We start from the raw sequence: 57,671 nt of genomic DNA on the forward strand, positions 1-57,671 counted from the left end.
TACTTGACAGGGATAAGACCAAATTAAGGGCTCTTAAAATTAAAGTTCATTATGTATGTGATTCTTTATTAATTCAACAACATCTAAAAGATAATTACTTTCGTGGGATACAAACTGATTTTTATCTACTGATTTTTGAATTGGAATTTTTTCATCTGTTTCAGTAATTTGAAAACCATCAACTTCTACTGTATCTCTTAATCCATATGCGAATTGATAAAATTGATTAAAATCAGCTTTCACTATTCCTGAAACTTCTTCTTTTTGTAAGTTGAAATCAGTAAAAGGTTTATTGCTTTTAAGTAGAAAAACATGACTCAATTCATGATCATTAATCGTTTCTAAAATAATCGAATTTTTAATGATGCCTAGAGGGATGACATCTTTCATTTTTACTTCTATTCCAAGTTCTTCTTTTACTTCTCTTAATCCATCTTGAACTGTTTCAGTAGATAGTAAATGACCAGCAGCAGTAATATCAAATAAATTCGGATAATCTTTTTTTAGATGACTACGGATTTGAAAATAGATTGAAGCTTTTTCTTCTTCTATACTGAGTAACCAGCAATGAAATGTTTCGTGCCATAATCCCTTATTATGTACTTCACTTCGGGAGGCTTCTCCTATATGATTACCAGATTCATCAAAAATTTTAAGTAATTCTTCTTTCATTTAACTAACCACCTTGTTTTTGAGCTATGAACCATGTACTTCATTATAAAATAAATTTTGTCGGATTGAAGTATATTTTTGATTGGTCAAGATATTTTTACAATTCCACATCATTAGAAATAGTAAAAAGGCGGTACCCCTAAGACCGCCGTATTCTAAAAAGTACACTCTTTATCTATTTATAAGTCTACCCTTATTCAATACTGTTGCTGCTACTGATATAAGGATTATACCCATAAAAGCGGGTGTGGCATGACCAAGTGATACATAGATTTGACCTCCTATAATCGGCCCAATTATTCTTGCTAAAGCCTGAATAGATTGGCTACCTCCTTGAATTCTGCCTTGTTCACTAGGGTCAACAGTCTTGGAAACCATTCCATTAAATGAAGGCCCGAAGATTGAATCGCCAAATCCAAATATAAACATGCCAATAATAAGTAGAGGATAATATGAGAACAAAGCCGATAAAGCAATAAGACTGTAGCCTATAATTTCTGAAACCATACCAAGAGTTGCTATTTGTGAATCACTAAATTTACTTAACAGCTTTGGCATGATGAAACCTTGTGAAATGATGTCCTGGACGCCCATAATTGAGAACATTAGCCCAATAAGTGCAGGCTCCCATTTGAACGTATCGATTGTAAATTGTGAAAAAACTGCCTGTAATGATCCATTTGGTATCCAAAGTAGGAACGCTGAGATGAGTAGCCATTTTAAGTTTTTTATGGAAAGTATGTTTACTAGCTGGGTGAATGGATTCAGTCTTACAAAGGTAATCTTTTTCAGTCTGGTATTCATATCAAGGCTCTCTGGCATATATAAGATTCCAAATACAAAATTTAGTAAAGTTATGATTGCTCCAAAATACATGGGTACTGAATATCCAAACTTGGCAAGTAAACCACCTAGAGTAGGTCCAATGGCGGCGCCTACACCTGCAGCGGCACTTACCCATCCGAAGTATTTGGTTCGTTGGTCAATAGGAGTGATGTCTGCAAAATATGCGAAGATTGTGCTTATGCTCCCACCAGTTATCCCTTCTATTATACGTCCAGCAAAAAGGAACCATAGAGCTCCTCCTATGCCAAAAACTAAGTAGCCGATAGCCGAACCTAAAAGGGATACTAAAAGTATTGGACGGCGGCCATATCTGTCGCTTAATGCTCCAAGTCCGGGAGCTGCAATAAACACGCATATTGCATAAACAGAAGTCAACAACGTAACAACTATGGCTTGATCTTTGGGATTGCTTATATAAGGCTGTACTAAGTATGGTACGACCGGTGTGATGATACTAAAGCCTATTCCGCAAAGAAAGACAGCCATAAGACCGAAGAGTAATGCCTTTTTATCTATGGTTTGTTCCAGTTTCTGTTCTTTTTGTGCTCTAAATTTGAACAATAAAATTCTCCTCTCTAAAACGATGATTTTGTTTCCTTGGAAACATATTTATCGTACGAGGGTTTTGTTTCCTTGTCAACAATAATATCGAAATAAAAAAGCAGCCGCTCCTTTAATAGAGTTGGGCTGCAAGTGAATCTTACTATTCAAATTTATTCAGGTTTACTATCTATATCGACACCTTGTTTCTTTATTTCTGCATCTAAATGATTACAATAATTGTTCACGAAGTTAAGCATATTGTCGAATTGTTCTTCGGTTATTTGATCAAATACTGCTTGATCTCGTTCTCGGAACTTTTTATGTAGTTCTTCATGGATATTATCTACTACTTTTCCTTGCTCAGTAAGCCTAAAATAAACTTCTTTCTTATTATCTGGTTTCTGATAGCTTTCAATTAGTCCTTTATTTATAAGCTTCTTCGTTATTTTAGTAATGGCACCTCTTGTCATATATAAAGAATCAGCGAGTTTGGTCACGTTGGAATCTGCATTTTTTCCAATGTACTCGATACAATGTACTTCAGAAGATTGATATCCTTTAAGAGCCTTTTCCATCTTAAACTTATTAAGCCAAACCAATTTGTTAAATACGTCCCTGAAGCCCATTATAAGCTGTTCTTCTTTGTTCATGGTCAATCCTCCCACCCGTTGGTTCATTAACAATATTATATAAAATATTGTTTCTAATTCAACAATATTAAAATCATTTTTTAGGAATAGGTGAGGACTACAGGCCACAAAGTGAATTAAATTGTTCTATAAGTAGGAATTATGAAATGAGAAGCTTTTCATTATTATAAATAATCGACCGCAGAGTTAACTATTTTCTGAAAAGTTTACATTCATCCATAATTAGGTTAATTTAGTATTATATATTTGTAAAAGTTTGTCTCTGTTGAGTAATGTTATAATTTGTAGACACTTTCACAAATGACTTCATTAAATTAAAATTATTAGGTGAATTGAAATGAGAATAGCTTTTTTTGACTCAGGAATTGGTGGGTTAACTGTCTTAAATGAGGCACTGAAAAAATTACCAAATGAAGATTTTTTATATTTTGCTGATACTCTTCACGTTCCTTATGGTACAAAGTCGAAGGAAGAAGTAAGTGCATTTGTAAAAAAGTCTGTTGAAATGATTATTAAAGAAGATGTAAAAGCACTTGTAATTGCATGTAATACGGCGACTAGTATTGCAGTAAATGAATTGAGAGAAATGTATGATTTTCCGATTATCGGTATGGAACCGGCTGTAAAACCAGCTGTTGAAATGAACAGAACAACTGGTAAGAGAGTATTAGTTTTTGCGACTCCACTTACGTTAAAGCAAACAAAGTATAATGAGCTTATTTCTAGAGTGGACGATCTAAGTATTGTCGATTCATTGCCTTTACCAGAGCTTGTACATTATTGTGAGGAATTAAATTTTGATGAAAATTTTATGATTGATTATTTTAAAAGTAAACTTTCATTATTTAATATTGAACAATATGGAACAATTGTTTTAGGTTGTACTCATTATCCATTTTATAAAAACATCTTACAAAAGATTTTACCTGAAGATGTTCAAATTGTTGATGGAAGTAATGGTACTGTAAAAAGATTAATCCAGCTTCTTGGAGAAAATGGCCAATTAAATGAAACTGGTCAAACAAATGTCAAATTTATGTGTTCGAATAATGACATAGAATATATTGAAAAGACAAAGCAGGCATTAAACTACTTACAAAATAAAAGATAAGAGATAAGCTAGATTTAAGCTTATCTTTTTTATTATGTTTAATATAGGACTAATATTGTTTATTCTCGAATAGTTGTTAAAGGCAATCTTTTTGAAAACTTTTTCAATTAATAGGGGAGGTTGTGTTTAATTGGTAAAAATAAGAGATGTACTAAAGTATTTCGGCGTCATAACGATGCTATTTTTTGCAGCTTATTTAATCATTAAATATATAAGAGAAGATGAGATTTTCACGAATTTAATTTTTGGTTTTTGCATAGGACTTGTATTATTTTTAGGATCATTACTAAGTAGTAAAAATGAAAAAGTAAAATAGTTTATCTCATTAGGTTGAGAAAAAAAGTAGAGTAAAAGAACTATATTAAAAGCTTAATAGAACACAAACGTGACGAGGAGGCTAAAGAATCTCGNNTCCTGTAGTGGAAATCAACGTCACTCTACTCCTCTTACGAAAATTTGGTAATTTAATTGACAAGGTAGTTTTTCAACAACGTGAAAAAATGGTGCCCTTTATAGGCACCATTTTTTTATTTCTTCAATTTTAAAACAAGTTCTTCATCAGGCGTTACATAAACTGTATTGTTTTGTTCGTATATAACAAAACCTGGTTTGGAACCATTTGGTTTTTTAACATGGCGAATTTCCGTGTAATCAACAGGGACCGAGCTTGATTGACGTGCTTTACTAAAATATGCAGCGATAATAGCTGCTTCTTTTATTGCTGTTTCACTAGGGTCCTTAGCACGAATGACAACATGGGAGCCAGGGATATCTTTTGTATGAAACCAAAGCTCGTCTCTACTCGCAAGTTTATTTGTTAAATAATCATTTTGTTTATTATTTTTACCGACTAATAATAGTTCACCAGTAGTAGAGATATATTCATCTAATGTAACTTTTTGTTTGTTAGACTTTTGAGCTTTTTTCGATTTTTTCTTTCTTATATAACCCGTCTCCACAAGCTCTTCTCTAATTTCTTCTAAATCACGTGGTGAAGCAGACTCGATTTGTTGAATGACTGTCTCTAAATAATCATTTTCTTCTTTCGTTAATTTAATTTGTTCTTCAATATGTGCGACTGAATTTTTAAGCTTAGTATATTTGGTGAAATAAGCTTGTGCATTTTCAGAAGGTGTTTTTAATGGCGATAAAGGAATGACCACTGTGGCACCATTTTCGTCATAGTAATTAATTACTTCAATTTCTTTCATACCTTTTTGTAGTGCAAACATATTTGCTGTAAGCAATTCGCCTTGTAACTGAATTTTATCTGCTTTATCAGTATCTTCAAGACTTTTGTGTAACTTTTTAATTTTTTTCTTATTTTTTGTCAGTTCATTTTGTAACAGTTTTTCTAAATCTCCGCTTTGTTGTTTTACACGGTCACGTTCAGCTTTACCAAAGTAAAAAACATCTAACAGCTCACTTAAGCTGTCGAAAACAGTTTGTTGGGCTTGTAAGTGAGATAAATTTATGAAATAAAACATTTCTCTCGATTCTAAGCGAAAAAGTGAAGGAGTATACTTTTTTAATTGTATTTCGTTCATGATTGTTTTAAATGAACTATACACATCTTCTTTTCCATTAAAGACAATTTCATTTGCGAGTAATGGAGAGATTCCGGAGAAATGTTGAACAATTGCTTCGGATGGTGATTGATCACTTTGAGTAATAAATTGATTAAACTCCTCTTCGGAAATGACTTGAAATGGATCAAGTTTTTCTTGATTAGGAGGAGAAATGTAAGTAGCACCGGGTTGTACTATTCGATGACGATTAACAGCCATCGGTACATGCTTTATACTATCTATTATTACTTGTCTTTCTTCATCAATTAAAAGGATATTACTATGTCTACCCATTAGTTCAATAATCAATGTTCGGTATTGTTCATCACCAATTTCATTTCTACTACGAACTTTAATGTTAACGATTCGCTCGTGTTCTAATTGTGTAATGCTTTCAATGAACCCACCATTTAAATGTTTTCTTAAAAGCATTGTAAACATTGATGGTTCTGATGGGGTATCGTAGTTTTGATTTGTAAAATGGAATCTTGCGTAACTAGGGTGAGCACTTAATAATAGTTTGTAATTGGCACCATTTGCTCTCACTGTAAGTAGTACTTCGTAGTTACTTGGTTGTACAATTTTTGATATTCTTCCAGTTGTTAGTTTAGAAGCTACTTCGTTTGTCATTGCTCCTGTAAAAAGTCCGTCAAAAGACATATGTATCACGTCCTACTCTTTAAAACACTATTTTATTTTTAAAATTTATATTAAATTATGACTTAATATCTATTAAAGAAGAACGTTGATTTCCACTACAGGTGCTCGCTTTCCATGGGGTGGAAGTCTTAAGCCTTCTCGTCGCGTACGCTCATGTGGGGTCTTAGCTTTCCCGCATTTCCTATAGGAGTCGAGCACCTTTCGTTCCAATCAACTTCTCTAATTACTATTTAAAATTGTAAATTAGTTTATGTATGTTTTCCCTCTAATTTCTATTCTAAAGTTCCAATTAACTTCTAATAACATTCAATATATTTCTCAAATCAACATAATTCTAAAACTGGCTCATATCCATTAAATAAACAATCAAGAAATTTCTCATGGAATTCAATCATACAATATCTTGATTGGTCTTGTCACAGTTCTAGTTAGTAAAAGCTAGATTTATTTTCATCATTATATCATTTATTTGGACGAGTCTGAATATGCTTTTATGAGAGGTAAGGGGGACAACTTACCTAATGTTTAATTAGGGGTGAACGCGGGTATGAATTTTTATCGGATGAGAGCGGAAGAAGTCGTGCAAGTAACGAATACAAATGTTTCCTCCGGTTTAACTGATGAGGAGGTAAAGCAAAGGCGAGCAACTTTTGGGGCAAATGAATTAAAGGAATCAGAGAAAACTTCCAAACTCGTTTTATTTTTAAATCAGTTTAATGATTTTATGGTATTTGTTCTATTAGGCGCAACGATTATATCAATCTTTTTAAAGGAAGTAGTAGATGCAGTTGCGATTATGGCAATTGTATTAATTAACGGGATTTTAGGATATTTTCAAGAAGCTAAGGCAGAGAAATCATTAGAAGCTTTGAAAGAATTGGCTGCTCCACAAGTAAATGTTTTGCGTGATGGGCAGTTTGTTAAGCTCCCTTCAAGAGATTTAGTTGTTGGGGATATTATTAAGTTTTCAAGTGGCGATCGGATTGGTGCTGATATTCGCATAATCGAAGCATCAAGTTTATACATAGAAGAATCAGCGCTAACAGGTGAATCTCTTCCAGTTCAAAAAAGATTTGAATCAATTCAGGCCGATGATATTGGTATTGGTGATCAAGATAATATGGGCTTTATGGGAACACTCGTTACGCGTGGAAATGGTAAAGGTGTTGTTGTTTCCACAGGAATGAAAACAGCAATGGGGCAAATTGCGAATTTACTTCAAAATACAGAAACCATTGTTACACCTTTACAAAGACGATTAGAACAATTAGGTAAAATATTAATAGTTCTCGCATTATTTTTAACAGCTTTAGTTGTATTTATCGGTGTTTATCAAGGAAATGAATTATATCATATGTTTTTAGCGGGTGTGTCACTTGCAGTTGCTGCGATTCCTGAAGGCTTGCCAGCAATTGTAACGGTTGCTTTATCACTTGGTGTACAACGTATGATTAAAAAGAAAGCAATCGTTCGAAAGCTCCAAGCGGTTGAAACATTAGGTTGTGCTTCAGTCATTTGTTCAGATAAAACTGGGACTATGACAGAAAATAAAATGACTGTTACAAATATCTGGTCGGGCGGGTCTAGTTTTGAAGTATCTGGAAATGGATATGCAGTCGATGGAGAATTTACGAATAAAGAGAGAACGATTAATCCAACATTAAATAAACAATTATTTCAAACGCTTGTATTCGGATCTATATGTAGTGATGCACAATTAATTCAAAAGAAAAAAGAAATCGTACTAGATGGTGACCCTACTGAAGGTGCGATTGTTGTTGCAGGTTATAAAGCTGGGATCAACCGAGAATACGTAAATTCGAATTTTACTAGAATTCATGAGCTTCCTTTTGATAGTACACGGAAAATGATGTCGGTTGTAGTAAAAAATCGTTCAGGTGAACAATTTGTGATTACAAAGGGTGCACCAGACGTATTACTTTCAAAATGTAATTCAATTTTATGGCATGAAAGAGAAGAACAATTAAACACGTTTAGACAAAATGCAGTAGAAAGTACAATCGAAACTTATGCAAATAATGCACTTCGTACAATTGCGATTGCTTTTAAACCATTAAATCCAAATTCTTTCTTAGATGAAAGGGATCTCGAAAGCAATTTAACTTTTATTGGTTTACAAGGGATGATTGACCCACCAAGAGCAGAAGTTGCACAAGCTGTTCAAGAATGTAAAGAAGCTGGTATTAGGACGATTATGATTACTGGGGATCATAAGTTAACTGCTTCTAGTATTGCTAGAAAACTAGGAATCTTAAGAGATAACGGTAGAGTAGTAGAAGGAAAAGAATTAGATGCACTTTCTGTAGAGCAGATTCAGGAATTTGTTGAAGATGCTGCTGTATTTGCCCGAGTTTCACCTGAACATAAATTAAAAATTGTTAAAGCACTTCAAGCGAATGGACATATTGTAGCAATGACTGGTGATGGCGTAAATGATGCACCAGCAATTAAAGCATCGGATATTGGAATTTCAATGGGGATTACGGGTACAGATGTAGCAAAGGAAGCTTCATCATTAGTTTTACTGGATGATAATTTTGCTACGATCAAATCAGCAATTAAAGAAGGACGCAATATTTATAGTAATATTCGTAAATTTATCCGTTATTTATTAGCTTCAAATGTAGGTGAAATTTTAGTTATGTTGTTTGCGATGTTATTAGCTCTACCTTTACCACTTGTTCCAGTACAAATTCTATGGGTAAATCTAGTGACTGATGGCTTACCTGCAATGGCATTAGGTGTTGATTCAGCTGAAGATGATGTAATGAAAAGAAGTCCTCGTTCATTATCAGAAGGGATTTTTGCAAGAGGTTTAGGATGGAAAATTATTTCAAGAGGATTTTTAATTGGATTTGTCACACTATTAGCATTCATTATTTCCTATAATCAACATCCGAATCAACTTGAATACGCACAAACGGTAGCATTCTCCACATTAGTTTTAGCTCAATTAATTCATGTATTTGATTGTAGAAGTGAACGATCCATTTTCCATCGAAATGTATTTGGAAATTTATATTTAATTGGTGCTGTTATCGTTTCAATGTTATTAATGCTAGTTGTTATTTACTACCCACCATTACAACCTATTTTCAAAACGATTCCGATCGTACCTAGAGATTGGTTCTTAATTGGAGGTCTTTCATCAATTCCAACATTTATGCTTGCAGGAGCATTATTTACAAAGAAAAAATAATTTGCGAACAAAATGGATAACGAATTTAAAATATGTTATAATTCCTTAAGGTAGTAGAGGTATGCTCTATTACCTTTTCTCTTTTACATATTGAATGAAATTTGGGAAATAAATTAGAGAGAAAATTAGTGTATTGGAAGTGGAACAATGGTCGTAAGTATGACAGGGTATGGTAAAGCCATTTTGTCAAATGAACAGTACAAAATACATATTGAAATGAAAGCAGTGAATCATCGATACTTAGAGACAATCGTTCGAATGCCGAGGCAATTATTAGCATATGAAGATGCAATTAAGAAAATTGTAGCTGAGTATACTAGTCGAGGTCGAGTTGAGGTTTTTGTTACAATTGAGGGCTTATTACAACGTACATTACAAATAGATGAAGGCTTAATTCAACAATATAAAAAAGCGATTGAAAATCTATCAGGTGAAGAGCAAAATAAATCTTCTTATAATCCAATCGATTTATTAAAGCTACCTGAAGTTACTACAGTAAGTGAAGTAGAACAAATCAATGATAATTTTGATGAATTATTATTAACGACTACTGAAAATGCATGTCAGCAATTTTTTGATGTTAAGTGCAAAGAAGGTGGACAACTTAAAAAAGATTTAATAGAAAGATTAACAGCAATTGAAGAATGTAAAAAACAGATTACAGAGCATTCTCCTCTTGTTTTGAAATCATATCGTGAAAAGCTTCAATCTAAATTAGCTGAAGTTGAATTAACAGCGGTTGATGAGCAAAGATTATTAACAGAAATTATGCTCTTTGCAGATCGATGTGACATATCTGAAGAATTAGTTCGACTAACTAGTCATTTAGAATTGTTTAATGAAACTTTACAAATAAAGGAATCAATTGGGCGAAAACTAGATTTCATCGTACAAGAAATGAATCGAGAAGTGAATACGATTGGTTCTAAAGCAAACTCATTAGATATTTCTAAACAAGTTGTTGAAATTAAAAATAATCTTGAAAAAATTAGAGAGCAAGTTCAAAATATTGAATAATGTAAAAGATTTGTTTATAGTTGCAAAGGTCCGGTAACAATGTGAAGTAGAAGACTAATTAATTTTTTATTAATTGACTCTGACGCACAAGAAGTAACAATAGATTGACCTTTAATAAATTAAACTGTCTAGAATTAGAAGGGTAGGGTCATAAATGAGGCATGAAAGAGGCTTATTAATCGTACTTTCTGGTCCATCAGGAGTAGGTAAGGGTACGGTGCGTAAAGCTATTTTTGATAATAAGGATTTAGATCTGCAATATAGTATTTCGATGACGACAAGAAATCCTCGTGAAGGTGAAGTGCATGGAGTAGATTATTTCTTTACATCAAAAGAAGATTTCAAACAGAAAATAAATGAAGATAAGTTTCTTGAGTGGGCAGAGTTTGTAGGTAATTACTATGGAACGCCAATTGATTATGTTGAAAAAACATTAAGCGAAGGAAAAGACATTTTCCTAGAAATTGAAGTTCAAGGTGCCTTACAAGTAAAAAAAGCTTTTCCTGAAGGAATTTTTATTTTCTTAGCCCCTCCAAGTATGAGAGAATTACAAAATAGAATCGTAACAAGAGGTACAGAAACTGAAGATGTGATTATGAATCGTATGAATGCAGCAAAAGAAGAGATTGAAATGATGGATGCATACGATTATGTCGTTGAAAATGATCAAGTTGAATTAGCTTGTGACCGTATTAAAGCAATTATTTTAAGTGAACATTTAAAACGTGAACGAGTTGCAAATTATTATAAAAGAATGATGGAGGCCGAATAAACTATGTTATATCCTTCGATTGACCGTTTATTAACAAAATTAGATTCAAAATATACGCTAGTAACAGTTGCTTCAAAGCGTGCTCGCGAAATGCAAGTAAGTAAAGATACTCGTGTTGAAAAACCAGTGTCTGATAAATTTGTCGGAAAAGCATTAGAAGAAATTAATGCTGGCTTATTATCTTATAGAAAACTTGAAGAAGTTAAAGAAGATTAATATTTAACTGTGTGATGAGGCTGTCCCAAAACATTTGCTAATTATCCATATGACTAAAAAGGACAACGTGGTGTTTAACACCTCTCCTAAAAGTTTCGTGGGGATTAGAAATGGGGGCAGTCTTATTTTTGTGATAAAATGGCAGCTAGAAGTTTAATCGACGAAAAGCGCTGATTTTAGAAAAAAAGGATAAGTGCAACTAGGCTTCTGACATAGACGATTTGGCTCATTGGCGAGTTTTCTTGAGAAAAGCCTATAACATTTATTTCTAACATATTTGTGGTATCTTAGACATAGAACATCCAAAAGACCTATTTTTTGACATATTACATAGAAAGAATAAAATTTGAAAGGGTGAAGGTGAGTGGAACAAAAAAAGATTCTCCTATGTGTTACAGGTGGAATTGCAGTCTACAAAGCAGCAGCACTTACAAGTAAACTAGTACAAGCAGGATATGACGTTAAAGTAATGATGAGCCTTTCCGCAACTAAATTTGTGACACCTTTAACGTTTCAAGCTTTATCAAGAAATGATGTTTATATAGATACTTTTGATGAAAAAGATAGTTCAAAAATTGCACATATCGATTTAGGTGATTGGCCTGATTTAATCATTGTTGCTCCAGCAACTGCTAATACAATTGGAAAATTAGCAAATGGTCTTGGAGATGAAATGATTCAGGCAACATTACTGGCTGCAACAAAACCAGTTTGGATCGCACCAGCTATGAATGTTAATATGTATAACCATCCAATTGTTCAAAAGAATATGAACATATTGAAAGAGATTGGTCACCGATTTATTGAGCCAAATGAAGGATATTTAGCATGTGGCTATGTTGGAAAAGGTAGATTAGCAGAGCCGGAAGAAATCGTTCAATTCGTGAATGAACATTTCCAAAAAGAAGTTGGTTTATTAAAAGGTAAAAAAATTATTATTTCTGCTGGCCCAACAGTTGAAAAAATTGATCCGGTTCGCTTTGTTTCAAATCATTCAACGGGCAAGATGGGTTATAGTATCGCAGAAGTTGCAGTTTCTTTAGGAGCAGAAGTAATTCTCGTTTCTGGACCAACTAATTTAACTCCACCTGAAGGGTGTAAATTTATCCAAACCGAGTCTGCTGAGGAAATGTTTGAAGCGATTTGGTCTTATTATAATGAAGCGGATGTTGTAATAAAAACAGCAGCTGTTGCTGATTACACACCTTCAATTATTTATGATCAAAAAGTGAAAAAAGCTGATGGTGATCTTTCAATTGCATTTAAACGTACGAAAGATATTCTACTAACATTAGGTCAACATAAAACACATCAAATTTTAGTAGGGTTTGCTGCAGAAACTGATCAAGTAGATGAGTATGCAAAAAGTAAACTTTTAAAGAAAAATGCGGATATGATTGTTGCTAATGATGTAACAAAAGCAGGGGCTGGTTTTGGATCTGATACGAATATTGTAACCATTTTTAAGCGTAATGGTGAAGTTAAGCCACTTCCTAAAATGAGTAAAAAAGAAGTAGCAGAAGAAATACTACTTGAAGTTCATCACTTATTAAATGAGGTAGAAAGATGACATACGCATCAGTTTTAGTTGATGTATCAGTCAGACAAACAGACCGTCCTTTTGATTATAAAGTACCAACTAGATGGCAGGATGCAATACAACCTGGAATGCGAGTAATTGTTCCATTTGGGCCAAGGAAAGTTCAAGGATTCGTATTGTCTATAAAAGAAACAACTAATTTAGAGAAGGTTAAAGAAATTGAAGAAGTTCTTGATGTCATGCCAGTGTTAACAGAAGAACTTCTTCTTTTAGGTTCATATCTATCTCAAAAAACACTTTGTTTTTTCATTTCTGCATATCAAGCAATGCTTCCGACTGCTATTAAAGCTGTATATAAAAAACATGTTCAAGTAACATCTGAAGAAGCTTTAGAACAATTAGTTCCTGAATTAGCAAATCTATTTTCGATCGTAAAAAGAAGAGAATGGACTGAAATAGAAAGTCTAGTTAGTAAGATTTCATTAGTTCAACGAGCAATTAAAGAAGGATTGCTTGAAATTGAATATGAAGTGAAAAATAAAGCAAATAAAAAAACAGAACGTGTAGTTTCTCTATTAAAGGTTTTAGACGAAGAATTACCGATCATCAAATCTCCACAACAAAAAGACATTATTGAATACTTACGTATGAATGGTAAAACAAGTGTGAAGGAGTTAAAAGAATGTCTTGGAATCACTGATTCACCTATAAAGACATTGGAGAAAAACGAGGTAATTTCAATTAATACAGTTGAAGTTTATCGTGATCCTTATGAAGGTAAGGAAATTGAACGTTCCAAGCCTTTACCATTAATAGAAGAACAACAGATTGCATTTGAGCAAATCGTTTCTTCATTTCATGAAAGAAAGAATAAGATCCATCTTTTGCATGGAGTAACAGGTAGTGGAAAGACAGAAGTTTATTTGCAAACCATTCAAGAGGTTCTGTCTGTTGGGAAAGAAGCAATCGTATTAGTACCAGAAATTTCACTTACCCCACAGATAGTAGGTCGTTTTAAAAGTAGATTTGGAAATGATGTTGCAGTTCTACATAGCGGTCTATCTATTGGTGAGAAATATGATGAATGGAGAAAGATTCAGAGAAAAGAAGTTAAGGTAGTAGTGGGTGCCCGCTCAGCAATATTTGCACCATTTGAAAATATTGGCATGATCATCATTGATGAAGAACATGAGACTACTTATAAACAAGATGAACATCCAAGATATCATGCAAGAGATATTGCAATTTGGAGAGGAGAATATCATCATTGTCCGATCGTTTTAGGAAGTGCGACTCCTACTTTAGAATCATTTGCTAGAGCTGGTAAAGGTGTTTATGAACTAAATACAATGTCTAAAAGGGTTAATCAAGGCCCATTACCTGAAGTGGAAATAGTCGATATGAGAGAGCAGTTAAGAATCGGAAATCGTACGATGTTTTCTACAGCTTTACATGAAAAAATATTGGATCGATTAGAGAAGAAGGAACAAATCATCTTATTTTTAAACCGTCGAGGCTATTCTTCTTTTGTAATGTGTAGGGATTGTGGTTACACAATTCAGTGCCCCCATTGCGAGGTTTCCTTAACTTATCATAAACATAACCATCATCTAAAATGTCATTATTGCGGATATGAAACCTATATGCCAAAACAATGCCCTTCTTGCCAAAGTGAACATATTCGATTTTTTGGAACTGGGACGCAAAAGGTAGAGGAAGCTATTACAAAAACGTACCCAGAAGCACGAGTTATTAGAATGGATAATGATACGACTAGTCGTAAAGGTGCCCACGAAAAAATGCTTAAGCAATTTGGTAACGGTGAGGCTGATATATTACTAGGTACACAGATGATTGCAAAAGGACTTGATTTTCCAAATGTTACATTGGTTGGTGTTTTAGCAGCAGATAGTTCACTTCATTTACCTGATTTCAGAGCAAGTGAGCGAACATTTAGCTTATTGACACAAGTAAGTGGAAGAGCTGGGCGTCATGAAAAACCAGGTGAAGTAGTTATACAAACATATTCACCAGAGCATTATAGTATTGAATTAGCTAAATCACAGGACTATGTTGCGTTTTATGAAGAAGAAATGAAAATAAGACGTTCATTTCGATACCCACCTTTTTATTATTTAGTTTTAATTTCAATAGCACATAATGATTTGATAAAAACAGTAAAAGTAAGTGAACAAATTGCAGGCTATTTAAGAGAATACTTATCAGAAGGATCAATTGTACTCGGACCAGTGGCATCACCAATCGCAAAAATAAAAGACCATTTTCGTTATCAATGTGTGATAAAATACAAATCTGAACCTGCACTCTATGACGTACTAAACCGAATCCAACAATACTACCAAGACGAAACGGACAAAGGCAAACTACAATTAACAATCGACTTTCAACCTACTATGTTTATGTAACGAAAAGTGGAGGCGACTGGTCAGCCCCGACACCTCGAGGGGCTAGGAGCCGGAACTAGACAATTCGAAAAGCGGAAGGCGTTTGCTCAGCCCCGACACCTCGAGGGGCTAGGAGCCGGCCCCCGACAAACATAAGAAGAAGGTCGTTTTTAGAAATTAAATTTAACGTACAATCAAGATAGGAGTTGTGAAATTGGCTTTATTAAAAATAGTAGAATATCCAAATGAAGTACTTGAAACACCTTGTGAAAAAGTGACGACATTTGATAAAAATTTAGTAAAACTTTTAAATAATATGTATGAGACAATGCTGGCAGCAGATGGTGTTGGTTTAGCAGCTCCACAAGTTGGAATTCTGCAACAAGTAGCTGTTGTTGATGTTGAAGATGAGAATGGAAGAATTGATTTAATTAATCCAATCGTAATGGAAACAAAAGGCGAACAAACTGATGTTGAAGGTTGTTTAAGTTTCCCTAACCTATATGGTGATGTAACAAGACCTAGCTATGCAAAAATCAAAGCACAAAATAAACGTGGAAAATACTTTATTATAGAAGCTCGTGGATTTTTAGCTCGTGCACTTTTACATGAAATTGATCATTTAAATGGAGTTTTATTCACTTCTAAAGTCTCGAAATACTATGAAGAAAGTGAATTAGAAGGGTAGGCAAAAAAATGACAAAGATTGTTTTTATGGGGACGCCAGATTTTTCTGTTCCTGTTTTAAGAAGATTAATCGATGAAGGATATGATGTAGTAGGTGTAGTAACTCAGCCAGATCGCCCTGTTGGTCGAAAAAGAGTGCTAACTCCACCTCCAGTAAAAGTAGAAGCTTTAAAACATAATATCCCAGTTTTACAACCTGAAAAAATTAGACTTCCAGAAGAAACAGAAAAAGTATTGGCATTGAAGCCAGATTTAATCGTAACTGCAGCTTTTGGACAAATTCTTCCTACAGATATTCTTGAAGCTCCTAAATTTGGTTGTATAAATGTACATGCTTCATTGTTACCAGAATTACGAGGTGGGGCTCCAATTCACTATTCGATCATTCAAGGCAAGAGTGAAACTGGTGTAACAATTATGTATATGGTTGAAAAGTTAGATGCAGGTGATATGTTAGCCAAAGTCGTTGTTCCGATTGAAGAAAAAGATCACGTTGGAACGCTTCACGATAAACTAAGTATTGCTGGTGCGAATTTACTTTCAGAAACAATTCCACCATTATTAAAAGGTGAAATTACTGCTGTGAAGCAAGATGAAAGTAAAGTTAGCTTTGCAAAAAATATTAAGCGTGAGGAAGAACAAATAAATTGGTCAAAAACTGGTGAAGAGATTTATAATCACGTAAGAGGTTTACACCCTTGGCCAGTAGCTTATACTACATTAAACGGAGAAGTTTTAAAAGTTTGGTGGGGTGAAAAAGTAAATACGAATCAAAATTCTACACCAGGTGAAATAATTGATGTTTTAAACGATGGCATATTAGTAGCAACAGGTAATCATACTGCTATCAAAATTACTGATTTACAGCCTGCTGGTAAAAAGCGTATGGAAGCAAAGCAATATATTAATGGTGCAGGTTCTTTTATTGAACGTGGAATGAAGTTAGGAGAATAACATGGGTAAAAATGTACGAGAGATTGCCTTAGAGGCTCTTCTTTCAGTTTATAAAAATCAATCGTATAGTAATTTGTTAGTAAATAACTATATTCAAAAGAATGATTTATCTTCGGCTGATTCGGGACTATTAACAGAAATAATCTATGGAACGATTCAAAGAGATCAATTATTAGATTTTTATTTAGAACCATTCATTAAAAATCAGAAGAAATTAGAAGAATGGGTTTATATATTAATAAAACTTTCATTATATCAATTGCATTTTTTAGATCGAATACCACCTCACGCAGTTTTAAATGAGGCTGTTAATATTGCTAAAAAGCGCGGACATAAAGGAATTGCTTCTTTAGTAAATGGGGTCTTAAGAAATATTCAAAGAAATGGTTTACGATCAATCGATGAAATAAAGGACCCAATCGAAAAGCTTTCAATTGAAACAAATCATCCAAAATGGTTAATTGAACAATGGGTAAAAGAATTCGGAGAAGAAGAAACTAGAAAAATTTGTGAAGAGAACATAATTCCACCGTTTCAAACTGCAAGAGTCAATACAATGAAAGCAACAAGAGAAGAAGTGCTAAAAATGCTTGAAGATGAAGGGGTACAGGTTAAGGAAGGAAAACTGTCTCCATTTGCAATAGAAATCCAAAAAGGAAATGTTGCTCATACGAATGCATTTAAAGAAGGTTTCCTTTCAATTCAAGATGAAAGCTCGATGTTAGTTGCACAAGCACTTGGCGTTGAAAAAGGTAATGATATATTAGACACATGTGCAGCACCTGGAGGGAAATCAACACATATTGCTGAGTTGTTAGGCGGTACTGGATCAGTCACTTCATTAGATTTACACAAGCATAAAGTAAAGTTAATAAAAGAACAAGCTAATCGTTTAGGGTTAGATAATATAGAAACGAAAGCTCTAGATGCAAGAAAAGCACCTGAAGAGTTTGAAGGAAGATTATTTGATAAAGTATTAGTAGATGCTCCATGTTCTGGTTTAGGGGTAATTCGTCGTAAACCAGATATTTTATTAAAAAAGAATGCTACTGATGTAACAAATTTACAAAGAGTTCAGAAGTCTATTTTAGACGAAGCTTCAAAGTTAGTTAAGCCAGGTGGAACTCTAGTATATAGCACTTGTACTGTTGGACATGAAGAAAATATTGATGTAGTCGAAGCTTTTTTAGATGAGCATCATGATTATGAATTAGATCATTCATTAATTGATCATGTTCCGGAAAAATTAAATGAAAATAAATCGGTCCAAAAAGGGTATGTACAGCTACTACCACATTATTTTGGAACGGATGGATTTTTTATTGCAAGATTAAGGAAGAAGGTGTAACGTTGAAATTAGAAAATACTACAAATTCAGTCAAAATAGAAAAAACTCATAAACCCTCAATTTACTCGTTAAAAGTGAGTGACATAGAGGATTGGTTAAAGGCGCAAAAGCAGCAGGTTTTCCGTGCAAAGCAAATTTATAATTGGCTATACGTTCAACGAGTTGAAAGCTTTGAAGAAATGCAAAATATTCCAAAAGAGCTACGTATGTTACTTGAAGAGAATTTTACAATAACGACATTAAAAACATTAGTTAAACAAACCTCTTCAGACGGTACTATGAAATTTTTATTTGAATTACATGATGGATATTCGATTGAAACTGTTTTAATGAGACATAATTATGGCAATTCTGTATGTGTAACGACACAAGTAGGTTGTCGAATTGGATGTACTTTTTGTGCATCGACTCTTGGCGGTTTAAAACGAAATCTTGAAGCAGGTGAAATCGTTGCACAAGTACTAGAAGTACAACGTGCTATTGATGAAGTTGAAGAAAGAGTTAGCTCAATCGTAGTTATGGGGATAGGCGAACCATTTGATAACTATAATGGTTTAATGGATTTCTTAAGAATTGTTAATTCTGATAAAGGTCTTAACATTGGTGCAAGACATATTACAGTATCAACAAGTGGAATCATTCCAAAAATCTATAACTTTGCTGATGAAGGACTTCAAATTAATTTCGCGATTTCATTACATGCTCCTAACAGTGAGTTACGTTCTAAATTAATGCCAATTAATCGTGCATACAAATTACCGGATTTAATGGACGCTGTTCGTTACTATGTTGAAAAAACAGGTAGACGTGTAACGTTTGAATATGGTTTATTCGGTGGTGAAAATGACCAAGTTGAGCATGCAGAAGAACTTTCTAAGTTACTTAAAGGAGTTAAATGTCATGTTAATTTAATTCCAGTTAACTATGTACCTGAAAGAGATTACGTAAGAACACCTAAGGAACAAATTTTTGCATTTGAAAAAGTACTTAAAAATAATGGAGTTAATGTTACAATTCGTCGTGAACAAGGTCATGATATAGATGCAGCTTGTGGACAGTTGCGTGCAAAGGAGCGTAAAGAGGAGACGAGGTGAAACAATGCAAACTTTTTTTCAAACTGATACGGGGAAAGTTCGAGAGCATAATGAAGATAGCGTAGGTATATTTACGAACGATTCAGGAATCGTATTAGCTGTAGTTGCTGACGGTATGGGTGGCCATTTAGCGGGTGAGGTTGCAAGTATGATGGCGATCAATTTCCTTGAAGCAGAGTGGAAAAATACTAGTAATTTTGAAACAGCATTAGAAGCCGAATCATGGCTAAAAAATATAGTAGCGCAATTAAATACAAACTTATTAGTTCATTCAGAGCAAAATGAAGAGTGCAAGGGTATGGGGACAACCCTTGAAGCGATTATTTGTACTCCTTTATTTTTTACGATTGCACATATAGGTGACAGTAGAAGTTATTTGAGAAATGATGAAGGGTTTAAGCAAATAACAGAAGATCATACTTTTGTCGCTGAACTCGTTAAATTTGGGCAAATTTCTATGGAGGATGCAGAAATTCATCCTCGTAAAAATGTTATAACGCGAGCACTTGGTACTGAGGAAACAGTTGATGTTGATATTAAAACTTTAACTTGGGAAGAAGATGATTTAATCATTTTATGTTCAGATGGTTTATCGAATAAAATATCAAATGAACTTTTTAATGAAAAATTAAATGAAAATCTACCAATCGATATTCTCGGTAACCAGTTGATTTCAATCGCAAATGATCTTGGTGGAGAAGATAACATCACGCTTGCCATTATTAAGTTTGAGCCTAGAAATATAGAGAAAGGGTGATGATGAGCGTGATGATTGGTAGACGCCTAAACGACCGATATAAGATCTTAAAATTAATTGGTGTTGGCGGTATGGCAAACGTTTATTTAGCCCGTGATATGATATTAGATCGAGATGTAGCTGTAAAAATGTTAAAAGCTGATTTTTCAAACGACCCTGACTTCTTAAGAAGATTTCAACGTGAAGCATATTCAGTTACTTCGCTATCTCATCCAAATATCGTAAGCTCATATGACGTTGGGGAAGAAGATGGATTACAGTATATCGTCATGGAATACGTTGAAGGTGAGACTTTAAAGGAGTATATTCAGCATCATACACCTATAAAGCCAAAAGAAGTATTGAGGATTATGGAACAATTAGCCTCAGCATTAGCTCATGCGCATCATTTTCAAATCGTTCATAGAGATGTAAAACCGCAAAATATTTTAATCAATAAAGAAGGAAATGTGAAAATAACTGATTTTGGAATTGCAACAGCTTCGACAGCTGCAACAATTACACAAACAAATTCAGTACTTGGTTCTGTTCACTACCTTTCACCTGAACAAGCAAGAGGTGGAGTTGCGAATAAAAAGTCAGATATTTATTCTTTAGGAATTGTAATGTTTGAGCTTTTAACTGGAAAACTTCCATTTTCGGGTGAGAGTGCAGTTGCGATCGCATTAAAACATTTACAAAGTGAAGTTCCACCACCAACAAAATTTAATCCAGAAATACCACAAAGCGTTGAAAATATCGTTTTAAAAGCTACTGCCAAAGATATCTTTTATCGATATGATACTGCAGATGAGATGAAGCTAGATTTACAAACTGCTTTAGATAGTGATCGTTTGAATGAAAAACCTTTTGTGATTCCTACAAATGATGATGAAACGAAGGTAATTCCGATCATAAAGGATATTCCTGTATTAACGAATGATGATACTGTTGTCGTACCATCAAAGAAAAAATCAAATAAAGAAAAAGAACCAATCAAAAAAGAGCCGAACAAAAAAGAAGCTGTTAAAAAAGACCCTGATAAATTAAAACGGAAGAAGAAAAATTCTTTTGCAAAGTTTATTATAGGTACTTTTATTGCACTTTTAATTGGTGGTTTATTAGCGATAACTTTGATTCCTGCATTATTTTTGCCTGAAGACGTAGAAATTCCAGATGTTAAGGATATGACATACGAAAGTGCGGTTACGTTGCTTGCATCAAAAGGGTTAAAGATAAGCGATCCTAAAGAAATTTTTGATGATGAAGTTGATGAAGGGAAAGTAGTTAAAACTTCTCCTAATATTGGGGAAACTGTTAAAGAAAATTCATCGATAACGATTTATAAATCAAAAGGTAAAAAAAGTAACGAGATGGAAGACCTAAAAGGGTTCCAATATAACACGATAAAATCTCGATTACAAGACGATTATCGCTCTGTTACAACGCATTTTATCGAAAGTGATGAATCAGAAGGTGAAATAATCGACCAATCTCCGAACGTTGGGGCTGAAGTCGTTCCATCGGAAACGGATTTAAATGTATGGATCAGTAAAGGGACATCTACGATCACTCTTCGTGACCTAAAAGGATGGTCTAGAAAAGATGTTGAAACCTATGCAGGTGACAATAACCTAAAGCTTAACGTAACGAAAGAAGATTCTGGAACAGTTGCTGAAAATCATGTTATTTCTCAATCTCCATCTGCTAACGTTGCATTAAAAGAAGGGGATACATTAAATATCGTTATTTCTTCTGGAAAACAAAAAGAAAAGACGAAAAAAGTAACAATCAATGTACAAGTACCATATACCCCAACCAATCCTAGTTCACCTCAGCTAATTGAGGTATATATTAGAGATAAAAATAATAATGGTGAAAAACCTGCAATTTCAAAATCGATCACCGAAACAACTACTATACCAGTAGAAGTGACAATTGATCCTGGACAAACTGCTTCCTATAAAATTGTTAAAGATGGTCAAGTTATTGCAGAAAGAGATGTACCTTATCCATCGAATTAAAGAGCTGTAGGAGTGAGTATATGCCAGAAGGCAAAATCATAAAAGCATTGAGTGGATTCTATTATGTCGAAACAGATGAGACAGTAGTTGCTTGTCGTGGTAGAGGGAATTTTCGTAATAAGAAAATAACACCTTTAGTTGGAGATGAGGTAGAATATCATATCGAAAAAAGTGGAGAGGGTTATCTACTTGAAATTAAAGAGAGAAAGAATGAACTTGTTCGACCTCCAATTGCAAATGTTGATCAAGCTATTTTAGTTTTTTCAGCAGTAGAGCCTGATTTTTCTCCAATATTATTAGATCGATTTCTTGTATTAATTGAGTTTAATGAAATTAAACCTTTAATTGTCATTACAAAGATTGATTTGTGTTCAGAAGCACAATTAAAACTAGTGTACGAATACGTTTCTTATTATCGCCAAATTGGATATGAAGTATGTTTAACTTCTTCAAAAACTGAGGAAGGATTAGAAAAAGTACTTCCGCATATGTCAAATAAAATATCTGTATTTGCAGGACAATCTGGCGTTGGTAAGTCAACTTTACTAAATGCGATTAATCCAGAGCTAGATTTAAAAACAGGAATTATTTCCTCTCATTTAGGACGAGGAAAACATACAACTAGACATGTTGAATTAATAAAAATTGGACAGGGTCTAGTTGCAGATACTCCTGGTTTTAGTTCATTAGAATTTATGGGAATCGAATCCGAAGATTTATCGTATTGTTTCGTGGAAATGCGAGAAAAAAGTCAAGAATGTAAATTTAGAGGTTGTACCCACTTAAAAGAACCAAAATGTGCTGTAAAAGCTGCGGTTGAAGGTGGGGAAATTTCTCCTAAACGATATGATCATTATGTATCATTCATAGAAGAAATAAGAGATAGAAAGCCGAGGTATTAATCATGGTTAAAATTGCACCATCAATCCTTTCAGCAAATTTTGCTAAACTTGGAGAAGAAATTTTAGATGTAGAACGTGGAGGGGCAGATTATATTCACGTCGACGTAATGGATGGTCATTTTGTACCAAATATTACAATTGGACCACTAATTGTAGAAGCAATTAGACCTGTGACGAAGCTTCCACTTGATGTACATTTAATGATTGAAAAGCCAGATCAATACATAGAGCAATTTGTAAAAGCTGGAGCGGACATAATTACGGTTCATGTTGAAGCTTGTACACATTTGCACCGAACGATCCAAACAATTAAATCATTTGGTATTAAAGCAGGTGTAGTTCTTAATCCAGCGACTCCAGTTTCAACAATTGAACAGATTATTGATGATGTCGACATGGTCCTTTTAATGACAGTAAATCCAGGCTTTGGAGGACAAAAATTTATTCAATCAGTTGTTCCTAAAATTAAACAAGTTGCTAATTTGATTAAAGAACGCAATTTATCAGTTGAAATCGAAATAGACGGTGGCGTTGACGAGGATACGGCTAAAATTTGTATAGAAGCAGGTGCTACCGTATTAGTAGCCGGTTCAGCAGTTTATAATAAGGAAGACAGAAAAGAAGCTATAGCGAAAATTAGAGGATAATGTAATCATCTAAAATTGCATGGAAAATCTAATTATGAAACAAAAAATGCAATCGACATTCGATTGCATTTTTTTTAAAGGTGGAAGAAAAGTTGATTATACATATTGTAGGTGCAGGACCGAAATCGAATACAATTACTGAAATTACTCAGAAAGACGAAAACCAGGTACTGATTGGCGTAGATAATGGAGCTCATTACTTAATTGAAGAAGGATTAATTCCAGAGGCAATATTCGGTGATTTTGATTCTTTAAGCGATGAGAATTTAGAAAAGATAAAAAGGCTTGTTCCAAATGTTTTTATTTATCCTCCTGAAAAAGATGAAACAGATTTAGAACTTGCTATTCAATGGGCAATTAAACAAAAACCAGAAAAGATTTTTATCCATTGTGTTACCGGAAAACGTTTAGATCATGAGTTTGGAAGTATTACATTATTAATAAAATTTATGAATTCTGGTGTCCCAATAAAAATCGTTGATGAATATAACGAAATATATGTCATTCAGGAAGGTACCCATTTCATTAGGAAACTGCAGCATTTTAAATATGTATCCTTTTTTTCATTAGGTGCAAAAGTAGAAAATTTAACTTTAAAGGGCTTTAAATATCCACTAACTAATCATTTATTGGAGATTGGATCATCACTATGTGTAAGCAATGAACTACTAGAGAGTGAAGGGTCTATTTCATTTAGCGAAGGCATAACATTAGTAGTAAGGAGCAAAGATTAACAATTTCATGTCATAGTTTTCGCTCATCGCAAGTAGAATGTAATAGGATTAATCTTTTCCTTAAAAATGCTAGAAAGCTTGTAGGAGGGAAAGTATGAGATTTTATACGATTAAATTACCTAAATTTCTTGGTGGACTTGTTCGCGCCATGCTGAGTACATTTAAAAAAGACGCTTAGCTTTAGTTGGAGTAGAGTATTTTGGTTAGAGGCAACAGGTATCATAAAAAAGTAAAAAAGCATAGCGGATCGCTATGCTTTTTAGTACGTTAATAAATTAAACGCGCTCAATTTTACCTGATTTTAATGCTCTCGCTGAAACGTAAACACGCTTTGGTTTACCGTTTACTAAAATACGAACTTTTTGAAGGTTAGCACCCCAAGTACGTTTTGAAGCATTCATAGCGTGAGAGCGACTGTTACCAGAACGAGACTTTCTTCCTGTGATTACACAAACACGAGCCATCTATTTCCCTCCTAACAAAAAACGGAATAACATTTCAATGATTATTTTCATTCAAACACTACTATAATTTATCATACCGATTCGCTTAATGCAACAGTTATTGGTAAGTTGTTCAAGAAAAAAACCTTGACATCGAAATGTATGATATACTAAATATTAATGAGGGACCTTAGACTTACCTTAAAAGAAATTCATTAAAAATTGTATTTTCTATAATTAACCATGAATATTATTGAAATGCTAATAATAGTAGTGAGTCAATAGAATTATTTTGGAAAAAGGTATACAATAATAAGTAAGAAGTATAACTAACTATACTTGGATTATCCAATAAGGGGGACCAAATTATGTCATTAGAAATGAAAACTCAATATGGAACAATCGAGATTGGTACAGATGTGATCGCTACAATTGCTGGTGGAGCTGCCATTGATTGTTATGGTATTGTTGGAATGGCTTCTAAGAAACAAATTAAGGATGGTCTTACAGAAATCCTAAAAAAAGATAACTTTACAAAAGGTGTTATTGTTCGCCAAGTAGGTGAGGACGTTAATATCGATATGTACATAATTGTAAGCTATGGTACGAAGATTTCTGAAGTTGCTAATAACGTACAAAATAAAGTGAAGTATACTCTTGATCAAACATTAGGCTTGTCAGTTGACTCTGTTAATATTTTTGTTCAAGGTGTGAAAGTAGCTAACCTGTAAAGACGCATTAAGGAGGAGAATTTGTGTCGATAAAACGTATTGACGGTAAATTATTTGCAGATATGGTGATTCAAGGTGCAAATAACTTAACGAAAAATGTAAAATTTGTAGATTCATTAAATGTATTCCCGGTACCAGATGGTGATACTGGAACAAATATGAATCTTTCTATTACTTCTGGATCAAAGGAAGTAAAAGAAAAACCAAATAGTCATGTAGGGAAAGTTGGTCAAAGCTTTGCAAAGGGCTTATTGATGGGGGCGCGTGGAAATTCTGGTGTAATCCTTTCTCAATTATTTAGAGGTTTTTCTAAATCAATTGAATCAAAGGATACAATTTCAACAACTGATTTTGCTTTAGCATTAGAAGCAGGGGTAGAAACTGCTTATAAAGCTGTTATGAAGCCTATTGAAGGAACAATCTTAACAGTTGCAAGAGAAACAGCAAAAAAAGCAGTTGTCTTAGCAAAAACACATGAAGAATTTATTCCTTTCCTTGAGGAAACAATTATTGAAGCAAATGCATCATTAAACCGTACCCCAGACTTACTACCTGTGTTAAAACAAGTAGGTGTAGTCGATAGTGGAGGTCAAGGTTTAGTACTTGTCTATGAAGGATTCTTAGCATCATTAAAAGGTGAAGAAATTTCCCTAGAAGGTGCTGAGGCTACTCTTTCACTTGAGGAACTTGTTGAAGCAGAACATCGAAATGTACAAAGTATGTTAAATACTGAAGACATTGTTTACGGATACTGTACTGAATTTATGGTGCGATTTGAAAAAGATAAATTAAATAAACATCCTTTCGATATAGACACTTTCCGCAAAGAGCTAAGTGCATGGGGTGATTCTTTATTAGTAGTTGCTGATGATGAAATTGTAAAAGTTCATATTCACGCTGAGTACCCTGGGGAAGTATTTAATTTAGGTCAACGTTTTGGAAGCTTTTTAAAACTAAAAGCTGAAAATATGCGCGAACAACATACTAACTTACTACATGAAGAGGTTTCAAATGAATCTCCTTCTAAAAATGAGTCTACACAATCTACTGAAAAACAAGAATTTGGTATCGTTACGGTAGCTATGGGATCAGGGATTAAAGCATTATTTGAAAGTATTGGGGCAACTGTTGTAATTGAAGGCGGTCAAACAATGAATCCTAGTACAGAAGACATTGTAAAAGCGATTGAACAATGCAACGCAGAAAATGTTATTGTACTTCCTAACAACGGAAATATTGTGATGGCTGCTGAGCAAGCTGCATCTGTTGCAGAATGTAATGTAGCAGTTGTTACTTCTAAAACAGTACCTCAAGGTATGTCAGCTTTATTATCATTTAATCCTACGGCATCATTAGCTGAAAATAGAACAGGAATGCAAGATGCATTAAAGACAGTAAAAACAGGTCAAATAACTTATGCGGTTCGAGATACTGAAATTGATGGTGTAGAAATAACAAAAGATCATTTCATGGGAATCCTTGAAAGTAAAATTGTTACAACAGATGCAAATCAATTAGAGGCTGCAAAAAAATTATTACAAGATATGATTGATGAAGATTCTGAAATATTAACAATCTTATATGGTCAAGATGTTTCAGATGAAGAAATTTCAAAATTAGTTGAATTTGCCGAAGAGAGCTTTGATCACTTAGAAGTTGAAGTTCATAACGGAAATCAGCCTTTATATTCATATATTTTTTCGATTGAATAAAATAAAATATAGCAAGATAAAAGAGGAAGTGTGATCCACTTCTTCTTTTTTTTTGTAATTTATTTAAAGAGTAATGTAAAATAACGTAGAACTCTGTAGAATTTCGTATTACACTATAAGGTGGACATTGTTTTGTCCATAATACCAACTTTTTATATAAATGATTTGATCTAACAAAACAAAAACTATATATAATACGCTTTTACAATAACGTATTGGGGGAAACGTGATGAAATATAAAAGTGTTTTTGACATTATCGGTCCAATTATGATTGGTCCTTCTAGTTCACATACAGCGGGAGCGGCTAAAATTGGTCGTGTAGCAAGAAATCTTTATGGAAAAGAACCAAAAAAGATTTTGATTTCATTATATGGTTCATTTGCTAAAACATATCGTGGACATGGTACAGATGTTGCGCTTATTGGTGGATTATTAGATTTTGATACATTTGATGAGCGTATTCCAGAATCATTAAATATTGCACAAGAAAAAGGGATGTCCATTGATTTCGTTGAAGAAGATGCAGTAACTGAGCATCCAAATACAGTGAAAATTTCGATTCTAGATGATGACCAACCATTTGAATTAGTAGGAATTTCAATCGGTGGTGGAAAAATTGAAATTATTGAATTGAATGGATTTGAACTTAAACTTTCGGGTAATTACCCTGCAATCCTTGTTGTTCATAATGACCGTTTTGGTTCGATTGCTGGTGTAACAAATGTCCTAATGAAATATGCTGTAAATATTGGCCATATGGAAGTTTCACGAAAAGAAGTCGGACAAATTGCATTGATGGCAATTGAGGTCGACCAAGATCTTGATAATAAAATTATAAAAGAGATTGAATCTTTACCACATATCATTCGCGTTACGAAAATGGTTGATTAAGGAGAGGGGGAACTTAAATGTTTAAAAATGTTGCTGAATTAGTTGAATTAGCTGATTCAAAAAATGTTAAAATTTCAGAAATAATGATCCAACAAGAGATGCTTTTTACAGGAAGAAGCCGTGAAGAGATTATTGGTAAAATGGAGCAAAATCTTGTTGTAATGGAAAAGGCAGTAGAAAGAGGACTTGCAGGTGTTCACTCGCCAACAGGTTTAACAGGAGGAGACGCTGTATTACTTCAAAATTACATTGCAAAAGGTAACTCGCTTTCAGGCCATTTACTTTTAGATGCTGTTAGTAAAGCAGTTGCGACAAATGAAGTAAATGCTGCAATGGGTACGATTTGTGCAACTCCTACAGCCGGTTCTGCTGGGGTAGTTCCTGGAACCCTTTTTGCTGTAAAAGAGAAATTAAATCCTACACGAATGCAAATGATTGAATTCTTATTTGCATCTGGTGCTTTCGGTTTTGTTGTAGCTAATAATGCGTCAATTTCAGGTGCTGCAGGTGGTTGTCAAGCGGAAGTAGGCTCTGCAAGTGGTATGGCAGCAGCTGCGATCGTTGAAATGGCTGGTGGTACTCCAAGTCAAAGTGCTGAAGCATTTGCCATTACATTAAAAAATATGCTTGGTTTAGTATGTGACCCGGTTGCAGGTTTAGTAGAAGTACCATGTGTTAAGCGAAATGCAATGGGTGCTGCTAACGCGATGGTAGCAGCAGATATGGCGTTAGCCGGTATTACAAGTCGAATTCCATGTGACGAAGTAATTGATGCGATGTATCGAATTGGACAAACAATGCCATCTGCACTAAGAGAAACTGCAGAAGGAGGACTAGCGGCAACGCCAACAGGACGTGAATTGGAAGCAAAAATATTTGGTGTTTCGCTAAAAAAATAGTGAGTATTGAACTTGAACAAAAAGTATCTGTATTAAGTGGTGTCGGCGAGGAAACTGAAACACAATTAAATGATATGGGTATTTTTACAATAAATGACTTAATCGAATATTTACCGTATCGATATGAGGATTTTCGAAATAAGGATTTATCAGAAGTGAAGCATGAAGAGCGCGTGACTGTCGAGGGGATTGTTCATAGCGCTCCTCTTCTTCAATTTTTTGGCAAAAATAAATCACGATTAACATTTCGACTTTTAGTTGATCGATACTTAATTACTGTTATTTGTTTTAATCGACCGTATTTTAAAACAAAGTTAAACTTAAATGAGCATGTAACTGTTTCTGGCAAGTGGGATCAACATAAACAAACCATTACATTATCAGACCTTGTATTTGGTTCTCGTACGAATAGTCATGAAATTGAGCCTGTCTATTCAATTAAGGGGAAAATGTCTGTAAAAACAATGCGTAAGTTTGTTGAGCAGTCTTTTAAAAAATATGGACATTTAATAAATGACTTAGTGCCAAACGAACTAAGTCAAAAATATAAACTTTTAAATCGTTCAGAAACATTGAGATTACTTCACCACCCAATTGATGCGAATAGTTTAAAACAAGCCAGAAGAAGCTTTGTTTATGAAGAGTTTTTTCTTTTTCAACTAAAAATGCAAGCACTTCGAAAAATTCAGCGTAATCAATCAAAAGGTATCCCAAAAACATTAAACATTGAAAAAATTCAACAACTAATCCAATCCTTACCATTTCCTCTGACATCAGCTCAAAAAAGAGTTGTACAAGAAATATTCTCAGATTTAGAAAGTCCTTATCGAATGAATCGCTTATTACAAGGTGATGTTGGATCGGGAAAAACCGTTGTCGCTACTATTGCATTATATGCATGTACACTTAATGGTTATCAAGGTGCATTAATGGTTCCTACAGAAATTTTAGCTGAGCAACATTTTGAATCTTTAGCAAAAATGCTACAACATACAGAAGTAAATGTTGAGCTTCTTACAAGTTCAGTAAAAGGTAAAAAGCGTCGTGAAATCCTAGAACGACTAAAAAACGGTGAGGTACATATTTTAGTCGGTACACATGCTTTAATTCAAGATGAGGTTCAATTTAATAAATTAGGCATTGTAATAACAGATGAACAACATCGATTTGGTGTTGGTCAACGAAGAGTTTTAAGAGAAAAAGGCTATTTTCCTGATGTTTTATTTATGACAGCAACTCCAATTCCAAGAACTTTAGCAATAACAGCTTTTGGTGAAATGGATGTATCGATTATTGATGAATATCCGGCTGGTCGTAAAAAAATAGAAACGTATTGGGTTAAACAAGAAATGTTTGATCGTGTTTTAGATTTTATCGGTAAAGAAATTAAAAATGGACGACAAGCATATCTAATTTGTCCACTTATCGAAGAATCAGAGAAATTAGACCTTCAAAATGCATTAGATTTACATAGTGTTCTAACTTTTCATTATCAAAATATGGCGAAGGTCGGATTGATGCATGGAAAGCTTTCATCAACAGAGAAAGATGACGTTATGAAGGCATTTGCAGCTAATGATGTTCAAATATTAGTATCAACAACAGTTGTAGAAGTAGGTGTAAATGTACCGAATGCAACTGTGATGGTTATTTATGATGCAGATCGCTTTGGACTTTCACAATTACATCAGCTAAGAGGACGAGTTGGACGAGGTTCCGAACAATCGTATTGTATTTTAGTTGGCGATCCAAAAAGTGAAGTAGGAAAAGAAAGATTAACAATCATGACAGAAACAAACGATGGTTTTGAGTTAAGTGAAAAAGATTTAGAACTTAGAGGACCAGGGGATTTCTTTGGAAAACAACAAAGTGGTGTGCCTGAATTTAAAATGGCTGATATGGTACATGACTATCGTGCATTAGAAGTTGCGCGAAATGATGCAACATTACTTGTTAATTCAGATGTATTTTGGAAAGCTAATGAATATCAAGGATTAAGAATGTACTTAGACAGAACGGGAATATTTAATTCAGAAAAATTAGATTAGTACTAGGTATTAAAAGTTTGTCAAAAAACTATTGTAATACGTGGATTTTTAATATAAACTGTATTTAATACCTGGTCACAAATTAGTAGTTGAGGTATGTAATATGAGAAGAAATAAAAAAGATCGTCATGAATTGTTAAAAAAAATTATAAAAGAAAATCCGTTTATTACAGATGAAGATTTAGCTAATCAATTATCTGTGAGCATACAAACTATTCGTCTTGATCGTCTTGAATTATCAATTCCTGAGTTAAGGGAGCGCATCAAAAATGTTGCCACTCAGCAATTAGAAGATGTAAAATCACTACCAGTAGATGAAATAATCGGTGAAGTTATTGATATTCATTTAAACGAAAGTGCCATTTCTATATTTGACGTTAAGGAAGAGCATACTTTTAGTAGAAATGGAATTGCCCGAGGTCATCACTTATTTGCCCAGGCTAATTCTTTAGCAGTTGCAGTTATTCATGATGATTTAGCTCTTACAGCTAAATCCAATTTTGTTTTTATTAAACCAGTGAAAACAAATGATCGAGTAATTGCCAAGGCAAAGGTTTTACCGCAAAAAGGAGATCCGAGGCGTACTACAGTTGATATCAATGGCTATGTCGAAAAAGAACATGTATTCCATGGCTTATTCGAAATGTACCACCGAAGTATTGAAGAATAGGAAGTGAACAAGATGAAAATAGCTATCGATGCAATGGGTGGAGATCATGCCCCAAAAGCCATCGTTGAAGGTGCGATGCTTGCAGTTGAAAAATTGAATGATATACAGATTACTTTAATTGGTGATGAATCAAAAATTAAACCATTCTTAACGAATGATAAAAATATAACGATTATCCATACAGATGAAGTAATTGAAGGAACTGAAGAGCCAGTTAGAGCGGTTAGAAGAAAGAAGAATGCTTCTATGGTCTTAATGGCAAATCAAGTAAAAGAAGGTAATGCTGATGCATGTATTTCTGCTGGAAATACTGGAGCGTTAATGACAGCGGGACTATTAGTTGTTGGTCGAATGGAAGGTGTAGAACGACCTGCACTTTCACCTACGATGCCTACTTTAGATGGAAAAGGCTTTGTTTTCCTAGATGTTGGTGCTAATGTTGATGCAAAGGCAAATCATTTACTTCAATATGCGATAATGGGATCTGTATATGCCCAAAAAGTAAGAGGTATACATAATCCGACTATAGGATTACTAAATGTCGGTACGGAAGATAAAAAAGGTAATGAACTTGCTAAACAAACTTTCCAGTTACTAAAAGAAAGTAATTTGAATTTTATAGGAAATGTTGAAGCTAGAGACTTAATGAATTCAGTAGCAGATGTAGTTGTTACAGACGGGTATACTGGAAATGTAGCTTTAAAAGCGATTGAAGGTACTGCACTTGCAATGTTTTCATTAATTAAAGATGCGATGCTTACTAATTTCACATCAAAGCTTGCAGCAGCTGTATTAAAACCAAACTTAAAGGGTGTTAAAAAGAAAATGGATTACTCTGAGTATGGTGGAGCAGCGTTATTTGGCTTAAAATCACCTGTTATTAAGGCTCATGGAAGTTCTGATGCTATGGGGATTTTTAGTGCAATTAAGCAAACGCAAACGATGGTTGAACATAATGTTGTAAAACTAGTAAGTGATCACATGGAGAAAATCGAATCAAATGCATAAGGGGGTCACTCCAATGGGTAAAGTGGCGTTTATTTTTCCTGGACAAGGATCACAAAAAGTTGGAATGGGTAAAGATGTAGCTGAGAGCTATAATGAATGTGGATCTATTTTTGAAACTGCTAACGAACATATTGGTTTTAGTCTTTCTGAAATTATTTTCAATGGAACTGATGAAGAGTTAACTGCTACATATCATGCACAGCCAGCAATCTTAACAACTTCAATTGCTATGCTTGAGAAGATTAAATCTGCTGGAATTAAACCAGACTTTGTCGCTGGTCATAGTTTAGGTGAGTTTACAGCTCTTGTAGCAGCAAATAGCATTTCATTTGAAGACGGTGTTAAATTAGTACATAAACGTGGTCAATTAATGGAGCAAGCTGTACCAGTAGGACAAGGTGCTATGGCAGCTGTATTATTTTTAGCTCCAGAAAAAATTGAAGAAGTTATTTCTGAAGTGAATAAAAATGGTCATTCTGTAGGTATTGCAAATTATAATTCTCCTACACAAGTAGTTATTACTGGAGATGCAGAAGGTGTACAAATTGCTTCTGGTTTACTAAAAGAAGCTGGAGCTAAGCGTGTATTACCTTTAAAAGTAAGTGGTCCATTCCACTCATCTTTAATGAAACCTGCAAGCGAAGAATTCCAAAACGAGCTTGGTAAAATAAATGTAAATGATTGTGTAACACCACTAATTTCAAATGTTACGGCTAAAGTTGTGACAGATGCAAATGAAATTAAGGGATTATTAGTTAATCAATTATATTCTCCAGTAAAATGGAATCAATCTATTCAAGAATTAGTTGACCTTGGTGTCGATACATTCGTTGAAATTGGTCCTGGAAAAGTTTTAACTGGATTAGTTAAAGCAATCTCTCCATCATCAAAATTAGTAAATGTTTATGATGTTGAAACATTAAACCAATTTTTAAATGAATGGGAGGAAATAAAATCATGCTAAATGGTAAAGTTGCATTAGTTACAGGTGGATCTCGTGGAATCGGACGAGCAATCGCATTAACTTTAGCAAAAAATGGTGCGAATGTAGTTGTTAATTATTCTGGGAATGAAGCGGCTGCTCTTAAAGTTGTAGAAGAAATTACAGCTCTTGGAGTTAAAGCTATTGCATATAAAGCAAATGTATCAAATGGTGAAGAAGTTGCTGCATTAGTAAAAAATACTGTTGATGAATTTGGTAGTATTGATATACTAGTAAACAACGCAGGTATTACAAGAGACGGTCTTTTATTACGTATGAAAGATGCTGATTGGGATGATGTAATTGATACAAACTTAAAAGGCGTATTCAATTGTATCAAAGCAGCAGCGAAGTATATGACTCGTCAACGTAATGGCCGCATCATTAATATTAGTTCAGTTGTTGGACAAATTGGTAATCCAGGACAAATGAACTATGTAGCTGCAAAAGCTGGCGTATTAGGTTTAACAAAAACAGCAGCAAAGGAATTAGCTTCTAGAAATATTACAGTTAATGCAATTGCACCTGGTTTTATTGAAACTGATATGACAAATGAATTAAATGAGCAAATCAGAACACAAATGTTATCGAATATTCCATTGCAATCTTTTGGTCAACCAGAAGATATTTCAAATGCAGTAGTATTCTTAGCAATGGATGCAAGTAGATACATTACTGGACAAACAATCAATGTTGATGGTGGACTTGTAATGAATTAGTTTGGCGTTTGCCACATTTTTATGTATAATGCATAAGTAGACAACTTTGGGGGGAGGTGAATAATAATGCAAGATGTATTAGAGCGCGTATCAAAGATTATTGTTGACCGTTTAGGTGTAGAAGAATCTGAGATCCAAATTACAAGCCGTTTCAAAGAAGATTTAGACGCAGACTCATTAGACGTAGTTGAATTAGTAATGCAATTAGAAGATGAGTTTGAATTAGAAATTTCTGACGAAGATGCTGAAAAAATCGTCACAGTTGGTGATGTTGTGAACTACATAGAGAGCAACATGTAATGAGAAAAGTCCCGTATTTTATACGGGACTTCTCATCATTTTCTTGACTAGTAGGTTTAGCAGCATATCAAACTGCTTTTTAGTTGGAGGTAAATATGCCGCATTCAAGAAGAGTAAGAGAATATAAACTTTCTGATGTTGAAAAAGAAAACTTTGTTAAAATACAAAAACAAATAAATATTATGTTTAATAATGAGAGCTTGCTAATTCAAGCGTTTACACATTCATCCTATGTGAATGAGCATCGTAAAAAACCATATGAAGATAATGAGAGATTAGAATATTTAGGGGATGCTGTTTTAGAGCTTACCGTTTCACAATATTTATTTCAAAAATATATTACTATGAGTGAAGGCGAGTTAACAAAATTACGTGCCGCAATCGTTTGTGAACCATCACTTGTGAAATTTGCGAATGAATTAGATTTTGGACGATATATATTACTTGGTCGCGGAGAAGAAATGACAGGTGGTCGAACACGCCCAGCATTACTTGCAGATGTTTTTGAAGCATTCATTGGATCATTATATTTGGACCAAGGATTACAAACAGTTATTAACTTCTTATCTCTTCATATATTCCCAAAAATAAACGATGGTGCTTTTTCGCATGTGATGGATTTTAAAAGTCAATTACAAGAGTTTGTACAAAGAGACTCCACAGGTTCAATTGAGTATAAAATACTTCAAGAAAAAGGACCAGCTCATAACCGAGAATTTGTTTCAAAAGTATTATTAAATGGTGAAACATTAGGAATCGGTAGTGGTAGATCTAAAAAAGAAGCAGAACAACAAGCAGCTAAAGAAGCATTATTAAAATTAAAAGAGTCAAGTAAATAGATTAACTAAATAATCTAGTAGAAACTTGTCAACTAAACGATTAAACTTGATTTTTAGACTGATTGCAAGCGCTTGACTCTCAAGGGTTGAAGCCTGGTGAGGAGCTTAAGTGCCCATAGACGGTATAGAGCACCGTTAGACAGGTGAAGCAACGAAGAAAGCGAGCGTTTGGCGGGCAGTCTGCTCCCCCTTTTATGGGGGAGTTTTTGTGTATATAATTAAATCAAAAAGGGGGAATTCAGTTGTTCCTCAAACGACTAGATATAATTGGATTTAAATCATTCGCTCAGCGAGTTACGATAGATTTTGTAAAAGGTGTTACAGCAGTTGTAGGACCAAATGGAAGTGGTAAAAGTAATATTACAGATGCCATTAGATGGGTACTAGGTGAACAGTCAGTTAAATCATTACGAGGAGCGAAGATGGAGGATATCATTTTTGCTGGTAGTGATGGAAGAAAACCTTTAAATTATGCAGAAGTTACGTTGACTTTAGATAATGAGGATCAACAATTACCTCTTGAATATAGTGAGGTAAGTGTAACAAGACGTGTTTACCGTTCTGGAGATAGTGATTTTTATATTAATAAACAATCTTGTCGATTAAAAGATATTGTTGATTTATTTATGGATTCTGGACTTGGAAGAGAGGCATTCTCTATTATTTCTCAAGGGAAGGTTGAAGAAATATTAAGCAGTAAGCCAGAAGAACGAAGAGGGATTTTTGAAGAAGCAGCTGGAGTATTAAAGTATAAAAACCGAAAGAAAAAGGCTGAAGCAAAATTATTCGAAACGCAAGAAAACCTAAATCGAGTTGATGATATTTTATTTGAATTAAGTTCCCAAATTGAACCATTAAGAATGCAAGCTTCAATTGCAAAGGAATACATAGAACATAGAGATGAGCTAGAAAAGGTTGAGGCAGCTCTCTTAGTATACGAAATTGAATCTCTTCACCAGAAATGGGAAGAGCTTAAACTAGAAATTGCCCAAAACTCTGATTTAGAAATTGCGTTATCGACAGAGATTTCGACTGAAGAATCAAAACAACACGAATTACAAGAGAAATTAAATGCATTAGATGAATCAATCGATCAATTGCAGCAAGTTTTATTAAGCGTTACGAAGAACTTGGAAAAATATGAGGGCCAGAAAGAGTTAATGAAGGAGCGAAAAAGAAATACTTCAACTCAATCTGAGCAATTAAGAAAACAAGTTGATGAAGTTACTGAACAAATAAACGAGACGACTAAATTAATTGAAGCAGAAAAAGAACAAGAAAAACTTTCTCGTCAAAATGTAAACAAAACGAAAACAAATATTGTTGAGATCCAAAATGAGATAACATCCTATGAGGGTGATATTGAAGAACAAATCGAATTAATTAAATCTGACTATATTGAGCTTTTAAATAATCAAGCATCGATTAAAAATGAAAAAACGATGCTTGAAAAGCAAAGCCAACAATACTCAGTAAAATCGAGTCGATTAGATTTAGAAAATGAAAAATACATTCGTCAAAGAGAGCAATTACAGAATAGAAAAACTGAATTGCTTACTGAAAAAGAACATTTTGATTTGACATTTAAAGAGCTAAATGAAAAATTTGAAACCCTGAATAAGCAACATGATGAAACTTCAATCGTTTTAAAGGAAAAAGAAGAATTACTAAATAAAGCTTATCAGTTTATTCAACAAACAAAATCAAGAAAAGAAACACTTGAAGAACTTCAAGAAGATTTTGCTGGTTTTAATCAAGGTGTTAAAGAAATATTGAAAGCAAGGGGCACAAGACTAGAAGGTATTAAAGGTGCAATCGCTGAATTAATTACAACAAACAAACAATACGAAATTGCGATTGAAATTGCACTAGGTGCAGCTACACAACAGATTGTTGTTGAAAATGATGAGCATGCTAGAAGAGCAATTCAATTTTTAAAGCAACAACGATTAGGCCGAGCTACATTTTTACCAATGAATATTGTTAAAGCTCGTTTTGTACCAGTTAATGTTATAGAAGGATTAAAAAGAAATCCTTCCTTTATTGGAGTTGCATCATCACTTGTTAGTTATTCAAGCGAGTATGAGCAAGTGATCCAAAACTTACTTGGAACAGTTTTAATTGCACAAGATTTAAAAGGTGCAAATGAACTGGCTAAACTCGTTGGACATCGCTATCGCTTTGTCACGCTTGAGGGTGATGTAGTTAATCCTGGTGGAGCGATGACTGGTGGAGCCGTTCGAACAACGAATTCTTCACTTATAGGAAGACAGCGAGAGTTAGAAGAAATCACCGTAAAGCTAAAGGATATGCAAGAAAAGACGAACTCGCTTGAGAGTGAGGTTCAAATCCTTAAAGCGACAAATCTAGAAAGTTCTTCTAAAGCTCAAACATTAAATGATGAAATTCAAAAGGTTAAGCAACTAATTGTTTCAATTATGGAACAACTAAAAAGTATCGAATTTGAAGAAAAAAATATAAACGATGCTTTAGCAATCTATGATTTAGAAATGGGAAGTTCAGCAAGTGATTTATTAAAGGTTAAAGACCGTCTAGAGGAATTATCAACATTAGATGCTAATGTGAAAAATGAGATTATTTCAAAAGAACAGAAGATCAATGAATTAACTGAACGGAAACTAAATCAAAAGGAAATCAAAGATGAACTACAATCGAAGTTAACTAGTTTGAAAATTTCTCTAGCACAAGAAGAGCAAAAGTTAAGTTATAGTAACGAAAGAATTCGCCAGTTTGAAGAAAATTCGATAAAACAAAAGCAAATTCTTGAAGAAACGAAGGAAAAAATAATCTTCTTATCAAGTGAACTTATGACGAATGAAAATGGTAAGGAAGAGCTCGAGAAAATAATTTCGGATACTCGAATTGAATTTTCAAAAACAACAGAAATTATTTCGAAACGTCGAGAGCAACGAATTGCTTATCAAACAGAGCTAGAAGATTATGTTCAATCATTACGTGAAAAGCAACGTCAATATAAGTCACTTTCTGATTTACTAAAACAGCAAGAAGTAAATAGTAATCGACTTGATGTAGAGCTTGAAAATCGTCTTGAACAACTGAATGTAAAGTATATGACTACTTACGAAGCGGCAAAAATGAAATATACACTGGAAATGACAGTTGATGATGCAAGGAAACGAGTTAAACTATTAAAGCGTTCAATTGAGGACTTAGGAACTGTTAATATTGGTGCTATTGATGAGTATGAACGTGTATCAGAACGTCATGATTTTCTTCAAGAACAAAGAACTGATTTAAATGAAGCAAAAATCACACTTTACAATGTAATTAGTGAGATGGATGAAGAAATGACAAAGCGTTTCGAAACAAGTTTTAGTGCAATTCGTGAAAAATTCCAAGTCGTCTTTACTCAGTTGTTTGGTGGAGGAAGAGCTGATTTAGTTCTAACAGATGAGGAAAACTTATTGTTAACAGGTGTGGATATTGTTGCTCAGCCACCAGGTAAAAAGCTTCAAAATTTAGGCTTATTATCAGGAGGCGAACGAGCGCTTACGGCAATCGCTTTACTTTTTGCAATTTTACAAGTACGTCCAGTACCTTTCTGTGTACTTGATGAGGTTGAAGCTGCACTTGATGAAGCAAATGTAGCTCGATTTGCAAAATTCTTAAAATATTTTAGTGAACAAACTCAATTTATTGTTATTACACACCGTAAAGGTACGATGGAAGAATGTGATGTATTATACGGTGTTACAATGCAAGAATATGGAGTTTCTACGCTAGTATCAGTTCGTTTGGATGAAGGCGAAGCATTATTATCGAATGGTAATTAGAAAGGATTGAAATTATGAGCTTTTTTAAGAAATTAAAAGAAACAATCTCGAAGCAAACGGAGTCAGTGACTCAAAAATTTAAATCTGGATTAGAGAAATCTAGAAATAACCTGACGGAAGGGTTAAACGACTTATTTGCTAGATACCGTAAAGTAGATGAAGATTTTTTTGAAGAACTTGAAGAAATTCTAATTATGGCTGATGTTGGTGTAAATACAGTAATGGAACTAGTAGAGGACTTGAAATTTGAAGTTAAACGAAAAAATATTCAAGATCCAAAAGGTGTACAAGAAGTTATTTCTGAAAAATTAGTTGATTTGTATAAAGGTGATGATTTAACTGATGATTCATTTGAGTTAAATTTAAATCCTGATGGTTTAACAGTTGTTTTATTCGTTGGAGTTAACGGAGTAGGAAAAACAACTTCAATTGGTAAAATAGCTCATAAACTAAAAACTGAAGGCAAAAAAGTACTACTTGCTGCTGGTGATACATTTAGAGCCGGAGCTATTGAACAATTAGAAGTTTGGGGAGATCGTGTCGGTGTTGAAACAATTAAACAAGGTGAAGGATCAGACCCAGCTGCAGTAATGTATGATGCGGTTCAAGCTGCAAAAGCTCGTAAAGTCGATGTTTTACTTTGTGACACAGCAGGCCGTCTACAAAATAAAGTAAACTTAATGAAAGAACTTGAAAAAGTACGTAATGTCATTGCTAGAGAAGTACCTGGTGCACCACACGAAGTATTACTAGTAATTGATGCAACAACTGGCCAAAATGGTCTTGTTCAAGCGAAAACATTCTCCGAAGCAACAAATGTCTCTGGCATCGTCTTAACGAAACTAGATGGAACGGCTAAAGGTGGTATTGTTTTAGCAATCCGAAACGAACTAAAAGTACCAGTTAAATTCGTCGGCCTAGGAGAACAAATGGACGACCTGCAACCATTCCAAGCAGAACAATTTGTATATGGCCTATTTGGAGATTTAATGAATAAAGAAGCATAAATTTAAAAATTAAGAAATGACGTGGATATGTTTTAAATTGAAAGACATATCCACTTTTTTTAATTGTGTCCAATAGCGAGACTAGTAAGACTATGAAGGAATGAACGCAGGGAGGGCCCATAAAAATCAAGCACTCCACTGTGGAAATTAACTAACAAATTACGTGAGTTTCAACTTTGCTAAAGTTAAGACAAATAGGATAAAAGTTCAATTTAATTTTGTTGTTTTGATTTTTGTTAATCGTCAAGTAAAAAACTTGACAGATATTTGTGTATTAGGTAAACTAGCATATGTAAAGGCAATTCACTTAACAAAGGAGTGATAGTTTTGGCAGATCATACAATGTTAGATAAGACGATGAGAATCAATTATCTATATGATTTTTATCATTCTCTTTTAACTCCTAAACAACAAAGCTATATGTCATTATATTACTTGGATGACTATTCTTTAGGTGAGATTGCGGAAGAGTTTAACATTAGTAGACAGGCGGTTTATGATAATATAAAACGTACTGAAGCGATGTTAGAAGAATATGAAGAGAAATTATTACTTCTAAAAAAATTTCAACAACGAAATGAACTTTTAAATCATTTGAAAACTTATGCTAAAAAAGGTAAAGTTGTAGATGACGAGTTTCTTCGAGTGATCGATGCGTTAGAGAAATTAGAATAATAAGGAGGACGGTTTTATGGCATTTGAAGGATTAGCCGACCGACTTCAAAAGACATTACAAAAGGTTCGAGGCAAAGGTAAAGTATCTGAATCTGATGTCAAGGAAATGATGAGAGAAGTTCGTCTTGCTTTACTAGAGGCGGATGTTAACTTTAAAGTTGTTAAAGATTTTGTGAAACGTGTTTCTGAACGAGCTGTAGGACAAGAAGTATTGCAAAGCTTAACGCCTGGTCAACATGTTGTAAAGGTAGTTCAAGAAGAACTAACGGCATTAATGGGTGGAGAACAAAGTAAAATTGCTGTTTCTAATCGCCCACCGACTGTTATTATGATGGTTGGTTTACAAGGTGCTGGTAAAACGACAACGACAGGTAAATTAGCGAATTTACTTCGAAAAAAGTACAATCGTAAGCCGCTTTTAGTTGCAGCAGATATATACCGTCCTGCCGCGATTAAACAGCTTCAAACATTAGGTAAACAATTAGATTTGCCAGTATTTGCATTAGGAGATCAAGTAAGTCCGGTTGAAATCGCGAAACAAGCGATTCAACATGCTAAGGATGAACATCATGACTATGTTCTAATTGATACTGCAGGTCGTTTACATATTGACGAAGGTTTAATGGAAGAACTTGCACAAATTAAAGAACTTTCAAAACCTGAAGAAATCTTCCTAGTTGTTGATGCAATGACAGGACAAGATGCAGTCAATGTGGCACAAAGCTTTAATGATCAATTAGGTTTAACTGGAGTTGTTTTGACGAAGCTTGATGGCGATACTCGTGGTGGTGCAGCATTATCAATTCGTGCAGTTACAAATACTCCAATTAAATTTGTTGGACTTGGTGAAAAACTAGATGCAATTGAGCCGTTCCATCCAGAACGAATGGCATCACGTATTCTAGGTATGGGTGATGTGCTTACTTTAATTGAAAAAGCACAAGAAAACGTAGACCAAGAAAAAGCAAAAGAAATGGAACAAAAATTAAGAAATGCATCTTTTACTTTAGATGATTTCTTAGACCAACTTTCTCAAGTTAAAAAAATGGGACCACTTGGTGATATTTTAAAAATGATGCCAGGTGCAAACAAAATTAAAGGATTGAATGATCTGCAAATTGACGATAAACAAATCGCTCATGTAGAGGCAATTATTCAATCGATGACAAAGCAGGAGAAGCTTACACCAGATATTATTAACTCAAGTCGCAGAAAGCGAATAGCTAGAGGTTCTGGTCGCCCTGTACAAGAAATAAACCGTTTATTAAAACAGTTTGAAGAAATGAAAAAAATGATGAAAATGATGGGCGGTATGCAAAAAGGGAAGAAGAAAGGTTTTAAATTTCCGGGCTTATTCTAACCTATTTGTATAATTTTCCAGCATTTAAACATCATTTAATAAAAAATTATGCTGTTAAGAAATTTTACTTTACAAACAGTATTGGTTTTTGATAATATATAAATCGTTGTAAATATTTTCGGAGGTGCTTTAAAAATGGCAGTTAAAATTCGTTTAAAACGTATGGGAGCTAAAAAATCTCCTTTTTACCGTGTAGTAGTAGCAGACGCTCGTTCTCCTCGTGATGGACGTTTCATCGAGGAAATTGGAACTTACAATCCAGTTGCTCAACCAGCTGAAATCAAAATTAACGAAGAAGCAGCATTAAAATGGTTAGGAACAGGTGCTAAACCATCTGATACAGTTCGTAACTTATTCTCTAAAGCTGGTATCTTAGAGAAATTCCACAACGCTCGCAACGGCAAGTAATTATGGAAAAAAAGATGAATACACTCATAAATGCAATTGTTTCAAGTCTTGTAGATCATCCAGAGGATATTTCACTTCAAGTTAAAGAAGATGAGAACAATCTATTCTTTCATTTACAGGTAAACCCTGAAGATGCTGGTAGAGTGATTGGCAAACATGGTAAAATTGCTAAAGCGATTCGTACGGTTGTATATGCAGCAAGTAATGAACACGCAAAACGTATTCACTTAGATATTCAGTAATGTAAAACGGTCCTTGGCTATAGCTAAGGACCGTTTTCAACATTACAGAGATTTACGGGAAAGCCCGATATAATGTGGTGAGGTATTACCTATTTATGAATAGATGTAAGTCGTTTGGGCAAGAGATAGCTTTTGATGCCTTAATGACTTTAAGATATGCTATACTTGGTATTTAGGTAAGCTGTTTTAACCGACTAAGGTCTTAGGTAGACATATATACAATCTAAATGGTCAAACTAATAATGAACATAGAAATTTTAATATAGAGGTAAAAGAATGAAAAAATATTTAAATGTCGGAAAAGTTGTAAATACACATGGAGTTCGAGGAGAGGTTCGTGTTATTTCAAGAACTGATTTTCCAGAAAAACGTTACGTAAAAGGTAATACATTATATTTCTTTAAAGAAAACGAATCGACACCAACTGAATTAATCGTAACAAGTCACCGTGTACATAAAAATTTTGATTTACTTACTTTTGAAGGGTATGAGTCTTTAAACTCTGTAGAACCACTTAAAAATGGGATTTTAAAGATTACTGAAGATCAATTACACGAGCTAGATAAAGATGAGTATTATTACCATGAAATTATTGGCTGTGTTGTTGAGACAATTGATGGAGAAGAAATCGGAAAAATAAAAGAAATATTATCTCCAGGTGCAAACGATGTTTGGGTTATTCAAAGAAAAGGTCAAAAAGATGCGCTTATTCCTTATATCGAGCAAATTGTGAAAGAAATAGATGTAGTGAATAAACTAGTTAAAATCGAATTAATGGAAGGCCTATTATGATGAAATTAGACTTTTTAACCCTTTTCCCAGAAATGTTTGAAGGAGTTTTAAATTCATCTATTTTAAAAAAAGCACAAGAAAAAGAGGCTGTTAAGTTTCGCTGTGTAAATTTTAGAGATTACTCTACGAATAAACATTCAAATGTTGATGACTATCCATATGGTGGTGGCGCTGGTATGGTACTAGCTCCACAGCCGATTTTTGATGCTGTTGATGAATTAGTATCAAAAAGTGAAAATAAGCCGAGAGTAGTCCTTCTATGCCCTCAAGGAGAGCGATTTAATCAACGAAAAGCTGAAGAGCTTGCAAAAGAGGAACACTTAATCTTTATTTGTGGACATTATGAAGGCTATGATGAACGAATTCGTGAACATGTAGTGACGGATGAAATCTCAATTGGAGATTATGTATTAACAGGTGGAGAACTTGGTGCTATGGTCATTGCTGATAGCGTTGTTCGTTTATTACCTGGGGTACTTGGTAATACTACTTCAAAAATTGAAGATTCATTTAGTACAGGATTATTAGAGCATCCTCATTACACGAGACCTGCCGAATTTAGAGGCCATAAAGTACCAGATGTTTTATTATCAGGAAATCATGCGAAAATTGAAGAATGGCGAACAAAACAATCTTTTAAACGTACGATAACGCGCCGTCCAGATTTACTCGAAAACTACTCTCTATCTAAAAAAGAAGCTATGTGGATGGATCAAGTAAAAGAAGAATTAAAACAAGAAAACTAGTTGCGTGTGCTAATAGAATATGTTAATATAACTTGTGGCTTGAGTAAATACTTAAGCCTTTATTCTCGGTGTTCCGCTGCGAGTCACTAAAATCTTGTAAGAGCATCGGTTGGAAAAGGAGAGCATAAATTATGCAAAATTTAATCAACGAAATTACAAAAGAACAACTAAGAACTGACTTACCAGCATTCCGTCCTGGTGATACTGTACGAGTTCACGTTAAAGTTGTTGAGGGTACTCGTGAGCGTATCCAATTATTCGAAGGTGTAGTTATTAAACGTCGTGGTGGCGGAATTAGCGAAACTTTCACAGTTCGTAAAATTTCTTACGGAGTTGGTGTTGAACGTACGTTCCCAATTCACACTCCAAAAATTGCTAAATTAGACGTTGTTCGTCGCGGTAAAGTACGTCGTGCTAAACTTTACTACTTACGTGCACTTACTGGTAAAAAAGCAAGAATTAAAGAACTTCGATAGTCTTTTGAAAGGAGCTTGTATTAAACAAGCTCCTTTTTTTCCAATATTTGTAGATTATGGATATAATAAAAAGTAAAATAGAATACATAAATTAAGTTATTAACTTAACTGGTTAAAACTGCAAAACGTATGGTTATAAAATGGAGGGATTAGGTTGAAAGAAAGCAATAGTGGTGGAATTTGGGAATTAGTTAAAACAATTTTTATTGCGCTTGTACTTGCACTTGGTATTCGAACATTCCTTTTTACACCGGTTTTAGTTGACGGTATCTCGATGATGCCAACACTACAGGATCAAAGTAGAATGATTGTAAATAAAATCGTATACAAACTACATGAACCTAGACGTTTTGATATTGTAGTCTTCCATGCTACAAAGGAAAAAGATTATATTAAACGAGTTATTGGCTTACCTGGTGACACAGTAGAATATAAAAATGATGTACTATATGTTAACGGTAAACCGTATAAAGAACCATATTTGAACGAATATAAAAAAGAAACGACAGATGGTCCTCTAACTGAAGACTTTAAGTTAGAAGAGATTACTGGTAGAAAAACTGTACCTAAAGGACAAGTATTTGTTTTAGGTGATAATCGTCGATTAAGTAAAGATAGTCGTATTATCGGAACAGTTAGTCAAAAAGAAATTTTAGGCCGAGCAAGTTTTGTTTTTTGGCCGTTATCTGAGGTTGAAATGGCGAAATAAAAGCCAAATTAATCTTGATTATTCAATGTATAAGAAGGTGGCAACATGACGATTCAATGGTTTCCTGGCCATATGGCAAAAGCTAGAAGACAAGTTACTGAAAAACTATCATTAATTGATGTTGTAATTGAATTAGCGGATGCAAGGGTACCTGCTGCTTCTAGAAATCCAATGATCGATGAAATAATTTCAAATAAACCAAGATTGCTTTTATTAAATAAAGCAGATTTAGCAGATCCAAGAATTACTCAGCAATGGTTAGCGCATTATGAAAAACAAGGCGTAATGGCAATTGCTATTGATGCAGCATCTGGACAAGGGTTAAAAGCGATTATTTCTTCCTGTGAAATACTTGTAAAAGAGAAATTTGATAAAATGAGATCAAAAGGGATTAAACCTCGCGCAATTCGAGCGTTAATTGTAGGAATCCCGAATGTTGGAAAATCGACTTTAATCAATAAGCTCGCACGAAAAAATATTGCTAAAACTGGTGACCGTCCAGGCGTAACTCAAGCACAGCAGTGGATAAAAGTAGGGAAAGAAATTGAACTGCTTGATACACCGGGTATATTGTGGCCTAAATTTGAAGATCAACTTGTAGGACTTCGTTTAGCAACTACAGGAGCAATAAAAGATAGTATCATTAACCTACAAGAAGTAATGATTTATGCGATTAAATATTTAAGAGAGTTTTATCCAAATGTATTAAAAGAAAGATATGACATGAATGAAGAAGTTTTATTTTCTGAAGAAGTCGTTGATATTTTTGATCATATTGGAAAGAAACGTGGATTACTTATGTCAGGCGGAATTATAGATTATGATAAAACATCTGATTTATTTTTACGTGAGCTAAGAGCTGGAAAATTAGGAAGATTAACCTTCGAAAATCCATCAATGCTTGAAGTAACTGATGAAATATTAGAAGAAAGTGCGCAAGAATAAGCGTACTTTCTTCTTTTTTAATGAAATTTTATGGTTAAAAGGAGTTCTAAATTATGTCTCTGAAAATAGATGAAATAAAAAATATACTAAGTGAATTAACTGACCCAACGAATGAACTCTTAAAAGAATTTGAAAGTGATCAACGAATTGGTGTGCAAAAGCTAGTAGCTAAATGGTATAAAGAACAAGAAAAAAGAAATTTAGCTAGGGAGAAATTCCTTAAAATGATGGAATATGAACAGAATCTTTATAGCCAAAATATAAAGTTAATTGCAGGAGTAGATGAAGTTGGTAGAGGTCCATTAGCTGGTCCTGTTGTAGCAGCGGCAGTAATTTTAGCGGAAAATACTGAGCTAATTGGATTAGATGATTCCAAAAAATTATCTAAAGAAAAACGACAGTATTTCGTAAAGCGGATTAAGGAAGAAGCAATTTCTTATGGGGTTGGTATGGCCAGTTCCACTGAAATAGATGAAATCAATATTTATGAAGCGACTAAATTAGCGATGAGACGTGCGATCGAACAACTTACTCATTCGCCTGAACATTTATTAATTGATGCAATGAAACTTCCGCTGGATATTTCTCAAACCTCAATCATTAAGGGCGATGCAACGTGCATCAGTATAGCAGCTGCATCTGTACTTGCAAAAGAAACAAGAGATTCTTTAATGTGCGAACTTAGTTTAAAGCATCCAAACTATGGATTTGAAAAGCATATGGGATATGGAACTAAGGAACATTTAAAAGCGATTGATGAGCATGGAATTATTAATGAACATAGAAGATCCTTTGCACCAATCAAAGAAAAAGTTTGATTGTAAAAATAATTGGTAGTTAGACTACATCAATTTACTGAAGTGGTCTAAAATATAAAAGATTAACGACGTTTAAAAGTACAAAACATTTTAAGTTTGTATAAAGTAGATAAATGATTCGAAATGATGTAAACCTAAAATCAAAAATAATACTAACTGTCGTTAATCTATTTTTTAAAGGATTAGGATAAATTATTGGAAAAATAATATTGTAATATGATAAACTACATTAACTATTGTATTATGAAAGGGTTTTCTATATAAAAACATAGAATATTTAATTCTTTTCTACTAAAGTATTTACAGTATATTCTGTAAGAGATACAATAGGGATGTGTTTTAATTTGTCTTGTTCTAAAAGGGGAGGATGGATCATGAATATCCATGAGTATCAAGGGAAAGAAATCCTACGAAGCTATGGCGTAAAAGTACCAAATGGTAAAGTTGCATTCACAGTTGAAGAAGCAGTAGAAGCAGCTAAAGAATTAGGTACAGCTGTATGCGTAGTAAAAGCTCAAATTCACGCTGGTGGCCGCGGTAAAGCGGGTGGCGTAAAAGTAGCGAAAAATTTAGATGAAGTAAATACATATGCTAGTGAAATTCTAGGTAAAGTATTAGTTACTCATCAAACTGGACCAGAAGGTAAGGAAGTAAAGCGCTTACTTATCGAAGAAGGCTGCGATATTAAAAAAGAATATTATGTTGGTTTAGTTTTAGACCGCGCTACTTCACAAGTTGTATTAATGGCTTCTGAAGAAGGTGGAACTGAAATTGAAGAAGTAGCTGAAAAAACACCTGAAAAAATCTTTAAAGAGTATATTGATCCAGCAGTAGGTCTACAAGGCTTCCAAGCTCGTCGTATTGCGTTCAATATCAACATTCCAAGCAACTTAGTAAACAAAGCTGTTAAGTTCATGATGGGCTTATATACTGCGTTTATCGAAAAAGATTGCTCTATCGCTGAAATTAACCCATTAGTAGTTACAGGTGATGGAGAAGTAATGGCATTAGATGCAAAGTTAAACTTTGACTCAAATGCTTTATATCGTCATGCAGACATTTTAGCTTACCGTGATTTAGAAGAAGAAGATCCAAAAGAAATCGAAGCTTCTAAGTATGACTTAAACTATATTTCTTTATACGGAAATATCGGATGTATGGTTAATGGTGCTGGTCTAGCAATGGCTACAATGGATATCATTAAACACTACGGTGGAGACCCGGCTAACTTCCTAGATGTAGGGGGCGGTGCTACAGCTGAGAAAGTTACAGAAGCGTTTAAAATCATCCTTTCTGACCAAAATGTTAAAGGGATTTTCGTTAATATCTTCGGTGGCATCATGAAGTGTGATGTTATTGCTGAAGGTGTAATCGAAGCAACTAAACAAGTTGGTTTACACTTACCATTAGTAGTTCGTTTAGAAGGAACGAATGTTGAATTAGGTAAGAAGATTCTTAATGAGTCAGGCTTAAACATTGTTGCAGCAGATTCAATGGCTGATGGCGCTGAAAAAATCGTTGCACTTGTAGGCTAAGAAAGGGAGGATAAAAATGAGCGTATTCATTAATAAAGATACAAAAGTCATTGTACAAGGTATTACTGGTTCACAAGGCTTATTCCATACAACTCAAATGTTAGAGTATGGTACTAAAATCGTTGGTGGTGTAACTCCTGGTAAAGGTGGAACTGACATTGCTGGCGTACCTGTATTCAATACAGTTAAAGATGCAGTTGAAGCTACTGGTGCTAATGCATCTGTAATTTACGTACCACCAGCATTTGCTGCTGATGCAATCATGGAAGCAGTTGATGCAGAATTAGATATCGCGATTTGTATTACAGAAGGTATTCCAGTACTTGATATGGTAAACGTTAAAAAGTACATGGAAGGTAAAAAGACTAGATTAGTTGGTCCTAACTGCCCTGGTGTAATCACTCCAGATGAGTGTAAAATTGGTATCATGCCTGGTTACATTCATAAAAAAGGTCATGTAGGTATCGTATCACGTTCTGGTACATTAACTTATGAGGCTGTACATCAATTAACTCAAGCTGGTATTGGTCAATCTACAGCTGTAGGTATTGGTGGAGACCCTGTAAATGGAACAAACTTCATCGATGTATTAAAAGCATTCAATGAAGATCCAGAAACTTATGCAGTTATTATGATTGGTGAAATCGGTGGAACTGCAGAAGAAGAAGCTGCTGAGTGGGTACAAGCTAATATGGCGAAACCAGTAGTAGGATTCATTGGCGGTCAAACAGCTCCAGAAGGTAAACGTATGGGACATGCTGGTGCAATCATCGCAGGCGGTAAAGGTACTGCTAAAGAGAAAATGGCTACAATGGAAAGCTGTGGCATTAAAGTTGCACTTACTCCAGCAGTAATGGGCGAAACTTTAATTGGTGTATTAAAAGAGCGTGGCTTATATGAACAATGTAAGACACATGAAGCTTTAGTATAAGAATGAAAATAAGTAGCCTCCGCTAGGAGGCTACTTTCTTATAAGAAAGGAGAATGTATGAAAAAGAAAATTAGACTTATTCATTTGCATCATTTTTTATTTGAAAATTATCAAGCAATCAAGAAGATTCTACTCTATGATCCACATTTAGAAAACCTCTATCAATATTCACCTTCTACATTTAAAACTACATTTCAAATGACTTCGAAAGCCGCTGAAAAATTATATGATCAACTTCATTCAACTTCCATTTTTGATATTTTAAAAGAAAGCTATAAAAAAAATATTAATATTATCACAATTTATGATGATGTATATCCGGATTTGTTAAGGGAAATATGTGACCCACCTTTTGTTTTGTATTTAAAAGGTAATCAAAATATCCTTAATAAACAATTTATGTTGAGTATAATTGGAGCAAGAAAACCAACTTCATTTGCGAAAATTATTTGTGATTCATTAATATTAGGACTGATAAGAGAAAATTGTGTTATTGTAAGTGGAATGGCATCAGGATGCGATTCAATTGCACATAATTCAGCTATTTTCCACAACGGAACAACGATTGCAATTGTCGGATGTGGGTTAGACTATATTTATCCGAAAGAAAACCGTAACTTATTTAATGAAATATCTTTAAATCATTTAGTTATAAGCGAATATCCATATTATATTAGACCAGAAAAAAGATATTTTCCTAGAAGAAATAGAATTATAGCTGGGTTATCAAAAGGATTAATCGTTTTAGAGGCTAAAGAGAAGAGCGGGACGATGATTACTGCAAATTTTGCAATTCAATATAATAGAGAGGTATTTGCAGTGCCAGGTCCGATTATAATGGAAGAATATAAAGGAAATCATCGATTAATTCAGGATGGAGCGAAATTAATAACATGTACAAATGATATTTTAGAGGAATTTTAGGAATATACTAAAAAATAAAAAAATATGTTTATATTACAAAATATTGACAATACTAATGCGACTTGTGTTATTTTATATCTAAATAAAATTTGACTAATGTATAGAATAAACTATACAATTTGAAATTGTATGAAGGAAAATCAAAAATATAAATTGAACTCTTCTTATTATGAATCTATTTGAGAATACATAAGAGTAAAAGAAAGAAATAAGGAATACAGAGAGTAATGAATAAGAAACTCTCGGGAGGCTTAAAAGATGGCAGAAAATTTAGTTATAGTGGAGTCCCCTTCAAAGGCTAAAACAATAGAAAAGTACTTAGGTAAAAAATTCAAGGTAATCGCATCAATGGGACATGTTCGAGATCTACCTAAAAGCCAGATGGGGATTGAAATAGAAAACGATTACAACCCAAAATACATAACAATCCGTGGAAAAGGTCCAGTTTTAAAGGATCTAAGATCTGCTGCGAAAAAAGCAAAAAAAATCTATCTAGCAGCCGATCCAGATCGCGAAGGTGAAGCAATAGCATGGCATATTGCGAATACACTCAATATCGATACATCATCGGATTGTCGTGTAGTGTTCAATGAAATTACAAAAGATGCTATTAAAGAGTCTTTTAAAAAACCTAGACCAATTAATATGAATTTAGTAGACGCACAGCAAGCAAGACGTGTACTAGATCGTTTAGTAGGGTATAACATAAGCCCATTACTATGGAAGAAAGTGAAAAAGGGCTTAAGTGCTGGTAGAGTTCAATCTGTCGCTCTTAGACTAATTATCGAACGAGAAAAAGAGATTGAAATCTTCCAACCTGAAGAATATTGGACAATTAAAAGTAAAGGTTTAACAAAGAAAGAAACATTTGATACTTCTTTTTACGGAGTTAATGGTAAAAAATTGGAATTGAATTCTGAAACTGATGTAAAAAATGTTTTATCACAAATTAAAGGTGATCACTTTGAAGTTCAAAGTGTTACAAGAAAAGAACGTAAACGTAATCCAGCAACTGCTTTTACTACTTCCTTGCTACAGCAGGAAGCAGCTAGAAAATTAAATATGCGTGCAAAGAAAACGATGATGATTGCACAGCAATTATATGAAGGTATTTCCCTAGGTAGTGGAGGACAGGTCGGATTAATCACATATATGAGAACTGATTCAACGAGAATATCCGATGTTGCGGCTGAGGAAGCAAAATCTTATATAATTGATACTTATGGTGCAGATTTTATTGCTACAAATAAAAAAAGTGAAAAAAAATCAGATAAAGTACAAGATGCACACGAAGCAATTAGACCAACGTCAACTTTACGTTCGCCTGATACAATCAAAGCACATGTTAGTCGTGATCAATATCGTCTTTATAAATTAATATGGGAACGATTTGTTGCTAGTCAGATGGCATCAGCAGTACTAGATACGGTTAAAGTTGACTTAATTAATAATGATGTAATATTTAGAGCTAATGGGTCAGTAGTTAAATTCCCTGGTTTTATGAAGGTGTATATAGAGAGTAATGATGATGGCACAGAAGAAAAAGACCGTATCCTTCCACCGTTAGCTGAAGGTGAAAAAGTTAAATTAGAAGATATATTACCTGAACAACATTTTACTCAACCACCTCCACGTTACACGGAAGCTAGATTAGTAAAAACGCTTGAAGAGTTAGGGATAGGTCGACCATCAACATATGTACCAACTTTAGAAACGATTCAGAAACGTGGATATGTTTCATTAGATAATAAACGATTTGTACCTACTGAACTAGGTCAAATAGTATTTGATTTAGTCGTTGAGTTTTTCCCAGAAGTAATTAATATTGAGTTTACGGTTCAAATGGAAGGTGACCTTGATAAAATTGAAGATGGTAATGTGAACTGGATTCAAATCATCGATCAATTTTATAGAGGTTTTGAGAAACACTTAGAAATAGCTGAGAAAGAAATGCAAAAAGTTGAAATTAGAGATGAACCTGCTGGTGAAGACTGTGAAGTATGTGGAAACCCGATGGTATTTAAAATGGGAAGATACGGTAAGTTCATGGCATGCTCAAACTTCCCAGATTGCAGAAATACAAAAGCGATTGTAAAAGATATTGGTGTTAAATGTCCTACATGTAAAGATGGGAATATAATTGAACGTAAATCGAAAAAGAATCGAATATTCTATGGATGCACGAATTATCCTGAATGTGAATTCCTATCATGGGATAAGCCAATTGCAAGACCATGTCCGAAATGTGAAAACTTATTAGTTGAAAAGAAAATGAAAAAAGGTATTCAAGTTCAATGTGTATCTTGTGACTACAAAGAGGATCAACAAGTGTGAGCTATTAATTTACTCACCTTTAGACTGCCAGCAAAAATCAGTCTGAAATTCATAATTCCTGAGACTTTGTCCAAATAAAAGTGTGAGCAATTAATTTGCTCACTTTTACTTTTCATATCAACTTTTTATTAAGAAATCTTTAAGAAAAAAATTATAAAATATTAATACGTAATTTTGATTGAATCAGCGTAGAAGGAGTTAACAATGAAAGAACAATTTATTAATGTAATTGGAGCAGGTTTAGCAGGAAGCGAGGCTGCGTATCAAATCGCAAAAAGAGGAATTAAAGTACATTTATACGAGATGAGACCAGTTAGACAAACACCTGCTCATCATACTGATAAGTTTGCTGAATTAGTTTGTAGTAATTCACTAAGAGCGAATACATTAACGAACGCTGTAGGTGTATTAAAAGAGGAAATGAGAAGATTAGATTCAGTTATTATTCGATCTGCTGATGAGTGTGCTGTACCAGCAGGTGGTGCGTTAGCTGTAGACCGACATGAGTTTGCTAGCCGTGTAACTGAGTATGTTAAAAATCATCCAAATGTAACTGTGCATAACGAAGAAATGACTAAAATTCCTGAAGGACCAACAGTTATCGCAACAGGACCTTTAACATCACCTGAATTATCACAGCAATTAAAAGAATTAACGGGTGAAGATTATTTCTATTTTTATGATGCAGCTGCTCCAATAGTAGAAAAAGAAAGTATTGATTTAAATAAAGTATATTTAAAATCAAGATATGATAAAGGTGAAGCAGCTTACTTAAACTGCCCAATGACAGAAGAAGAATTCGATCGTTTTTATGAAGCATTAACTACAGCAGAAACAGTTCCTTTAAAAGAATTTGAAAAAGAGATTTTCTTTGAAGGCTGTATGCCAGTAGAAGTAATGGCTAAACGCGGAAAGCAAACATTATTATTTGGACCAATGAAACCAGTAGGCTTAGAGGATCCAAAGACTGGTAAGACGCCGTATGCAGTTGTACAACTACGTCAGGATGACAGTGCTGGAACTTTATATAATATAGTAGGATTCCAAACGCATTTAAAATGGGGGCCACAAAAAGAAGTTTTACAATTAATACCTGGCCTAGAGAATGCTGAAATTGTACGATATGGTGTAATGCATCGAAATACGTTTATAAATTCACCGAATCTATTAGAGGCAACATATCGTTTTAAAGGTCGTGAAGATTTATTCTTTGCAGGTCAAATGACTGGAGTGGAAGGTTATGTAGAATCTGCAGCATCTGGTTTAGTAGCGGGAATAAATGCAGCTAGATTCGTAATGGAGAAAGAGTTAGTCGTATTCCCAGCAGAAACTGCAATTGGAAGTATGGCTAATTATATAACGACAACAAGTGCAAAACACTTCCAACCTATGAATGCTAATTTCGGTCTGTTCCCTAGACTTGATGTCAAAATTAAAAGAAAACAAGAACGATATGAAGCATATGCAAACCGTGCATTAGAATCAATTATGAATTTTGTAGAATGTTAAGAAAATAAATTGCAAATAGCTACTTTATATGTTAGTATGTAGTGGCTTGTGAGGAGAAATTACCTTGAATATTAAAATATTGTGTCAATTATTCATTCAGTATTTACAATTAGAGAAAAACTCTTCACAATACACATTAAATAGTTATAAAAAAATTGTTGAACAATTTCTAGTTTTTATGGAGCAACAATCCATTATTTCATTTTCTTCAGTTACTTATTCTGATGTTCGTCTCTATTTAACAACTTTGCATGACAAACAGCTATCAAGACGTACAGTCTCAAAGCATATTTCTTGTTTAAGAAGTTTCTATCGTTTTCTTATGAGAGAAAATGAAGCAAAAGAGAATCCTTTTGTATTAGCGTCACTTCCTAAAAAAGAAACTATGATACCAAGATTTTTGTACAAGGAAGAACTTGAAAAACTATTTAAGATTAGCGATCTAGATACGGAACTTGGACAAAGAAATCAAGCTCTTTTAGAATTGCTATATGCTACCGGAATCCGAGTAAGCGAATGCTGTAATTTGAAATTAAAAGACATAGATTTTCAAATTGGGACTATTTTAGTAACGGGCAAAGGGAATAAACAGCGGTATATTCCCTTTGGCAGTTATGCAGAAAAAGCTCTTCATACATATATAGAAGATGGCCGAAATAGACTGATAGTAGCTAACAAGCAAATGAATGACGATCTTTTTTTGAATCACCGTGGTACAAAACTAACGGCAAGAGGTGTCCGTGGTATATTAGAAAAAATGATCAAAGATACTTCGTTGACTAATAAAATCTATCCACATATGTTAAGGCATACCTTTGCTACGCATATGCTTGATAACGGTGCTGATATTCGTAGTGTTCAAGAATTACTTGGACATGAGAATTTATCATCTACTCAAATCTATACACATGTAACGAAGGAAAGATTACAAAAAGTATACAATTTACATCATCCTAGAGCATAAACACGCTCAATTTTAGAAATTAATCAACGTTTCTAAGGAGGATTCACATGTCCAATTTTCATGCTACAACGATTTTCGCAATCAGACACGATGGTAAAAGTGCCATGGCTGGTGATGGCCAAGTAACTTTTGGAAATGCAGTAGTAATGAAGCATACTGCAAGAAAAGTTAGAAAGCTTTTTAATGGAAAAGTTTTAGCTGGTTTTGCAGGATCTGTTGCGGATGCATTTACTTTATTCGAACTTTTTGAGGGCAAGTTAGTTGAATATAATGGTAATATTCAACGAGCTGCTGTTGAATTAGCAAAAAAATGGAGAACAGATCGAGTATTACATAAACTTGAAGCTTTGCTAATCGTAATGGATCATAATTCATTATTATTAATTTCTGGTACTGGTGAAGTAATTGAGCCTGACGATGGAATTCTTGCAATCGGTTCTGGAGGGAATTACGCTCTAGCAGCAGGCCGTGCATTAAAGGAAAACGCAGGTGAGAATCTTTCAGCAAAACAAATTGCATATGCTAGTTTAAAAACTGCAAGTGATATTTGTGTGTATACGAACGGAAATATAATTTTAGAAGAATTAGAATAGGAGAGTGTATTATGAGTACTTCTTTCACGCCTCGTCAAATTGTTGAAAAACTTGATCAATATATTGTTGGACAGCAACAAGCGAAAAAAGCAGTAGCAATTGCACTCAGAAATCGATATCGTAGAAGTTTACTTGAAGAGTCATTCCGTGATGAAATTTCACCAAAAAATATTTTAATGATTGGACCAACAGGTGTTGGTAAAACTGAAATTGCTAGAAGGATGGCAAAACTAGTTGGAGCGCCATTCATTAAAGTTGAAGCTACTAAATTTACAGAAGTTGGTTACGTTGGTAGAGACGTCGAATCAATGGTTCGCGATTTAGTCCAAACTTCTATTCGAATTGTAAAAGAAGAGCGTATGAATAAGGTGAAAGATCAAGCTGAAAAAAATGCGAATCAAAGATTAGTAAAACTTCTAGCACCAAGTATGAAAAAACAAGCTTCATTCAAAAACCCACTTGAGATGCTTTTTAATCAAGATTCACAAAACTCGAATGCTGAGCAAGAAGAGAATGATACAGAATTAACATCTAAAAGAAGAAATATAGAATTTCAACTATTATCTGGAAAACTAGAAGATGAACTTGTATCTATTGAAGTAGAGCAACAACAAGCTCCGATGCTAGATTTTATGCAAGGAACTGGAATGGAACAAATGGGAATGAACTTCCAAGAGTCATTAGGTAGTCTATTTCCAAAGAAAACTAAAAAAAGAAAGCTTCCAGTTAAAGAAGCTCGTAAGATTTTAACGAATGAAGAAGCTCAGAAATTAATCGATATGGATGAAGTAACACAAGAAGCAGTTTATAGAGCTGAACAACTAGGGATTATTTTCATTGATGAAATTGATAAGATTGCAAGTAAGCAAAACTCTACTCAAGATGTTTCGAGAGAGGGCGTTCAAAGAGATATCTTACCAATCGTTGAGGGAAGTACGGTTGTGACAAAATATGGACCGGTTAAAACGGATCATATTCTATTTATTGCAGCTGGTGCATTCCATATTTCCAAACCATCAGATTTAATACCTGAATTACAAGGTCGCTTCCCAATTCGTGTAGAATTAGGGAAATTATCTGTTGAAGATTTTGTTGGTATTTTAGTTGAGCCTGATTTTTCAATTATTAAACAATATAAAGCTTTATTGTCTACAGAAGGTATACAAATCGAATTTTCTGACGATGCTATACGTAGAATAGCAGAAATAGCATTTGAAGTTAATCAGACAACAGACAACATAGGCGCAAGAAGATTGCATACTATTATGGAAAAACTTCTTGAAGACCTATCGTTTGAAG

The 57,671-nt window shown here is 34.0% G+C and carries 54 protein-coding genes (1 of these 54 running past the window's edge); 49 read left to right on the top strand and 5 right to left on the bottom strand.

Annotation, left to right across the window (positions count from 1 at the left end):
- Positions 1-39: 39 nt before the first annotated feature.
- The 3 genes from ABEY15_RS00005 to ABEY15_RS00015 all read right to left on the bottom strand — a co-directional run bounded on the left by ABEY15_RS00005 (position 40) and on the right by ABEY15_RS00015 (position 2,711).
- Positions 40-672 (bottom strand): NUDIX hydrolase, encoded by a 633-nt coding sequence (locus ABEY15_RS00005; protein WP_429887638.1) that lies wholly within the window; start codon positions 670-672, stop codon positions 40-42.
- Positions 673-843: 171 nt separating this feature from the next.
- Complete coding sequence (locus ABEY15_RS00010) at positions 844-2,079, bottom strand: MFS transporter (protein WP_429887640.1); 1,236 nt, start codon at positions 2,077-2,079, stop codon at positions 844-846.
- A gap of 152 nt (positions 2,080-2,231) precedes the next feature.
- Positions 2,232-2,711, bottom strand: a complete 480-nt coding sequence (locus ABEY15_RS00015; protein ID WP_429888209.1) for a MarR family transcriptional regulator — start codon at positions 2,709-2,711, stop codon at positions 2,232-2,234.
- A 337-nt stretch (positions 2,712-3,048) separates the two neighbouring features.
- On the opposite strand from ABEY15_RS00015, the gene murI reads away from it, so the two are divergent.
- Both murI and ABEY15_RS00025 read left to right on the top strand, forming a co-directional pair.
- Positions 3,049-3,822 carry a glutamate racemase gene (murI, locus tag ABEY15_RS00020; RefSeq protein ID WP_429887642.1) on the top strand — a complete coding sequence of 258 codons (774 nt, stop codon included), beginning with the start codon at positions 3,049-3,051 and terminating at the stop codon, positions 3,820-3,822.
- Positions 3,823-3,952: 130 nt separating this feature from the next.
- On the top strand, positions 3,953-4,138 hold the full coding sequence (locus ABEY15_RS00025; protein ID WP_429887644.1) for a hypothetical protein: 186 nt from the start codon (positions 3,953-3,955) through the stop codon (positions 4,136-4,138).
- Positions 4,139-4,349: 211 nt separating this feature from the next.
- Here ABEY15_RS00025 and ABEY15_RS00030 read toward each other — a convergent pair whose 3' ends face one another.
- Positions 4,350-6,050: an Rqc2 family fibronectin-binding protein gene (locus tag ABEY15_RS00030; protein ID WP_429887645.1), complete on the bottom strand. Its 1,701-nt coding sequence runs from the start codon at positions 6,048-6,050 to the stop codon at positions 4,350-4,352.
- A gap of 547 nt (positions 6,051-6,597) precedes the next feature.
- On the opposite strand from ABEY15_RS00030, the gene ABEY15_RS00035 reads away from it, so the two are divergent.
- From ABEY15_RS00035 to spoVM, 16 genes are all read left to right on the top strand, one after another.
- The gene (locus ABEY15_RS00035; RefSeq protein WP_429887646.1) at positions 6,598-9,270 is read left to right on the top strand and encodes a calcium-translocating P-type ATPase, SERCA-type; all 2,673 of its coding nucleotides are present in this window, start codon (positions 6,598-6,600) and stop codon (positions 9,268-9,270) included.
- A 147-nt stretch (positions 9,271-9,417) separates the two neighbouring features.
- A complete protein-coding gene (locus tag ABEY15_RS00040; RefSeq protein ID WP_429887648.1) occupies positions 9,418-10,287 on the top strand; it encodes a YicC/YloC family endoribonuclease in 870 nt (289 codons plus the stop codon).
- Between the two features lie 154 nt (positions 10,288-10,441).
- On the top strand, positions 10,442-11,059 hold the full coding sequence (gmk, locus tag ABEY15_RS00045; protein WP_098861824.1) for a guanylate kinase: 618 nt from the start codon (positions 10,442-10,444) through the stop codon (positions 11,057-11,059).
- A 3-nt stretch (positions 11,060-11,062) separates the two neighbouring features.
- Entirely contained in the window at positions 11,063-11,275 is a 213-nt protein-coding gene (gene rpoZ, locus ABEY15_RS00050; protein WP_129689168.1) for a DNA-directed RNA polymerase subunit omega, read from the top strand.
- Positions 11,276-11,639: 364 nt separating this feature from the next.
- The gene (gene coaBC, locus ABEY15_RS00055; protein WP_429887650.1) at positions 11,640-12,845 is read left to right on the top strand and encodes a bifunctional phosphopantothenoylcysteine decarboxylase/phosphopantothenate--cysteine ligase CoaBC; all 1,206 of its coding nucleotides are present in this window, start codon (positions 11,640-11,642) and stop codon (positions 12,843-12,845) included.
- Entirely contained in the window at positions 12,842-15,241 is a 2,400-nt protein-coding gene (gene priA / locus ABEY15_RS00060) for a primosomal protein N' (protein WP_429887652.1), read from the top strand. The genes coaBC and priA overlap by 4 nt, the downstream gene beginning before the upstream one ends.
- A 193-nt stretch (positions 15,242-15,434) precedes the next feature.
- Entirely contained in the window at positions 15,435-15,908 is a 474-nt protein-coding gene (def, locus tag ABEY15_RS00065) for a peptide deformylase (RefSeq protein WP_331219702.1), read from the top strand.
- A gap of 8 nt (positions 15,909-15,916) precedes the next feature.
- Complete coding sequence (gene fmt / locus ABEY15_RS00070; protein ID WP_429887654.1) at positions 15,917-16,861, top strand: methionyl-tRNA formyltransferase; 945 nt, start codon at positions 15,917-15,919, stop codon at positions 16,859-16,861.
- Position 16,862: 1 nt separating this feature from the next.
- Complete coding sequence (gene rsmB, locus ABEY15_RS00075; RefSeq protein ID WP_429887656.1) at positions 16,863-18,209, top strand: 16S rRNA (cytosine(967)-C(5))-methyltransferase RsmB; 1,347 nt, start codon at positions 16,863-16,865, stop codon at positions 18,207-18,209.
- 2 nt (positions 18,210-18,211) lie between these two features.
- A complete protein-coding gene (gene rlmN / locus ABEY15_RS00080; RefSeq protein WP_429887658.1) occupies positions 18,212-19,303 on the top strand; it encodes a 23S rRNA (adenine(2503)-C(2))-methyltransferase RlmN in 1,092 nt (363 codons plus the stop codon).
- Positions 19,304-19,307: 4 nt separating this feature from the next.
- Positions 19,308-20,060 carry a Stp1/IreP family PP2C-type Ser/Thr phosphatase gene (locus ABEY15_RS00085; RefSeq protein ID WP_429887660.1) on the top strand — a complete coding sequence of 251 codons (753 nt, stop codon included), beginning with the start codon at positions 19,308-19,310 and terminating at the stop codon, positions 20,058-20,060.
- An 8-nt stretch (positions 20,061-20,068) separates the two neighbouring features.
- Entirely contained in the window at positions 20,069-22,063 is a 1,995-nt protein-coding gene (gene pknB / locus ABEY15_RS00090; protein ID WP_429887662.1) for a Stk1 family PASTA domain-containing Ser/Thr kinase, read from the top strand.
- A gap of 20 nt (positions 22,064-22,083) precedes the next feature.
- Positions 22,084-22,965: a ribosome small subunit-dependent GTPase A gene (gene rsgA / locus ABEY15_RS00095; protein WP_429887664.1), complete on the top strand. Its 882-nt coding sequence runs from the start codon at positions 22,084-22,086 to the stop codon at positions 22,963-22,965.
- Positions 22,966-22,967: 2 nt separating this feature from the next.
- The gene (rpe, locus tag ABEY15_RS00100) at positions 22,968-23,612 is read left to right on the top strand and encodes a ribulose-phosphate 3-epimerase (protein ID WP_429887666.1); all 645 of its coding nucleotides are present in this window, start codon (positions 22,968-22,970) and stop codon (positions 23,610-23,612) included.
- A gap of 92 nt (positions 23,613-23,704) precedes the next feature.
- Positions 23,705-24,346 (top strand): thiamine diphosphokinase, encoded by a 642-nt coding sequence (locus tag ABEY15_RS00105; protein WP_429887667.1) that lies wholly within the window; start codon positions 23,705-23,707, stop codon positions 24,344-24,346.
- Between the two features lie 94 nt (positions 24,347-24,440).
- On the top strand, positions 24,441-24,524 hold the full coding sequence (gene spoVM, locus ABEY15_RS00110) for a stage V sporulation protein SpoVM (RefSeq protein WP_056470930.1): 84 nt from the start codon (positions 24,441-24,443) through the stop codon (positions 24,522-24,524).
- A 97-nt stretch (positions 24,525-24,621) separates the two neighbouring features.
- Here spoVM and rpmB read toward each other — a convergent pair whose 3' ends face one another.
- Positions 24,622-24,810, bottom strand: coding sequence for a 50S ribosomal protein L28 (gene rpmB, locus ABEY15_RS00115; RefSeq protein WP_025568947.1), 189 nt, complete (start codon positions 24,808-24,810; stop codon positions 24,622-24,624).
- Positions 24,811-25,157: 347 nt separating this feature from the next.
- Between rpmB and ABEY15_RS00120 the strand changes: the two genes are divergently transcribed.
- The 31 genes from ABEY15_RS00120 to hslU form a co-directional block, all read left to right on the top strand.
- The gene (locus tag ABEY15_RS00120) at positions 25,158-25,520 is read left to right on the top strand and encodes an Asp23/Gls24 family envelope stress response protein (protein WP_088012978.1); all 363 of its coding nucleotides are present in this window, start codon (positions 25,158-25,160) and stop codon (positions 25,518-25,520) included.
- Between the two features lie 23 nt (positions 25,521-25,543).
- The gene (locus tag ABEY15_RS00125) at positions 25,544-27,232 is read left to right on the top strand and encodes a DAK2 domain-containing protein (protein ID WP_429887669.1); all 1,689 of its coding nucleotides are present in this window, start codon (positions 25,544-25,546) and stop codon (positions 27,230-27,232) included.
- A gap of 229 nt (positions 27,233-27,461) precedes the next feature.
- Entirely contained in the window at positions 27,462-28,124 is a 663-nt protein-coding gene (gene sdaAB, locus ABEY15_RS00130) for an L-serine ammonia-lyase, iron-sulfur-dependent subunit beta (RefSeq protein ID WP_429887671.1), read from the top strand.
- 17 nt (positions 28,125-28,141) lie between these two features.
- Entirely contained in the window at positions 28,142-29,023 is an 882-nt protein-coding gene (gene sdaAA / locus ABEY15_RS00135; RefSeq protein WP_429887673.1) for an L-serine ammonia-lyase, iron-sulfur-dependent, subunit alpha, read from the top strand.
- The gene (gene recG / locus ABEY15_RS00140) at positions 29,023-31,071 is read left to right on the top strand and encodes an ATP-dependent DNA helicase RecG (protein ID WP_429887674.1); all 2,049 of its coding nucleotides are present in this window, start codon (positions 29,023-29,025) and stop codon (positions 31,069-31,071) included. Before sdaAA ends, recG begins: the two co-directional genes overlap by 1 nt.
- A gap of 103 nt (positions 31,072-31,174) precedes the next feature.
- A complete protein-coding gene (gene fapR, locus ABEY15_RS00145; protein ID WP_097975511.1) occupies positions 31,175-31,741 on the top strand; it encodes a transcription factor FapR in 567 nt (188 codons plus the stop codon).
- 12 nt (positions 31,742-31,753) lie between these two features.
- The gene (gene plsX, locus ABEY15_RS00150) at positions 31,754-32,749 is read left to right on the top strand and encodes a phosphate acyltransferase PlsX (protein WP_429887675.1); all 996 of its coding nucleotides are present in this window, start codon (positions 31,754-31,756) and stop codon (positions 32,747-32,749) included.
- A 13-nt stretch (positions 32,750-32,762) separates the two neighbouring features.
- Positions 32,763-33,713, top strand: coding sequence for an ACP S-malonyltransferase (fabD, locus tag ABEY15_RS00155; RefSeq protein WP_429887676.1), 951 nt, complete (start codon positions 32,763-32,765; stop codon positions 33,711-33,713).
- On the top strand, positions 33,707-34,450 hold the full coding sequence (gene fabG, locus ABEY15_RS00160) for a 3-oxoacyl-[acyl-carrier-protein] reductase (RefSeq protein ID WP_429887677.1): 744 nt from the start codon (positions 33,707-33,709) through the stop codon (positions 34,448-34,450). Before fabD ends, fabG begins: the two co-directional genes overlap by 7 nt.
- A 66-nt stretch (positions 34,451-34,516) precedes the next feature.
- Complete coding sequence (acpP, locus tag ABEY15_RS00165; RefSeq protein WP_025568936.1) at positions 34,517-34,750, top strand: acyl carrier protein; 234 nt, start codon at positions 34,517-34,519, stop codon at positions 34,748-34,750.
- 95 nt (positions 34,751-34,845) lie between these two features.
- Entirely contained in the window at positions 34,846-35,589 is a 744-nt protein-coding gene (gene rnc / locus ABEY15_RS00170) for a ribonuclease III (protein ID WP_429887678.1), read from the top strand.
- A gap of 242 nt (positions 35,590-35,831) precedes the next feature.
- Complete coding sequence (gene smc, locus ABEY15_RS00175; RefSeq protein WP_429887679.1) at positions 35,832-39,404, top strand: chromosome segregation protein SMC; 3,573 nt, start codon at positions 35,832-35,834, stop codon at positions 39,402-39,404.
- 14 nt (positions 39,405-39,418) lie between these two features.
- On the top strand, positions 39,419-40,411 hold the full coding sequence (ftsY, locus tag ABEY15_RS00180) for a signal recognition particle-docking protein FtsY (RefSeq protein ID WP_429887680.1): 993 nt from the start codon (positions 39,419-39,421) through the stop codon (positions 40,409-40,411).
- A 342-nt stretch (positions 40,412-40,753) separates the two neighbouring features.
- Entirely contained in the window at positions 40,754-41,086 is a 333-nt protein-coding gene (locus tag ABEY15_RS00185) for a putative DNA-binding protein (protein ID WP_025569019.1), read from the top strand.
- A 16-nt stretch (positions 41,087-41,102) separates the two neighbouring features.
- The gene (gene ffh, locus ABEY15_RS00190; protein ID WP_387324484.1) at positions 41,103-42,446 is read left to right on the top strand and encodes a signal recognition particle protein; all 1,344 of its coding nucleotides are present in this window, start codon (positions 41,103-41,105) and stop codon (positions 42,444-42,446) included.
- Between the two features lie 135 nt (positions 42,447-42,581).
- Positions 42,582-42,854: a 30S ribosomal protein S16 gene (rpsP, locus tag ABEY15_RS00195; RefSeq protein WP_025569022.1), complete on the top strand. Its 273-nt coding sequence runs from the start codon at positions 42,582-42,584 to the stop codon at positions 42,852-42,854.
- Positions 42,855-42,868: 14 nt separating this feature from the next.
- Entirely contained in the window at positions 42,869-43,096 is a 228-nt protein-coding gene (locus ABEY15_RS00200) for a KH domain-containing protein (protein WP_025569023.1), read from the top strand.
- A gap of 276 nt (positions 43,097-43,372) precedes the next feature.
- Positions 43,373-43,888, top strand: a complete 516-nt coding sequence (rimM, locus tag ABEY15_RS00205; protein ID WP_429887681.1) for a ribosome maturation factor RimM — start codon at positions 43,373-43,375, stop codon at positions 43,886-43,888.
- Complete coding sequence (gene trmD, locus ABEY15_RS00210) at positions 43,888-44,634, top strand: tRNA (guanosine(37)-N1)-methyltransferase TrmD (RefSeq protein WP_429888211.1); 747 nt, start codon at positions 43,888-43,890, stop codon at positions 44,632-44,634. Before rimM ends, trmD begins: the two co-directional genes overlap by 1 nt.
- Before the next feature lie 131 nt (positions 44,635-44,765).
- A complete protein-coding gene (rplS, locus tag ABEY15_RS00215; RefSeq protein ID WP_025569026.1) occupies positions 44,766-45,110 on the top strand; it encodes a 50S ribosomal protein L19 in 345 nt (114 codons plus the stop codon).
- Positions 45,111-45,264: 154 nt separating this feature from the next.
- Positions 45,265-45,819 (top strand): signal peptidase I, encoded by a 555-nt coding sequence (gene lepB / locus ABEY15_RS00220; RefSeq protein WP_025569027.1) that lies wholly within the window; start codon positions 45,265-45,267, stop codon positions 45,817-45,819.
- Positions 45,820-45,864: 45 nt separating this feature from the next.
- The gene (ylqF, locus tag ABEY15_RS00225; protein WP_097975497.1) at positions 45,865-46,764 is read left to right on the top strand and encodes a ribosome biogenesis GTPase YlqF; all 900 of its coding nucleotides are present in this window, start codon (positions 45,865-45,867) and stop codon (positions 46,762-46,764) included.
- Between the two features lie 50 nt (positions 46,765-46,814).
- Positions 46,815-47,582, top strand: coding sequence for a ribonuclease HII (locus ABEY15_RS00230; protein WP_429888213.1), 768 nt, complete (start codon positions 46,815-46,817; stop codon positions 47,580-47,582).
- 374 nt (positions 47,583-47,956) lie between these two features.
- Positions 47,957-49,117 carry an ADP-forming succinate--CoA ligase subunit beta gene (gene sucC, locus ABEY15_RS00235; protein WP_098848364.1) on the top strand — a complete coding sequence of 387 codons (1,161 nt, stop codon included), beginning with the start codon at positions 47,957-47,959 and terminating at the stop codon, positions 49,115-49,117.
- A gap of 16 nt (positions 49,118-49,133) precedes the next feature.
- Positions 49,134-50,048: a succinate--CoA ligase subunit alpha gene (gene sucD, locus ABEY15_RS00240; RefSeq protein ID WP_429887682.1), complete on the top strand. Its 915-nt coding sequence runs from the start codon at positions 49,134-49,136 to the stop codon at positions 50,046-50,048.
- Positions 50,049-50,105: 57 nt separating this feature from the next.
- Positions 50,106-50,972, top strand: coding sequence for a DNA-processing protein DprA (gene dprA / locus ABEY15_RS00245; RefSeq protein ID WP_429887683.1), 867 nt, complete (start codon positions 50,106-50,108; stop codon positions 50,970-50,972).
- A 258-nt stretch (positions 50,973-51,230) separates the two neighbouring features.
- Positions 51,231-53,306, top strand: coding sequence for a type I DNA topoisomerase (gene topA / locus ABEY15_RS00250; RefSeq protein WP_429887684.1), 2,076 nt, complete (start codon positions 51,231-51,233; stop codon positions 53,304-53,306).
- Positions 53,307-53,510: 204 nt separating this feature from the next.
- On the top strand, positions 53,511-54,815 hold the full coding sequence (trmFO, locus tag ABEY15_RS00255; protein WP_429887686.1) for an FADH(2)-oxidizing methylenetetrahydrofolate--tRNA-(uracil(54)-C(5))-methyltransferase TrmFO: 1,305 nt from the start codon (positions 53,511-53,513) through the stop codon (positions 54,813-54,815).
- Between the two features lie 64 nt (positions 54,816-54,879).
- Positions 54,880-55,779, top strand: a complete 900-nt coding sequence (gene xerC, locus ABEY15_RS00260; protein ID WP_069034515.1) for a tyrosine recombinase XerC — start codon at positions 54,880-54,882, stop codon at positions 55,777-55,779.
- A 47-nt stretch (positions 55,780-55,826) separates the two neighbouring features.
- On the top strand, positions 55,827-56,372 hold the full coding sequence (gene hslV, locus ABEY15_RS00265) for an ATP-dependent protease subunit HslV (protein WP_056470870.1): 546 nt from the start codon (positions 55,827-55,829) through the stop codon (positions 56,370-56,372).
- 11 nt (positions 56,373-56,383) lie between these two features.
- Positions 56,384-57,671: the 5' portion of an ATP-dependent protease ATPase subunit HslU gene (hslU, locus tag ABEY15_RS00270; protein ID WP_429887688.1), read on the top strand. It continues 104 nt past the right edge of the window; the window shows 1,288 of its 1,392 coding nt (coding positions 1-1,288); its start codon is at positions 56,384-56,386; its stop codon lies off the right edge, out of view.

This window comes from Gottfriedia acidiceleris (assembly GCF_050457485.1).
GTDB lineage: Bacteria > Bacillota > Bacilli > Bacillales > Bacillaceae_G > Gottfriedia > Gottfriedia acidiceleris_D.

Excerpts from the sequence above, each read along its gene's own strand:
- ABEY15_RS00005 (WP_429887638.1), bottom strand. The coding sequence starts at position 672 with ATGAAAGAAGAATTACTTAAAATTTTTGATGAATCTGGTAATCATATA.
- ABEY15_RS00015 (WP_429888209.1), bottom strand. The coding sequence starts at position 2,711 with ATGAACAAAGAAGAACAGCTTATAATGGGCTTCAGGGACGTATTTAAC.
- murI (WP_429887642.1), top strand. The coding sequence starts at position 3,049 with ATGAGAATAGCTTTTTTTGACTCAGGAATTGGTGGGTTAACTGTCTTA.
- ABEY15_RS00030 (WP_429887645.1), bottom strand. The coding sequence starts at position 6,050 with ATGTCTTTTGACGGACTTTTTACAGGAGCAATGACAAACGAAGTAGCT.
- ABEY15_RS00035 (WP_429887646.1), top strand. The coding sequence starts at position 6,598 with ATGAATTTTTATCGGATGAGAGCGGAAGAAGTCGTGCAAGTAACGAAT.
- ABEY15_RS00040 (WP_429887648.1), top strand. The coding sequence starts at position 9,418 with ATGGTCGTAAGTATGACAGGGTATGGTAAAGCCATTTTGTCAAATGAA.
- gmk (WP_098861824.1), top strand. The coding sequence starts at position 10,442 with ATGAGGCATGAAAGAGGCTTATTAATCGTACTTTCTGGTCCATCAGGA.
- rpoZ (WP_129689168.1), top strand. The coding sequence starts at position 11,063 with ATGTTATATCCTTCGATTGACCGTTTATTAACAAAATTAGATTCAAAA.
- priA (WP_429887652.1), top strand. The coding sequence starts at position 12,842 with ATGACATACGCATCAGTTTTAGTTGATGTATCAGTCAGACAAACAGAC.
- fmt (WP_429887654.1), top strand. The coding sequence starts at position 15,917 with ATGACAAAGATTGTTTTTATGGGGACGCCAGATTTTTCTGTTCCTGTT.
- rsmB (WP_429887656.1), top strand. The coding sequence starts at position 16,863 with ATGGGTAAAAATGTACGAGAGATTGCCTTAGAGGCTCTTCTTTCAGTT.
- ABEY15_RS00085 (WP_429887660.1), top strand. The coding sequence starts at position 19,308 with ATGCAAACTTTTTTTCAAACTGATACGGGGAAAGTTCGAGAGCATAAT.
- rsgA (WP_429887664.1), top strand. The coding sequence starts at position 22,084 with ATGCCAGAAGGCAAAATCATAAAAGCATTGAGTGGATTCTATTATGTC.
- rpe (WP_429887666.1), top strand. The coding sequence starts at position 22,968 with ATGGTTAAAATTGCACCATCAATCCTTTCAGCAAATTTTGCTAAACTT.
- spoVM (WP_056470930.1), top strand. The coding sequence starts at position 24,441 with ATGAGATTTTATACGATTAAATTACCTAAATTTCTTGGTGGACTTGTT.
- rpmB (WP_025568947.1), bottom strand. The coding sequence starts at position 24,810 with ATGGCTCGTGTTTGTGTAATCACAGGAAGAAAGTCTCGTTCTGGTAAC.
- ABEY15_RS00120 (WP_088012978.1), top strand. The coding sequence starts at position 25,158 with ATGTCATTAGAAATGAAAACTCAATATGGAACAATCGAGATTGGTACA.
- sdaAB (WP_429887671.1), top strand. The coding sequence starts at position 27,462 with ATGAAATATAAAAGTGTTTTTGACATTATCGGTCCAATTATGATTGGT.
- sdaAA (WP_429887673.1), top strand. The coding sequence starts at position 28,142 with ATGTTTAAAAATGTTGCTGAATTAGTTGAATTAGCTGATTCAAAAAAT.
- fapR (WP_097975511.1), top strand. The coding sequence starts at position 31,175 with ATGAGAAGAAATAAAAAAGATCGTCATGAATTGTTAAAAAAAATTATA.
- plsX (WP_429887675.1), top strand. The coding sequence starts at position 31,754 with ATGAAAATAGCTATCGATGCAATGGGTGGAGATCATGCCCCAAAAGCC.
- fabD (WP_429887676.1), top strand. The coding sequence starts at position 32,763 with ATGGGTAAAGTGGCGTTTATTTTTCCTGGACAAGGATCACAAAAAGTT.
- fabG (WP_429887677.1), top strand. The coding sequence starts at position 33,707 with ATGCTAAATGGTAAAGTTGCATTAGTTACAGGTGGATCTCGTGGAATC.
- acpP (WP_025568936.1), top strand. The coding sequence starts at position 34,517 with ATGCAAGATGTATTAGAGCGCGTATCAAAGATTATTGTTGACCGTTTA.
- rnc (WP_429887678.1), top strand. The coding sequence starts at position 34,846 with ATGCCGCATTCAAGAAGAGTAAGAGAATATAAACTTTCTGATGTTGAA.
- ftsY (WP_429887680.1), top strand. The coding sequence starts at position 39,419 with ATGAGCTTTTTTAAGAAATTAAAAGAAACAATCTCGAAGCAAACGGAG.
- ABEY15_RS00185 (WP_025569019.1), top strand. The coding sequence starts at position 40,754 with ATGTTAGATAAGACGATGAGAATCAATTATCTATATGATTTTTATCAT.
- ffh (WP_387324484.1), top strand. The coding sequence starts at position 41,103 with ATGGCATTTGAAGGATTAGCCGACCGACTTCAAAAGACATTACAAAAG.
- rpsP (WP_025569022.1), top strand. The coding sequence starts at position 42,582 with ATGGCAGTTAAAATTCGTTTAAAACGTATGGGAGCTAAAAAATCTCCT.
- ABEY15_RS00200 (WP_025569023.1), top strand. The coding sequence starts at position 42,869 with ATGAATACACTCATAAATGCAATTGTTTCAAGTCTTGTAGATCATCCA.
- rimM (WP_429887681.1), top strand. The coding sequence starts at position 43,373 with ATGAAAAAATATTTAAATGTCGGAAAAGTTGTAAATACACATGGAGTT.
- trmD (WP_429888211.1), top strand. The coding sequence starts at position 43,888 with ATGAAATTAGACTTTTTAACCCTTTTCCCAGAAATGTTTGAAGGAGTT.
- rplS (WP_025569026.1), top strand. The coding sequence starts at position 44,766 with ATGCAAAATTTAATCAACGAAATTACAAAAGAACAACTAAGAACTGAC.
- ylqF (WP_097975497.1), top strand. The coding sequence starts at position 45,865 with ATGACGATTCAATGGTTTCCTGGCCATATGGCAAAAGCTAGAAGACAA.
- sucC (WP_098848364.1), top strand. The coding sequence starts at position 47,957 with ATGAATATCCATGAGTATCAAGGGAAAGAAATCCTACGAAGCTATGGC.
- sucD (WP_429887682.1), top strand. The coding sequence starts at position 49,134 with ATGAGCGTATTCATTAATAAAGATACAAAAGTCATTGTACAAGGTATT.
- dprA (WP_429887683.1), top strand. The coding sequence starts at position 50,106 with ATGAAAAAGAAAATTAGACTTATTCATTTGCATCATTTTTTATTTGAA.
- topA (WP_429887684.1), top strand. The coding sequence starts at position 51,231 with ATGGCAGAAAATTTAGTTATAGTGGAGTCCCCTTCAAAGGCTAAAACA.
- trmFO (WP_429887686.1), top strand. The coding sequence starts at position 53,511 with ATGAAAGAACAATTTATTAATGTAATTGGAGCAGGTTTAGCAGGAAGC.
- hslV (WP_056470870.1), top strand. The coding sequence starts at position 55,827 with ATGTCCAATTTTCATGCTACAACGATTTTCGCAATCAGACACGATGGT.